Here is a 57,671-nt window from a genome sequence, read left to right as displayed (position 1 = left end):
AGTTAAAGGACTGGACATTCTGATTACCGGACACGCACATGTCGGTACGCCGGAACCGATTAAAGTAGGTAATACACTTATCCTCTCGACCGATAGCGGCGGTATTGATGTGGGTAAACTTGTGCTGGATTACCAAAATAAGCCGCATAACTTCACGGTGAAAAATTTCGAGCTTAAAACCATTTACGCAGATGAATGGAAACCCGATCCACAAACGAAATCGGTGATCGACAACTGGAATAAGAAACTTGATGAAGTGGTGCAACAAACAGTGGGACAGTCGCCGGTTGAATTGACACGCGCCTATGGCGAATCGGCTCCGCTAGGGAATCTGGCTGCGGATGCTTTGCTGGCGGCAGCAGGTAAAAATACACAACTGGCTTTAACTAATTCAGGTGGCATCCGCACTGAGTTACCGGCGGGCGCGATTACTATGGGTGGAGTCATCAGTGTGTACCCGTTCCCCAACGAGCTGGCAACGATGGATCTCACCGGTAAACAATTGCGTAGCTTGATGGAACATGGCGCAAGTTTAACTAATGGCGTTTTGCAGGTATCTAAAGGCCTGGAAATGAAGTACGACAGTAGTAAACCAATCGGCCAACGGGTCGCCGAACTGACTCTTAATGGCAAACCAATTGAGGATGCGACGGTTTACCATATTGCCACCCAGAGCTTCCTTGCTGATGGTGGCGATGGTTTTACCACATTTACTGAGGGTAAATCGCGTAATACAACAGGCGGTTACTATGTTTCTAACGCGGTGATTGATTATTTCAAAGCAGGCAACACCATCACGGATGAACAGATCAAAGGTATGCGCGTTGCTGATGTGAAAAAATAATCTCCTTTTAGATTATTTAGTGAAACAGAATTATCTGGCTTAATCACAACGGCATCGATGCCTGTAAATTAACAAGCAAAGATCAAATAAAGCGCTAGAACATTAGTTATTTGAGCATTATTGATTCAACCGCAGATGAAAAAGGATTCATGTGTTCACATGAATCCTTTTGAAAGCACCACTAAATTTTATATAACCAAATGGAAACTAGTTATGCAAATAATAACAAAACTTAGTCTGATTACATTGTGCTTATCCGCAACGTTAGCTGCACCAATTAGTGCAAAGGATGTGACTATTTATTACACCAACGATTTACATGCCCATGTTTCCCCGGGAAAAATCCCCGCCGTTGATAAAAACCGAGCCGTAGGTGGTTTTGCTAACATTGCAACCATCGTTAATGATGCCAAGAAAAAAAGCAAAGATGTATTTTTCTTTGATGCGGGTGATTATTTTACTGGTCCATATATAAGCACCTTAACCAAAGGCGAAGCAATTATTGATATTATGAATACCATGCCTTTTGATGCTGTGTCGGTGGGGAACCATGAATTTGACCATGGCGTCGAAAATATGGTTAAGCAGCTATCAAAAGCGAACTTCCCAGTTTTACTGGGCAACGTTTTTTATACTGATAGTGATAAACCTGTCTGGAATAAACCCTGGACAATTGTCGAAAAGGACGGCATAAAAATTGGCGTAATCGGAGTACATGGAAAATTTGCGTTTTATGACACTATTGCAGCTAAGGCTTACGCTGGCTCAGAGGCTCGTGATGAAGTGCCTTACATTCAAAAAGGGCTTGATGCATTAAAGGGTAAAGTCGACATCATCGTGCTACTCATCCACGAAGGGACACCAGCGCGTCAGTCAAGCTATGGAAATAAAGATGTTGCCAGAATGCTGCAGGCCGATATCGATACCGCAAAGAAATTTAAAGGTATTGATGTACTTATCACTGGACATGCGCATGTGGGTACACCAGAGCCGATTAAAGTCAATGACACACTTGTTGTTTCAACAGATGCGTATGGTACCGATATTGGTAAGTTAGTCCTGGACTTTAACCCCAGGACTAAAAAAATTGATGGCTATAACGGCAAGTTAATCACTGTATTTGCTGATGAATATAAGCCCGATCCAAAGGTCCAGGCCAGGATTGATGTGTGGAATACTAAACTGAAAAGCATCACCGACCAGGTTATTGGATCGACAACGGCACCGTTCACCCGTGCTTACGGTGAATCCTCACCGATGGGTAATTTAGTTCTCGACGCCATGATGGCCAAAGCACCAGATGCCGTCCTGGGATTACAAAACAGCGGTGGGTTGCGTGCCGATTTTCCACAGGGAAAATTGAAATATGGTGATGTAATTACGACCTTCCCGTTTAATAACGATCTTGTCGAAATGGATCTTACCGGAAAGGATCTTATTAATTTAATGACCCACGCCACTAACCTTACCAACGGGGTTTTGCAGGTGTCAAAAAGTGTCCATGCTGTATATGACAGTAAAAAACCGTTGGGTGAGCGGGTTGTTAAATTCACCATTAATAATCAACCTGTAGAACCTGCCAAAACATATCGGGTTGTTACACATTCATTTTGTGCGACCGGTGGTGATGGGTTTGAAGCTTTCTTAAACGGCACGAATGTCAAAACTATTAACAGCACCAGTTCTTCAGAGTCAATCATTGATTACATTAAGTCCAGTAGCCCATTAAAACCGGATCTGGAAATGAGGGTGGTTGATGTAAGCTCGGCTAAATAATCTCAATTAATTAGCGACAGATATATTTTTGCCCAACTGCATTTTAAATATATAAAACATATAATGCTATTTTTATACTGGGAATTATTTACATTTTCTTTTTAAAGATGGCATTTTAAAAAAACCTCAACAGAAGGATTCTGTTTATGTTAAAGAAGAATGAAGTATTTTTATTGGGAACACTTTTATCATTACCAATGGTAACACTTGCAGAGACAGGAAATGATGAATATCTGTCAGACTGGTGGCATCAAAGTATTAACCTGGTGGGAAGCAACTCTACACGCTTTGGGCCACAAAAACGAGCTGATTTATATCCAGAATATCGAGCATGGGCGCATAAGGATTGGTTCGATTTCTATGGTTATGCAGATTTACCTAAGTTTTTCGGTTTAGGAAATGTTAACGACAAAGGTATTTGGGATAATGGTTCTCCATTTTTTATGGAAATAGAACCTCGTTTTAGCATCGATAAATTAACAGGACTCGACTTAAGTTTTGGTCCATTTAAAGAATGGTATTTTGCCCACAACTATATCTATGATGCAGGTAGTAATGAAGGACAACGTCAGAGTACCTGGTACATGGGATTAGGTACTGATATTGACACTGGATTGCCGATGTCTTTATCTGCAGATATCTATGCGAAATATCAGGGGAATAATTATAACGCTGCCAATGAAAATGAGTGGGATGGATATCGTTTTAAATTAAAATATGTTATTCCAATTACTCAGTTTTGGGGCGGAAAGTTAAATTATGTAGGTTTTACTAATTTTGATTTCGGTTCGGATTTAAAAGAAAAATCAGGTGGCAAGCAACAATTTTACTCTCGAACCAATAGCTCGATAGTAACCACTAATGTATTGGCATTAGTTTATCCTCACTGGAGTTACAGTGCGAGCTTCCGTTATTTCTATCATGGTGGACAATTTGAAGAAGGTAGTAAAGCATTTAATACCAATGGAGGAGCAGTCTCTATAGATTCAACAGGATGGGCATATTATTTGTCCGTGGGTTACACGTTTTAATTAAAACAAATAAAGTGGTTGGTCATCGATTTTTTAAGAGATAGTTGATTCGACTGCAAATGGTAAAAGGTTCATGGGCATGCATGAACCTTTTATCTAAATGTCATACTTTATATACCTAAAAGGAACTAATTATGAAGATGAAAATAATTGCTGCGGGTATTCTATCGACACTCTCGCTCTGGGCGAATGCCAAAGATGTCACTATTATTTACACCAATGATCTCCATGCTCATGTTGATAGTTACAAACTCCCGTATATCGCAGATGGTAAACGAGATATCGGCGGCTGGGCAAATATCACTACCATGGTTAAACAGGAAAAAGCAAAAAATAAATCCACTTTTTATTTTGATGCTGGAGACTATTTTACCGGACCATATATCAGCAGTTTAACCAAGGGGGAGGCAATAATTGATATTATGAGGACTATGCCCTTTGATGCGGTATCCATCGGTAATCATGAGTTTGACCATGGCTGGGATAACCTCTTGCGCCAGTTAAGTAAGGCGAACTTCCCTGTTCTGTTAGGGAATGTGTTCCATAAAGACAGCGAGATACCTTTCTGGAACAAGCCCTATACTATACTGGAAAAAGATGGTGTCAAAATTGGTGTTATTGGGCTGCACGGTGTGTTTGCATTTAATGACACGATTTCAGAACTCTCAATACAGGGCCTCGATAACAATAATAACAATCGTTTTGATAAATCAGCCGCAGCCCTTAAAAACCAGGGGATAGAAGCGCGTGATGAGGTAAAATATCTGCAGCACTACCTGGATGAGTTACGTGATAAAGTTGATATCACCGTTGCTCTCGTTCACGAAGGTGTCCCGGCACGCCAGTCCAGTATTGGTAATACAGATGTCAGACGTGCGCTGGATAAGGATATTCAGACAGCAAGCCAAGTGAAAGGGCTTGATATCCTCATCACCGGACACGCTCACGTAGGGACACCAGAACCGATCAAAGTTGGGAACACGTTAATTCTTTCTACTGACAGTGGCGGTATTGACATTGGTAAACTGGTACTCGATGTTAACCCAGCAACCAATACTCATGAAGTAAAAAGCTTCGAACTGAAAACAATTTATGCTGATGAATGGGTACCTGATCCAACAACCCAGAAAGTTATCGATGGCTGGAATAAAAAACTTACAGATATCGTGCGCCAACCAGTAGGTGAGTCACCTATCATGTTAACCCGTGCCTATGGTGAATCCTCACAACTTGGTAACTTGTTTACGGATGCAATGCTGGTTGCTGCACCGAAAGCACAGATCGCACTGATTAATTCCGGCAGTTTACGCGCGGATATAAATGCTGGCTCGATTACCTTTGGCGACATTACCAGTACATTCCCCTTCAAGAATGAGCTTACAGAGATGGATCTCAGTGGCAAGGATTTACGTAATCTGATGGAACATGGAGCATCACTCACGAATGGCATACTACAAATGTCAAAAGGTGCTGAAATGCATTATATCCCGCAAAAACCAGTCGGCCAGCGAATAGCATCTCTCACTATCAATGGCAAAGCGATTGTGGACACGGAGACTTATCATGTAGCAACGACAACATTCCTTGCGCTGGGAGGGGATGGTTTTCTGGCCTTTAAAGAAGGTAAAAATGTGCAAGTTCGTGCCGGGCATAATATGTCCGATGTCGTGATTGACTATCTGAAATCAGGGCACAAAATCGTTCCTGCACAAGTTAATGAAATGCGAGTCGAAGTTATTAAGCAATAAAAGATAAATATTGATGATGCAATCCATTTTATGGATTGCATCACTTCCTTGCATATTACAAAACAAATAAAAATAAAGTGATGAAAACGATAATGAAAAATTGCCATGTGATGACCCCCCCCACCAGTGCATCCTGCAATTCACGTTGTACGTACTGCTTCAAGGCGCAACCCTGCCCGAACGGTATGGATATAGATGATGTGACGCTTCAACTATTTATTCGCCAGCAAATTGATACCCAGGAAACTGGCGATGTGATTTTTACCTGGCAGGGAAATGAACCAACGCTTGACAGATTTAACTTTTTTAAACGAGTTATCGAGCTGCAACAGCAATTTGCACAAGGTAAAAACATTATCAACACATTGCTAATCGACGGCATTCTGCTGGATGATAGCTGGTGTGAGCTATTCAAGAAAAATCAGTTTCTGATTAGTATTGCAGTGGATGACGATATTTCGTTGCAAGACAGTGTCTGCAAAACGACTTCTGGTAAACCTCTATATCATCTGATTGAAGAGGCCGTGAGGTTGCTGCAAAAACACGATCTTGAATTTAGTACGCGGACTGTCATTAACGCCATGAATAGCCAGAACCCGTTGCGACTCTATCATTATCTGAAGAATCTTGGCAGTCGCCACATGCAGTTTATCCCCTTACTTGAACCTCTTACGCAAGGTGGTGTGGATGCACGAAGCCTTACGCCCGCGGCATTAGGGACTTTTTTAAAAACGCTTTTTTACAGCTGGGTACGTCTGGATATCGGAACAATTAAAATCCCCATTTTTGAGCACGCTTTCGCTGCGTGGTGTGGGTTGCCTGCACCGACCTGTGCTTTTGCGCTCTTTGGTGATAGCGTGTTCGCATCGAAAATAAACGATGATTTGTACGAGTGCGATTGCCTGGTTAATCCAAAAACTTTGCTGAGTAACAACCATCAACCTGTTATAACTACGATGCTAAAAAGCACTGAAAATCAAATAATTGAGCAGAACAAGCCGCTACTGGTAGCAGAGTGTATGAGTTGCAAAGTGAAATTTGCCTGCCATGGCGGTTGCCCAAAAGATCGCGTTGTGCTTTCTGAACGCGGCATCCCGGAGCTCAATTATTATTGCGAAAGCTATCAGGTTTTTTTCACTTATATTGAGCCCTATATGTTAATGATGAAAGCTTTGTGGGAACAAAACTATGCACCTTCCGATATTCGTCAGTATTTGTCCTGACATGATTCTCAATACGTGGTGATGGATGAAACAGCCGCACCGACAGTATTTTGCAATACCAGGGCTATTTTAGCGTCCGGGATTTGATTAATCCCGGAAGTAGGCGTTTTAGTGTTCGCGGAACTGCTAACATAAATCAATGTAATTCATCCGCTACTTCACAACACCCTGCATCCCCACAAACAAATGGTGGTCATTCTGATGGTCTTGACAAAACAAGATTTCTGATCTAGTTCCCAGTCAGTTAATGACTAAGGCGATCCCAGTCAGAGGATCCAAATTTAAGAGGCCCGTTTAAGGAAACTTAAGCGGGCTTTTTGCTTATTAATTTCTTCAATCGTCTTATTTTTCATCTTGCCCTCTTGTAAGGGATAAAATCGTTTTATCTTCTCGTCTGTCGCGGTAGTCTCATTACAGTCGTTTATATCTCGACTGCAATGTGCGTAACCTAACTCCAAGACTAATAATTAAAAAACAGTACAGACAGGATAACTATGGATTCCACCCTCACCTCCACGGGTCCCCAGCAGGACACCTCATCGCTTAACCGTGCCCGACGTGCCGCACTCGGCAGCTTCGCGGGTGCCGTGGTCGATTGGTATGATTTTCTGCTTTATGGCATCACCGCCGCGCTGGTTTTTAATCGCGAGTTCTTCCCGCAGGTCAGCCCGGCGATGGGTACACTTGCCGCATTTGCCACCTTTGGCGTCGGATTTTTGTTCCGTCCGTTAGGCGGGGTGATCTTCGGTCACTTCGGCGATCGCCTGGGTCGCAAACGAATGCTGATGCTCACCGTCTGGATGATGGGCATTGCCACAGCGTTGATTGGTATTATTCCCTCTTTTGACACCATCGGCTGGTGGGCCCCGGTTCTTCTGGTTACGCTGCGCGCCATTCAGGGATTCGCCGTTGGCGGTGAATGGGGCGGCGCGGCGCTACTCTCCGTCGAAAGCGCACCAAAAAACAAAAAAGCATTCTACAGCAGCGGCGTTCAGGTGGGTTATGGCGTCGGCCTGCTGCTCTCGACAGGACTGGTTTCGCTAATCAGTTCTCAAACGACCGATGAGCAGTTTCTGCGTTGGGGCTGGCGCATCCCGTTCCTGTTCAGCATTGTGCTGGTTCTGGGCGCATTATGGATGCGTAACCGAATGGAAGAGTCGGCAGAGTTTGAACAGCAAAAACAACAGCAGACGCAAACCAAAAAACGCCTGCCGGTTGTCGAAGCGCTGGCCCGGCACCCAGGGGCATTTTTGAAAATTATCGCCCTGCGCCTGTGTGAACTGTTGACCATGTACATCGTCACCGCGTTTGCCCTGAATTATTCCACGCAAAATCTGGGGCTACCGCGCGAACTTTTTCTCAATATCGGGCTGCTAGTCGGTGGATTGAGTTGCCTGACCATCCCCTGCTTCGCCTGGCTTGCCGACCGATTTGGCCGCCGCCGGGTCTACATTATCGGTGCCCTGGTCGGTACGCTGAGCGCCTTCCCGTTCTTCATGGCCCTGGAAGCGCAGTCCCTCTTCTGGATAGTGTTCTTCGCGATTATGCTGGCCAACATTGCGCACGATATGGTGGTCTGCGTACAGCAGCCTATGTTTACCGGCCTGTTTGGCGCAAGCTATCGCTACAGTGGCGCGGGCGTGGGTTATCAGGTTGCCAGCGTTGTCGGCGGTGGTTTTACGCCTTTTATTGCCGCTGCATTAGTGACTTTCTCCGGTGGCGACTGGCACAGCGTGGCCATTTACCTGATGGCCGGATGCCTTATTTCGGCCGTCACCGCAATGCTGATGAGAGATAAGCAACACGCGTAAACCTTTGTGCGAAGGCCATCGGGTCTTCGCATAATCTTCCTCAACGTCTGACTTTTGTTTCACATTCCTGTGACATACTATCGGGAGAGCAGTACATCTGTGGAACAAGGAGACAGACATGAACAATAAGGGCTCCAGCCTGACACCTGCTCAGGCACTGGATAAACTGGACGCGCTGTACGAACAGTCGGTGAAGGCTCTGCGTAGCGCCATTGGTAAGTATATTGAAACAGGGACGCTCCCTGACGACATCGCCCGCCAAAACGGTCTTTTTGTTTACCCATCGCTTTGTGTCACCTGGGATGGCAGTGCCACAAACCCACCGAAAACGCGCGCATATGGCCGTTTTACCCATGCAGGCTGCTATACCACGACCATCACCCGCCCGTCGCTTTTTCGCCCTTATCTTGAAGAACAACTGACGCTGCTGTATCAGGATTATGATGCGCATATTTCCGTCGAGCCGTCGCAACATGAAATTCCCTATCCGTATGTCATTGACGGCTCTGAACTGACGCTCGACCGCTCGATGAGCGCCGGATTGACGCGCCATTTTCCGACCACCGAGCTGTCACAGATTGGCGATGAAACTGCGGATGGTACCTATCATCCGGCGGAGTTCTCCCCGTTGTCGCACTTCGACGCGCGACGAGTCGATTTCTCGCTGGCGCGACTGCGTCACTACACGGGAACGCCGGTTGAGCACTTTCAGCCCTTTGTACTGTTCACCAACTACACCCGCTACGTCGATGAGTTCGTGCGCTGGGGTTGCAGCCAGATCCTCGATCCGGACAGCCCCTATATCGCGCTGTCATGCGCGGGCGGGATCTGGATCACCGCGGAAACCGAAGCACCGGAAGAGGCCATCTCCGATCTGGCGTGGAAAAAACACCAGATGCCCGCCTGGCATTTAATTACCGCCGACGGTCAGGGGATCACGCTGGTTAATATCGGCGTCGGCCCCTCTAACGCCAAAACCATTTGCGATCATCTGGCCGTACTGCGTCCTGACGTCTGGCTGATGATTGGACATTGCGGCGGTCTGCGTGAAAGTCAGGCAATTGGCGACTATGTTCTGGCCCACGCTTATCTGCGTGACGACCATGTACTGGATGCCGTATTGCCGCCGGACATTCCGATTCCGAGCATTGCGGAAGTGCAACGCGCCCTGTATGACGCTACCAAAGAAGTCAGCGGCATGCCCGGCGAAGAGGTTAAGCAGCGTTTACGTACCGGAACCGTCGTCACCACCGACGACCGTAACTGGGAGCTACGCTATTCCGCTTCTGCGCTACGTTTTAACCTCAGCCGCGCGGTAGCTATCGATATGGAGAGCGCCACCATCGCCGCTCAGGGCTACCGCTTCCGCGTCCCTTACGGCACGCTGCTATGTGTTTCCGACAAACCACTGCATGGCGAGATCAAACTGCCTGGTCAGGCCAACCGTTTTTATGAAGGTGCCATTTCTGAACACCTGCAAATAGGTATCCGGGCTATCGACCGTCTGCGTGCTGAAGGCGACCGACTGCACTCCCGTAAATTACGTACGTTCAACGAACCGCCGTTCCGTTAAGGCCTGAAGGTAACTATGCACAACTCAACTCCTCTTTCCGCCCTGCGCAGTCTGCTGTTAGCGCAGGGACTGGATGGCATGATTGTTCCGCGCGCCGACGCTCACCAAAGTGAAGATTGTACGCCACATGACAATAAACTGGCCTGGCTCACCGGCTTTAGCGGTTCCGCTGGTCTTGCATTGGTACTTCGCGATCGCGCGCTGATGTTTGTCGATGGGCGCTATCAGGTCCAGGTGCGTAACGAAGTCTCTCTCGATGATTTTGAAATCCATCATTTGCACGAGGAACCTCTGGCCGACTACTTGCAGGCTTACGTCACCTCTGGTGCGCGTATCGGCTTTGAACCTCTGCTGATGGTCAACAGCCAATTTGAAGCACTGTCGGCCACTCACTGCAAACTGGTTCCGATGGAACGCGATCCCTTCGACCAGATCTGGCTCGACCGTCCAGCCGCCCCCTGTGGTGTAATTCGTGAAATGCCCGTTGAGATAAGCGGCGAAAGCAGCGCACATAAGCGCGAACGAATAGTGGAACAACTGGCCCAGCATCAGGCCGACGTGCTGGCGATCACGCTGCCGGATAACATCGCCTGGCTGCTGAATGTGCGCGGTTCGGATCTGGCTATGGTGCCAGTGCCGTTTTCGTTTGCCCTGCTCCATCGCAGCGGCGAACTGGAGTGGTTTGTTGATAATAATAAGACGCAGCAGCTGCCTGCATCGTTGCTGGAGACGATCACGCTGGCCCCGCAAGAAAACTTTCTTCCGCGCTGCCAGCAACTTGCCCAAGGAAAGCGTTTCCTGGTTGATAAAGACTATGCGCCAGTCGCGCTGCGGTTCGCCATTGAACAAAACGGAGGAGAGGTTCTCTGGACCCCCGACCCCATCACATTGATTAAAGCTCATAAAAATGATGTTGAACTGGCAGGGTATCGGGAATGCCATGAACAGGATGGCGCCGCATGGGTAAACTTTCTGGCCTGGCTGGCGCATGAGGTCCCTCTGCGCGAGGCAGCAGGTAATCCTGTCACTGAACTGGAAGCACAAGCCAAACAGCTGACGTTTCGCCAGCAGCAGCCAGGATTTATCGAGCAAAGTTTCAGCACGATTTCCGCCTCTGCCAGCAATGCGGCGATGTGTCATTACCATTCCTGCGAGAAAACAAACACCCCCATCACCACACAGGCAATGTACCTGAATGATTCCGGCGGCCAGTATCAAAATGGCACTACGGATACAACAAGAACGCTCGCCTTTGGTCCACAGGATCCGCAGCGTCGTCTGCATTACACCGCCGTGTTGAAAGGCTTTTTGTCGCTTATCTCACTGCAGTTTCCCACCGGTACTCAGGGACATCAACTGGATGCCTTTAGTCGTCGGGCATTGTGGGATTTAGGTCTGGATTTTGATCACGGTACCGGCCACGGTGTGGGTCATCAGTTACTCATCCATGAGCAACCCCATCGCATCGCCAAAAAAGTAAACCCCTGGCCTCTGGTTGCGGGCAATATCATTACCATCGAGCCGGGTTATTATCTGGCCGGACAATATGGGATCCGTATTGAGAATCAGGTGGAGATTATCAACAGTCGCCCTGGCTTCTGTCGTTTCTCAACGCTGACGCTGGTGCCGATTGATTTGAATCTGGTTGAACTGCATTTGCTCAGCGATGCAGAAAAACAGTGGATTGATGATTACCACCAGCAGGTCAGAGAGACGTTATCCCCCCGCGTGAACGCAGAGGCTCGTCCGTGGCTGTTCGCCGCCACCGCGCCGATTCGCGTTCAGGCCAATTAAGGCAATAAAAAAGGCAGCCCGCAGGCTGCCTTAGTTCTCCCCAACGTCTTACTGCTTAGCTGTTACGGATGTACTCATCCATTTCAGTTTTCAGGTTATCGGACTTGGTACCGAAAATAGCCTGAACACCAGAACCCGCGACAACAACGCCCGCCGCCCCCAGTTTCTTCAGGCCAGCCTGATCCACTTTGGCAACATCAGCAACGCTGACGCGCAGACGCGTGATGCACGCATCGAGGTTAGTGATGTTTTCTTTACCGCCGAACGCGGCAACCAGGGCAGGCGCCATTTCGCCAGTCGCGCCCGCTTTGTTGTCTTCAGTCGCATCTTCACGACCCGGCGTTTTCAGGTCCAGCGCTTTGATCAACACACGGAAAATGGTGTAGTACACGATCGCATAACCGATACCGACAATCGGGAACAGCCACAGTTTGCTGCTGTTACCGGACAGAACGATAAAGTCGATCAGACCGTGGGAGAATGATGTACCGTCGCGCATACCCAGCAGAATACAAATCGGGAATGCCAGACCAGCCAGGATAGCGTGGATGATGTACAGGATCGGCGCCACGAACATGAAGGAGAACTCGATCGGCTCGGTAATACCGGTCAGGAACGAGGTCAACGCAGCGGAGATCATGATACCGCCCACTTTCGCGCGGTTTTCTGGTTTAGCAGAATGCCAGATAGCGATAGCAGCAGCCGGCAGACCGTACATTTTGAACAGGAAGCCACCGGACAGTTTACCCGCCGTCGGGTCGCCCGCCATATAGCGAGGGATGTCGCCGTGGAAAACCTGGCCTGCAGCGTTGGTGTATTCACCGATCTGCATCTGGAATGGAACGTTCCAGATATGGTGCAGACCAAACGGCACCAGGCAGCGCTCAATGAAGCCATAGATACCGAACGCCACGACCGGGTTCTGGTATGCAGCCCACTGGGAGAACGTCTGAATAGCAGTACCGATCGGCGGCCAAATGAAGGACAGAACCACACCTGTGAAGATGGCAGCCAGACCAGAAATAATAGGAACGAAGCGCTTACCGGCAAAGAAGCCCAGATACTCAGGCAATTTGATACGGTAGAAGCGGTTGAACATATACGCTGCGATCGCACCGGAGATAATCCCCCCGAGAACACCCGTATCAGCAAGGTGTTTAGCGGCGATCTCTTCAGCAGGTAAATGCAGAACCAACGGCGCAACAACAGCCATGGTCTTGACCATGATGCCGTAAGCAACAACGGATGCCAGAGCGGATACGCCGTCGTTGTTGGTGAAGCCTAACGCAACACCGATAGCGAAAATCAGCGGCATGTTCGCAAAAACAGAACCGCCTGCTTCTGCCATTACGTGCGATACAACGGCTGGCAGCCAGCTGAAGTTAGCGGAACCGACGCCCAGCAGGATACCTGCGATAGGGAGTACGGATACCGGCAGCATCAGCGATTTACCGACCTTTTGCAGGTTAGCAAATGCATTCTTAAACATAATTAGGAGTGCTCCTGAGTATTTGTGCTTTTCTACGTTCTCACGCATTGGCGAGGGGGGAGAACCTCGCCGTGGACAGGGTATCTAAGTACCCTTTATTTATTACACAGAGTAAAATAATTCAGTTCGTTTTTGTTTGACGGCTATCACAATTCAGCTGTGGATGGCCGAAAAACTCGCACATTCCGATAAAATGAGTATCTGAATGTTTCCAACTGGTTATTCACCGCCCATTTAATGGCGGTGAACTTTACTCGCTTTGTTTATTAATTACGAGCTTTAAAAAAACTCAGTTAGCGTACTGATTGCAGGCGAGAGGCGTCGATGTGAAACAGGCGGGCAAAGTTATCTGTGGTGATTTGCGCCAGTTCTTCAACGGCAACACCTTTCAATACGGCCATGTACTCGGCGACATCACGAACCATGGCTGGCTGATTCTCTTTTCCGCGATGCGGCACGGGCGCAAGGTATGGGGAATCAGTCTCAACTAACAAACGATCCAGCGGAACATAACGCGCAGCATCACGAAGCTGTTCAGCATTACGGAACGTGACGATGCCAGAAAACGAGATATAAAATCCGAGATCCAGCAATTTACCCGCAGTTTCCCTGTCCTCTGTAAAACAGTGTAGTACGCCGCCACAATCCGTCACTTTTTCTTCGCGCAGAATTGACAGCGTATCAGCACGCGCATCGCGGGTATGAACAATAACCGGCTTGTGTAACTCACGGCCAATCTGGATGTGGTGGATGAATGATTCCTGTTGGCGAACTTTAGTTTCCGGGGTGTAAAAATAGTCCAACCCCGTTTCACCCATCGCAACTACGCCCTCTTCGGCGGCAAAACGACGCAAATCCTCGACATCATAGGTTTCATCCTGGTTTAGCGGATGAACACCACATGAGAAAACCACATTGTCACGCTCACCAACCAGTTCGCGCATACTGCGGTACCCCGATAGCGTGGTGGCAACGGCAAGGCAGAATTTCACATCGCGTGCGGCCGCTTTCGCCAGCACGTCATCCACGTCCTTATGCAGAGATTGATAATCCAGGCCATCAAGATGGCAGTGCGAGTCGACTAAAAACATAATGTCTCTCTCAAAGATGGGGAACAGGCAGTATGGTGCCTGGTTGCAGATAATGCTCAGTACGGAGAATAAGATCGGTTAATACCAGTTCACGGTTTACGCCTGTCACGTTCAGCAATTGCTGACGACAGTGACAAACGTCACCGAGTATCGCCTGTATCTGCGCGACGGATAACCGCTCAGCGATGGACGATATCAACGTCAGAGCATCAGGATTGGTTAAATGGGCAACACCATACGGACGTTTGAGGGCATCTGTAAACAACGTTGCCAGCCAGTGTAAACGGGTCGCAGCTTGCTCATGGTTGAGTGCTGCCAACAGGATATACCAGTCGTCGGACTGCAATGTGTTCGCCAGTGCCGCACAGAAGTCGGTCCGGTGCGCCCAGCTTTCCGCCTGTAACAGCGAGAGTGCCGCACCGGGCGAACCTGCACTAAGGCGTAACGCGCTCAACAACGCTTCTGACGACGCTGTTACTTCACGGGCAAGCCAGGAAATTGCATACGACTCAGGCGGCGGCGCAAGATGGTGTAACCGGCAGCGGCTACGTAATGTCGCCAGCAGGCGAGCTGGCTCTGTGCTGGCAAGGAAAAACCAGGTTTGCGCGGGCGGTTCTTCCAGCGTTTTCAGCAACGCATTGGCGGCGGCATCGGTTAACTGAGCGGCATCCGGGATCCACACCACTTTCGCACCGCCAAGGCGTGAATGCTCGTACAGCTTCTCGCTGACTTCACGTACCGCATCAATACCCAGCGTGCTTTTGCCTTTTTCCGGCAGCAACGAATAGTAGTCCGGGTGTGTACCTGCCTGCATCAATTGACAGCCACGGCACTGTCCGCAGCTTTTATGTCCTTCTGGCTGCTGGCACATTAAATAGCGGCTAAGAGCGTAAATCAGCGCGTCGTCACCCATGCCGGGTAACGCCTGAATCAGTAGCGCATGGTGACCACGACCCGCCTGGTAGCTGGCTACCAGTTTTTCAAAATCCGGTCGTAACCATGGATACCATTTCATGCGCCCTGCTCCTTCACCCACTCGGTGATGGTAGTGCGGATATCCTCCATCACGACATCAAGCGGCTGTGTTGCATCAATTGTACGAATGCTGGCGTCTTGGGCAGCCAGTTCAAGGTAGCGTGCGCGGGTGCGATTAAAGAAATCGAAAGACTCCTGTTCAATACGATCCAGTTCGCCACGTGCTCGAGCGCGTTTTAGTCCTACCTCAGGAGTCACATCCAGATACAGAGTCAGGTCAGGGCGAAAATCACCAAGCACGGCATCACGCAGTGTTGCCAGCATGTGTTGATCGATGCCACGACCGCCGCCCTGATACGCCTGGGTCGACAGATCGTGACGATCGCCAATAACCCATGCGCCTTTTGCCAGCGCCGGCTTAATCACCGTTTCAACCAGTTGTACGCGCGCGGCATAAAACATCAGGACTTCGGCTTTATCGGTAATCACCTCATCGCCGACCGATTTAATGTCCAACACCAGACTTCTTAATTTCTCCGCAAGCTGCGTTCCACCGGGCTCGCGGGTAAATACCATGTCGCGAATCCCGAGTTGCTCAAGAGTCTCTACCACCACATTACGCGCAGTAGTTTTTCCGGCGCCTTCCAGGCCCTCGATAACGATATAGTTACTGCCCATTTTTTTCCTTAAGCACTTTCAGATAATCCTGCACGGAGCGGTTGTGGCTGACAAGATTAGTGTTAAACGTGTGGCCGCCTTTACCGTCAGCCACGAAATAGAGATACGGCGTTTTGGCCGGATGCGCTGCGGCCTGCAACGAAGCCTCACCCGGCATGGCAATCGGGCCCGGCGGCAAACCTGTGATGGTATAAGTGTTATAGGTTGTCGGCATTTCCAGATCCGCACGCGATAATTTGCCATTATACCGTGCCCCCATACCGTAAATCACGGTCGGATCGGTCTGTAACCGCATACCGATACGTAAGCGGTTAATAAAGACCGAGGCCACCTGATCACGCTCACTGGCAACGGCCGTCTCTTTCTCAATAATTGAGGCCATCGTCACCAGTTGATTTTTGTCTTTATACGGCAAGCCGTCAGCACGACTTTCCCAGACGGTGTCCACCGCTTTAACCATTTTTTGATGCGCACGTTTTAGCAACGCCACGTCGGTAGTATTCGCGGTGTACATCCAGGTATCTGGCCAGAACCAGCCTTCCACCCATTGCGGGTTTTCCAGCTTCAGCGCCTGGGCAACGGTCTCGTAGTTATCATCACTCAGCGTATGCTTGATATACGGCGCATCGCGCAGTTGTTTGAGGTAATCGCTCAGGCGCATCCCTTCAACCAGGCGCAACGGGAACTGTGCCTCTTTACCGCTTTCCAGCAGTTGCAGCATGTCCCGCACCGTCATGTCGGGCGTAAAACGGTAGGTTCCGGCTTTAAAATGCGACAGGTCGGGTTCCACACGTAGCAGCCACTGGAACACGCGCGGGCGATTGATAACCTTGTCCGCATACAGCTGTTCGCCAAGGGCCAGACGGCCCGTACCCGCTTTCAGCGTAAAAATCGTCTCTTCTTTAATCAATAACTTACTGTCCGCCAGATGGCGAACTTTCCACATTCCCACTCCCGCGGCAATGCCCAGCACAACCAGTAATAACAGGACAACGAGTAACAGTTTTTTCATGACTAATTCGGGTGCTCACAAAGTGGGGCTAAAAAATCGAATAACAAACGTGAAGACAGCAATGTGTCGCCACAGGCACGCACGGGAATAATGGGCATTAACGCATTACAGACGACGATTTCATCGGCCTGCATAACCTCTTCCAACCCGGCATACTTTTCGACAATACTGAACGGCGATTGTGCCAGCGTCCGGATACAGAATTGTCGCATAATGCCGTTCACGCCGGCCTGATCCAGCCGGGGAGTGTAAACCACATCGCCCTTACGCCAGAACAAATTAGCCGCACAGCATTCCGTAACCCATCCCTCACTGTCAAGAACCAGTGCTTCGTCGGCGTCCGTCTGCTCAAGATGAGAGCGAATCAACACCTGCTCGAGTCGATTCAAATGTTTAAGCCCGGCAAGCATCGGATTGCGCCCCAGACGAACAGGACTTAACGCCAGCACGATACCTTGCTTTCGCCAGCTATCATAATGCGCAGGGTAAACAGAGACGGAGAGGATACGGGTCGGCTCATGACAGCTTGCCCCACTGTAACCACGACCGCCACTGCCACGACTGATAATCACTTTCAGTACGCCACGTGCATGCCCTGCTGCCAGTTTTCCCATTTCAGCTTGCAGTTCTGACCACTTATCGAAGGGGATAAACAATGTTTGGCATGCGTCCTGTAAACGCTGGAGATGCGCTGCAAAAAAGCAAATTTCGCCGTCGGTAATACGCGCAGTGGTAAAGCAGCCATCGCCAAACTGCGTCGCCCGATCGCTTGCAGCCAGCATATCCTGCTCACGGCCATTAATTAAGAACATAGTGGCTCCTTATTCGTGGTCCGCTAGTTTGGCAGGATGAGTCAACCAGGACAAGGACTGAAAACTGAATAAAAAAAGGCCCGACAAGCGGGCCTTTTCTCTTAGAGCCAGGTAAGTTACCTGCTGGTGCTTAGATCTTTTTGAAGATCACAGAACCGTTGGTGCCACCGAAGCCAAAGGAGTTACACAGTGCGTATTCCATACCGCTAACCTGACGCGCCTCGTGCGGAACGAAATCCAGGTCACAACCTTCATCTGGGTTATCCAGGTTGATGGTTGGTGGAACAGCCTGATCGCGCAGCGCCAGAATAGAGAAAATAGACTCTACCGCGCCCGCAGCACCCAACAGGTGTCCGGTCATGGATTTGGTTGAACTAACCATCACGCTACGTGCAGCATCACCAAACACCGATTTCACGGCCTGGGTTTCTGCTTTATCACCTGCTGGTGTGGACGTACCATGCGCATTGACATAGCCAATACGACCAGGTTCAATCGCCGCATCACGCAGCGCATTGACCATCGCCAGTGCAGCACCTGCACCATTTTCCGGAGGTGATGTCATATGGTAAGCATCGCTGCTCATACCAAAGCCAACCACTTCAGCATAGATTTTTGCGCCACGTGCTTTCGCATGCTCGTACTCTTCCAGCACCACCATACCTGCGCCGTCGCCCAGCACAAAACCGTCACGCTCTTTATCCCACGGACGGCTTGCCGCTTGCGGGTTATCGTTACGCGTAGACAGCGCACGTGCTGCGCCAAAACCACCCACACCCAGCGGTGTACTGGCTTTTTCTGCACCACCCGCAACCATCGCGTCCGCATCGCCGTATGCAATGATACGCGCGGCATGACCGATGTTGTGCACGCCTGAAGTACAGGCCGTGGCGATGGAGATGCTTGGCCCTTGCAGGCCGTACATGATGGTCAGATGACCCGCCACCATGTTAACAATCGTCGACGGAACGAAGAACGGGCTGATCTTACGCGGTCCACCATTTACCAGAGAGGTATGGTTTTCTTCGATAAGACCGAGACCGCCAATACCGGAGCCGATAGCGGCGCCAACACGGTGAGCGTTCTCTTCCGTAATTTCGAGGCCAGAATCCTGCATGGCCTGAACGCCAGCGACAATTCCATATTGAATGAAGGCATCCATCTTGCGCTGTTCTTTGCGCGAGATAATGTCGTCACAGTTAAAATCCTTTACTAAGCCAGCAAATTTCGTTGCATAGGCGCTAGTATCGAAATGGTCGATCAGGCTGATGCCACTCTGACCGGCAAGGAGAGCTTTCCAGGTAGACTCTACGGTATTGCCGACAGGAGACAACATGCCCAGTCCGGTCACAACTACACGACGCTTAGACACGGTTGTCCTCCAGGGAGGGAAAAATAATTCAAGTGGGAAAAAAAGATAAAACTCAGGCGGTCGAATGACCGCCTGGAGATGTTCACTTACGCCTGGTGGCCGTTGATGTAATCAATGGCAGCCTGAACGGTAGTGATTTTCTCAGCTTCTTCGTCCGGAATCTCAGTATCAAACTCTTCTTCCAGAGCCATTACCAGCTCAACGGTGTCAAGAGAATCCGCGCCCAGGTCTTCAACGAAGGAAGCATTGTTAGTAACTTCTTCCTGCTTAACGCCAAGCTGTTCGCCGATAATTTTCTTAACGCGTTCTTCGATAGTGCTCATACTCTTAAATTTCCTATCAAAACTCGCTTTCGCGATGGTTTTCGTAGTGTATAAAATGTTGAAAAATTTGCAACTAAATCCCGGCAGGTCTTACCACGATTTTGCGCTATTTTGAGGCCATTCACCCTAATAACGCAAATATTTTTCAATCGTGGTTAAACCATGTACATCCCGCCGTTGACGTGCAAAGTCTCACCTGTGATGTAACTTGCTTCGTCGGAAGCTAAAAATGCAACCGCGCTGGCGATTTCCTGAGCGCCACCAAGGCGACCCGCAGGAACCTGCGCCAGAATACCCGCACGCTGATCATCTGACAGCGCACGCGTCATGTCCGTTTCAATAAAGCCCGGAGCAACAACGTTTACAGTAATACCACGGGACGCGACTTCACGCGCCAGTGATTTACTGAAGCCGATCAGACCCGCTTTCGCCGCAGCGTAGTTAGCCTGACCCGCATTTCCCATGGTACCAACCACAGAACCGATAGTGATAATACGACCATGACGCTTTTTCATCATAGCTCGCATTACCGCTTTTGACAGACGGAAAACAGATGACAGGTTGGTTTCGATGATATCGTTCCACTCGTCATCTTTCATGCGCATTAACAGGTTATCACGAGTAATCCCGGCATTATTGACCAGGATATCGACTTCACCAAATTCTGCACGAATATTTTCCAGAACCGATTCGATAGATGCAGGGTCGGTCACATTCAACATCAGACCTTTGCCATTTGCACCTAAGTAATCGCTAATGGCCTGCGCGCCGCTTTCGCTTGTGGCAGTACCGATAACTTTCGCGCCACGGGCAACGAGTGTCTCAGCAATTGCGCGGCCAATGCCACGGCTTGCACCGGTAACCAGCGCGATTTTTCCTTCAAAACTCATGGTTTTCCTCTTTTATTGCTCTAGCGCCGCAGACATCGCCGCCGGCTCATTCAGTGCCGAAGCAGTCAGGGTGTCAACAATACGTTTCGTCAAACCGGTGAGGACTTTACCCGGACCGACTTCATACAGGTGCTCTACGCCCTGAGATGCCATAAATTCAACGGTCTTAGTCCACTGAACCGGGCTGTAAAGCTGACGAACCAGCGCATCGCGGATAGCATCGGCAGTGGTTTCGCACTTCACGTCAACGTTGTTCACAACGGAAACAATCGGCGTGTTAAAGGTAATTTTTTGCAGTTCAACAGCCAGTTTCTCGGCTGCAGGCTTCATGAGCGCACAGTGAGATGGAACGCTAACCGGTAACGGTAACGCACGCTTAGCGCCAGCAGCTTTACAAGCTGCACCTGCACGCTCTACAGCTTCTTTGTGCCCGGCAATAACCACCTGACCCGGTGAGTTAAAGTTTACCGGTGAAACCACCTGACCTTCAGCAGACTCTTCGCACGCTTTCGCGATAGCGGCATCATCCAGACCGATGATAGCAGACATGCCACCTGTGCCTTCCGGTACGGCTTCCTGCATAAATTTGCCACGCAGTTCAACCAAACGTACGGCATCGGCAAAACCGATAACACCCGCACATACCAGCGCAGAATATTCACCCAGACTGTGACCTGCCATCAGCGCAGGCGTTTTACCACCCTGCTGCTGCCATACGCGATACAGCGCGACAGATGCGGTCAACAGCGCTGGCTGCGTCTGCCAGGTTTTGTTCAGTTCTTCTGCCGGACCTTGCTGAGTCAACGCCCAAAGATCATAGCCCAGCGCCGCTGAAGCTTCAGCAAAAGTTTCTTCAACAATTGGGTAGCTTGCTGCCATATCAGACAACATTCCAACGGTTTGGGAACCCTGACCGGGGAACACAAATGCAAATTGCGTCATGTTAAAATCCTTATACTAGAAACGAACCAGCGCGGAGCCCCAGGTGAATCCACCTCCGAAGGCTTCAAGCAATACCAACTGCCCTGCTTTAATTCGCCCGTCGCGGACGGCTTCGTCCAACGCGCACGGTACGGAAGCAGCGGACGTATTGCCATGTCTGTCCAGCGTGACGACGACATTATCCATCGACATCCCCAGCTTTTTCGCTGTTGCGCTGATAATGCGAAGGTTTGCCTGATGCGGCACCAGCCAGTCCAGCGCAGAACGGTCGAGGTTATTTGCTTCCAGCGTTTCATCAACGATGTGCGCAAGCTCGGTCACCGCGACTTTAAAAACTTCGTTACCCGCCATCGTCAGGTGAATCGGGTTTTCCGGGTTCACGCGATCGGCATTAGGCAGCGTCAGCAGTTCACCATAGCTACCGTCAGCGTGAAGATGGGTGGAGATAATACCTGGCTCTTCTGATGCGCTCAGTACAACTGCACCCGCGCCATCACCAAAAATAATGATCGTCCCACGGTCGGTTGGATCACAGGTGCGCGCCAGCACATCCGATCCGACAACCAGCGCATGTTTGACCGCGCCAGATTTTACATACTGATCGGCAACACTAAGTGCATAGGTAAAACCAGCACAGGCCGCTGCAACATCAAACGCCGGACAGCCTTTAATCCCCAGCATACTTTGGATCTGGCACGCCGCGCTTGGAAATGCGTGGGTTGATGACGTGGTAGCAACCACAATCAGACCAATTTGTTCTTTGTCGATGCCGGCCATTTCAAGTGCACGGTTAGCGGCGGCAAAGCCCATCGTCGCAACGGTTTCATTTGGCCCAGCAATATGGCGTTCGCGGATACCTGTACGAGAGACGATCCACTCATCAGATGTCTCGACCATTTTTTCCAAATCGGCGTTAGTACGCACTTGTTCAGGCAGATAGCTGCCAGTACCAATAATCTTCGTATACATGTACGCTCAGTCACTTTTTGGTTATATACCGCCACGAGCAAATCGCTGGTACGTTGACAGCACCCTCAGCCGGCACTGTTACCTGTGCACTCGTGAGTTGATACTTTCGCCACCGTCCAGCAGTTCGAATCCAGCTGGGTATACAGATTCCAGGCGAGCGGCAATTCGCTGAGGAACTTGTCGCTGCACCGCCTGCACTGCCTGTTCAATCGCGACTTCAAATGCTCGCTGATTGGCAGCACCATGACTTTTAATCACCGTGCCGCGCAATCCTAACAGACAGGCGCCATTATACTGGTCGGGGTTGAGGTGACTAAATCGCCTTGTCAGGCTTTTTTGTAACCAACGTTTTAATAACAGCAGCCACCACGACCGTTTTTTGCCCTCACCCTGAGATTTCAGCAGTGAAAGGAACATTCTGACAACACCTTCCATCGTCTTTAATGTGACATTACCTGTAAAGCCGTCACAGACCAACACATCCGTTTTGCCAGTCAGCAACTCATTGGCTTCAAGATAGCCTATATAATTGATAGAAGGGATTGTTTTTAGCACAGCAGAAGCGTCCCGAATACTGTCGAGACCCTTAGTTTCTTCTTCGCCTATATTGAGTAACGCAACGCGAGGCCTGGCAATCCCAACCACCTCTTCTGCCAACACGGAACCCATAACGGCAAATTGCACCAACATCGTACTGTCGCAATCCACGTTGGCGCCTAAATCCAGCACCACCGTTTTGCCCTTTTGCTGATGCGGTAAAACCGTGACCAGCGCAGGACGCTCAATACCCTCAAGGGGTTTGAGCAAGAGTTTCGCAAGACCCATTAGTGCGCCCGTATTACCAGCGCTGACACAGGCTTGCGCTCGACCTTCTTTCACGAGCTCCAGGGCAACACGCATTGAGCTTCCACGACTGGCGCGGATTGCTTGCGAGGGCCGGGCATCACTGGCAATAACTGACTGAGCAGGGATAATCTGCAGACGTGAACGTTGTTCGAAGTCAGCTTTGGCAAGTAATGGCGTGATTGTATCGGGATCCCCGACTAAAAGAAGAGTGAGTTGCGAATTAGAATTCAGTGCCTGCAATGCTGCAGGCACTGTCACGGTAGGGCCAAAATCTCCCCCCATGACATCTAACGCCAGGGTTAGACGTGTCAAGGTATCGTCGCTGCCCGGTTAGGTGTTTCCCCAGTTACCCGGGGAAAGCCTCACTAAGCTTCATCACGCGTGTACTCTTTGTTTTTCTCACCAAAGTGGGAAATCCATTGAGTCATGCGTGATTACTTAGCGATTACCTTACGGCCACGGTAGAAACCGTCGGCAGTGATGTGGTGACGCAGGTGTTGTTCACCAGAAGTTTTGTCTACAGACAGGCTGGTGACTGCGGTCAGAGCGTCATGAGAACGACGCATGCCACGTTTGGAACGGGTTGGTTTATTCTGTTGTACGGCCATGGACCTTACTCCTCAATTACTTACGCTTTAAGCTGGCTAATACGGCAAATGGGTTTGGTTTTTGCGCTTCATCAGGCAATTCGCCAAAGACCATGTCCGCCTCGGACACTTCACAGTGTTCAGAATCATGCACCGGAACTACCGGCAAGGAGAGGATAATCTCATCTTCAACCATTGCAAGCAGATCGATTTCACCGAATTCGTTAACCTCAATCGGCTCATACGCTTCCGGGAGTGCTTCAGCCTGCTCGTCAGAACGGACAGGACTAAAACAATATGTTGTGTGAACATGAAGTGGGAACGGTTTCCCGCAACGCTGACACTCGAGCGTAACCGAAACCTTCGCATCACCGGTTATAACGGCAAGGCGCTGGTTATCGATAGCGAACGACATGGAGCATTCCACATCACTGTCCACACTGACTACAGAATCGGCGACGCGCTCTACCAGATCAGAAGTATAGATACCTTCATAATCGAGGCGTTTTTGAGCCGTACGAACCGGATCAAGAGTCAGGGGTAATTTTACCTTTTGCATAGGGCGCGCATATTAACTTTGTAACGTCATATAGTCAAAGAAAAAGGCAGCCTGTGGTTGCCTTTTGCCAATAATTCGCACACATTGCGGGTCATCGACTTAAAATCGATCACGACAAGCCATCGCAGCCAGCTTGAAGGACGCAGTCCATAGTTTAAAATGGCTCTCATCATTACGCTATATGCGGGGGAAAAAATATGCCTCAACTTATTCTTGCGTCTACCTCTCCCTGGCGTCGCGCTTTGCTCGAAAAATTGGCCATCCCGTTTGAATGCGCAGCCCCAGAGGTTGATGAAACCCCCTTACCCGGCGAAACACCCCGGCATTTAGTGTTACGCCTTGCACAGGAAAAAGCGCAATCCCTTGCCCATCGGTTTCCATCACATTTGATAATTGGGTCTGATCAAATTTGTGTTCTTGATGGTGAAATAACCGGCAAGCCGTTAACGGAAGAAAACGCCAGACAACAATTAACCAAAGCCAGTGGAAATATTGTCACGTTTTATACCGGACTGGCGCTTTATAATTCAGCTAACGGTCATCTACAAACCGAAGTTGAACCGTTCGATGTCCATTTTCGCCATTTAAGCGAAATGGAAATTGAAGATTACGTGCGTAAAGAACGCCCGTTACATTGCGCAGGTAGTTTTAAAAGTGAAGGATTAGGTATCGCACTCTTTGAGCGTCTGGAGGGCCGCGACCCTAACACACTGATTGGCTTGCCGCTGATCGCGTTGTGTCAGATGCTGCGCAGGGAAGACATGAACCCGCTGAACGCCTGATTAAAGAACTCCTGTACAGGCGTAATCAAGTAGGCCTGATAAGCGCAGCGCCATCAGGCGCGACGTAAATGTCTTATCCGGCCTACGGGTTTAACGCGATAAAATCGCAACGCGCATCAGGCTTTGCTGCGTAATACCTCGAGGCAGCGCTTCAACTGTTTATCTATTGGCGCTTCAATACGCATCACCTCCCCCGTACCCGGATGAGTAAACTTCAACGCTGCGGCATGCAGAAACAGACGGTTCAACCCCGTACCCGCCAGTTGCTTATCGAACTCACGGTCGCCATAGCGGTCATCAAAAGCAATCGGATGTCCGGCATATTGCGTATGCACACGAATCTGGTGCGTGCGTCCGGTCACGGGGCTGCAGCGCACAAGCGTGGCAAACGCATAGCGCTCCTCCACTTTAAAACGGGTTTCCGACGGTTTCCCTTCCTGATTTACCCGCACGATACGCTCGCCGCTTTGCAGAATGTTCTTTAACAAAGGTGCCTGCACAGCTTTGACATGCGATTGCCACTGACCCCTTACCAGCGCCAGATAGTCTTTTTGCATCCCTTTTTCACGCAATTGTTCATGTAGTGAACGCAGCGCCGAGCGCTTTTTGGCGACCAGCAAAACACCGGAGGTATCACGGTCCAGGCGATGCACCAGTTCAAGGAAACGCGCTTCCGGACGTAAGGCACGTAAACCTTCGATCACACCAAAGCTTAATCCGCTGCCGCCATGGACGGCGGTGCCAGAAGGTTTGTTAAGCACCAAAATATGGTCATCTTCATACAAAATGACATCCGTCAGCGCAGCGACCTTCTGCAAATTCGGAGAAATCGCTTCTTCTTCACGCTCAGCGACACGCACTGGCGGAATACGCACAATATCCCCGTCTTCGAGTTTGTACTCAGGTTTGATGCGTTTTTTATTCACCCGCACTTCGCCTTTACGCAAAATGCGATAAATCATACTTTTCGGCACGCCTTTAAGCTGGGTGCGCAAAAAGTTGTCGATGCGTTGCCCTGCTTCATCGGCAGTAATGGCAACTATTTTTACGGCTGGAGTCTCTGTTTTCATGGGGGCCGATTTTAAATAGCCATCAAGATTCGCGCCACACATTTTTCTATGCTTATATTAACTGCTATACCTGATTACTTAAGTTTGACAGAACCGATTTGGTGGTTATTAAAGCAATCACCAGGCGGAAGTGTAAAAACTGTGAGTAACCGGGTGATAAATGGCAAAAGTCATCTTGCTATAACAAGGTTAGCAGTGGAATAATGAGCTTGTTTCCGTGTTGAATCTTGTTAAAACAAGAACTTTTCCGGAATGACCCAATTTTGCCCGACCGATCATCAACGCAGCAATGGCGTAAGACGTATTGATCTTTCAGGCAGTTAGCGGGCTGCGGGTTGCAGTCCTTACCGGTAAGTGCTCTATGGATTTCGCGTTGTAGGAAGGCGGCAAGTCTGGGAACCCCCAGAAGCTTACTCCTGTAAGTGTCTGGGGTGAGAAGATGAAGCCAACGCACCAACAGCGTGAAAGACGACAAGCACAATGGAAGCTTCTCTGGAGAGTAATACCCAGACTGTTCCCCTGATAATTGCGCTGTGTTTCCGTATGAAATACAGGCAACCGACACTCTGCGCCTCTTTGAGCTGACGATAACCGTGAGGTTGGCGACGCGAATAGACACGAGGCCATCGGTTCACACCCGGAAAGGCATTTCTCTGCCCGCAGCTTAGTCGTCAATGTAAGAATAATGAGTAAGTTACGATGAAAAGAATGTTAATTAACGCAACTCAGCAGGAAGAGTTGCGTGTCGCCCTTGTAGATGGGCAGCGTCTGTACGATCTGGATATCGAAAGTCCTGGACACGAGCAGAAAAAAGCCAACATCTATAAAGGTAAAATTACCCGTATTGAACCGAGTCTGGAAGCTGCTTTTGTTGATTACGGCGCTGAACGTCACGGTTTCCTCCCGTTAAAAGAAATTGCCCGCGAATATTTTCCTGCAAACTACAGTTCCCATGGCCGCCCCAACATTAAAGATGTGTTGCGTGAAGGTCAGGAAGTTATCGTTCAGATAGATAAAGAAGAGCGCGGAAATAAAGGCGCAGCACTGACAACCTTTATCAGTCTGGCAGGCAGCTATCTGGTTTTGATGCCAAACAACCCGCGTGCGGGCGGTATCTCTCGTCGCATTGAAGGCGATGACCGTACCGAGTTAAAAGAAGCGCTGGCAAGCCTCGAATTGCCTGATGGCATGGGGCTTATCGTACGTACCGCGGGTGTCGGTAAATCGGCCGAAGCACTGCAGTGGGACCTGAGCTTCCGTCTGAAACACTGGGAAGCCATTCAAAAAGCGGCTGAAAGCCGTCCTGCCCCGTTCCTGATCCACCAGGAAAGCAACGTTATCGTGCGTGCCTTCCGCGACTATCTGCGCCAGGACATCGGCGAAATCCTCATCGACAACCCAAAAGTCATGGAGATGGCGCGTCAGCACATCGCTGCGCTGGGTCGTCCGGATTTCAGCAGCAAAATCAAACTGTACACCGGTGAAATCCCGCTGTTCAGCCACTACCAGATTGAATCCCAGATTGAATCCGCCTTCCAACGTGAAGTGCGTCTGCCTTCCGGCGGCTCAATCGTTATCGACAGCACTGAAGCGCTGACTGCTATCGATATCAACTCCGCACGCGCAACCCGCGGTGGCGACATCGAAGAAACAGCGTTCAACACTAACCTTGAAGCTGCCGATGAAATTGCGCGTCAGTTGCGTCTGCGTGACCTTGGTGGCCTGATCGTCATCGATTTTATCGATATGACCCCGGTTCGCCACCAGCGTGCGGTAGAAAACCGTCTGCGTGAAGCCGTTCGTCAGGACAGAGCGCGTATTCAGATCAGCCATATTTCTCGCTTCGGTCTGCTGGAAATGTCCCGCCAGCGTCTGAGCCCGTCGCTGGGTGAATCCAGTCACCACGTCTGCCCGCGTTGCTCCGGCACCGGTACCGTACGTGATAACGAATCACTGTCGCTGTCTATTCTGCGTCTGATCGAAGAAGAGGCGCTGAAAGAAAATACGCAGGAAGTTCACGCTATTGTTCCTGTGCCGATCGCATCCTACCTGCTTAACGAAAAACGTACCGCGGTCAATGCCATCGAGACGCGTCAGAACGGCGTGCGCTGTGTGATCGTGCCAAACGATCAGATGGAAACCCCGCACTACTCCGTGCTGCGTGTACGCAAAGGGGAAGAAACGCCTACCCTGAGCTACCTGCTGCCGAAACTGCACGAAGAAGCGATGGCGTTGCCGACGGAAGAAGAATACGTTGAGCGTAAGCAACCTGAACAACCGGCACTCGCCACTTTCGCGATGCCTGATGTTCCGCCTGCCCCTGCACTGCAGGAGCCAGCCGTTAAAGCTGCCGCGCCTAAAGCTGCTGCCGCGACCGCACCTGTCGCTGCGCAGCCGGGTTTGATTAGCCGTTTCTTCGGCGCGCTGAAGTCCATCTTTGGCAGCAGTGAAGAAGTGAAACCGGTTGAACAACCGGCACCGAAAGCTGAAGAGAAAACGGAACGCCAGCAGGATCGTCGCAAACCGCGTCAGAACAATCGTCGTGACCGTAACGAGCGTCGTGATAATCGTGACAACCGTGGTGACCGTGACAACCGTAATGAGCGTTCAGAAAACGGCGAAAACCGCGATGAAAATCGTCGTAATCGTCGTCAGGCGCAGCAGCAGACTGCTGAAACTCGTGACAACCGCCAGCAGTCCAGCGATGTAGCAGACAAAGCGAAATCCGGTGATGAGCAGCAGGCTCCGCGTCGCGAGCGCAACCGCCGTCGCAACGATGACAAACGTCAGGCGCAGCAGGAAGTTAAAGAGCTGAACCTGGCTGAACAGCCTGCGCAGGATTCCGAGCAGGAAGAACGCGTGCGTCAGCCGCAGACTCGTCGTAAACAGCGTCAGTTGAATCAGAAAGTTCGATTCGCTGACAGCGCGCCGGTTGAAGCTGAAGTGGCGACCGCAGCCATTGTTGCTGAAACCGCCGTTGCTCAATCTGTTGAACAGTCTGCCCCGGCTCAACGTACCGAACTGGCTAAAGTCGATTTACCCGCAGTCGTTGCATCAGAGCAAGAAGACAACAACGAAGCACGTGATAATAACGGTATGCCTCGTCGCTCACGTCGTTCTCCTCGCCATCTGCGCGTAAGCGGGCAGCGTCGTCGTCGCTATCGTGACGAACGCTATCCGGTTCAGTCGCCGATGCCGTTAACGGTTGCCTGTGCTTCTCCGGAATTAGCGTCCGGCAAAGTCTGGATTAGCTACCCTGTTGCCCGTACTCAGGACATGCAGGTTGAAGAACAGCGCGAACAGAAACTGGAGCTGGAACAAAACGCATCTGTGGCAGTAGAGCCTCAAGCCGCTGCAGCTGTCGTTGAGCACATTGTGGATGTCCCTGCACAGGCAGACGTCGCGCAACCCGATGTTAGCGTAGTGGAAACGCAGACCGTTGTGGCTGAAACGGCACATCCGGAAGTGATTGCTACTCCGGTCGAGCAGCAACCGCAAATTATCGCTGAATCTGACGCACCGGTTGCCGAGGAGATCGCTGCGAAAGCCGAACCTGTGGCTGAAGTTGTGGCTGAAGTTGTGGCTGAAGTTGTGGCTTCGCCGGTTATCGAAGAACCTGCGGACGTCGTTGTCTCCCAGCCTGAAGCGGTTGAAGAGATTGTCGAGGTTGTGGAAACAGCGCCTGTTGTTGAAGAGGTTGCAGCGCCGCAAGAAGTTGTTGCAGCACCTGTCGTCGAAACCGCAGTCGTTAAGTCTGACGCTGTCGCAACCCGTGTTGACGCAGAACATCTTCACAGCCATGCGACCGCACCGATGACCCGCGCTCCGGCTCCGGAATATGTGCCTGAAGCGCCGCGTCATAGCGAGTGGCAGCGCCCGGCATTCGCCTTTGAAGGCAAAGGTGCTGCAGGCGGACACAGTGCCAGCCATCAGGCAACCGCGCCAGCAACGCGACCGCAGTCTGTTGAGTAAGTCCTAAGCAATGAAAAAGCCGACCTCAGGGTCGGCTTTTTTTATACGTCGTGAACGCCCCTCATCCCTGCTACCTGTGGCATAACATCTTTCATCAACGCCAGAAATTTGCGTAAGCGGGTTGGATAATAACGAGCCCAGGGATAAACCAAATGCACGGGCAATGACGACGCATGCCAGTCAGGTAATAGCGTAATCAATCTTCCGCTGGCGATATCGTCTTCAACCATCCAGCTTGAGACAAGCGTAACCCCCAGCCCCGCAAGTGCAGCATTTCTGGCGACATAAATACTGTCGGTACTTAATCTGGGAGAAATATTTAACGTGATAGCTTCGTTACGCCGGTGGTGAAGTAACGACACGCTGTGCTGATAAAATGTATTTACCGCGATCCAGGGCAGCGCCGATAGCTGTTCAGGGTGAGTCAAAATCCCAAATTGCGCGAGAAGCTCAGGGCTTGCCACCATACTTCGCGGGACTTCAGCCAGTAAAACCGAGACCGTAGCAGGATCAACCTCAGCCCCAACCCGGATAGCGCAGTCGATATTGTCGCTGAGAAAATCAACGGTCTTATCATTCAGCATCCACTCAACAGATAACTGTGGATAGCGGGAAAGGAACTGCAGAAGCGGCTCAAGGAGTTGTTGTTGGCCGAACGCATGTGGCGCCCGAACCCGCAACGTCCCCACCGGTTCATCCTCCGTGATGTTCAGTCCGTCCTCCAGCGCCAGCCAGGCATCAATAATGTGTTTGGCATGCTGATACCCTCGCTCACCATCATCAGTCAGCTTCATTGCATGGGTGGTACGCATAATCAGCTTAACGCCCAACAGCGTCTCAAGGGATTGTAACCGCCGACTGACAGTTGCCTGGGTGGTGCCCATTTGCTTTGCCGCCGCTGAAAGCGAACCGGCCTCGACGATGCGCACAAACGTGCGCATCAATTCCACCCTATCTATACGTTCAGTTTTTATCATTTAGTCGTTATTCATACGCGTAACGTATAACTGTTTTACCACTGCGCTCGCTACCGTGCTACCGGTTGAAGGATAAAAATAGCCGCACATCCCGTGATTGAGGAATCATTTGTGAACACACACACCGCACTTTCCCGTTGGGTTATTTTTGTTCTGGCACTGGGCGCTGGGTTCAGCGTTGCCGCAATCTATTATGCCCAGCCTCTTTTACCTTTAATGGGTCAGGACCTGGCCTTAAGCGTCACCGGCATGGGGCTGGTGCCAACGCTCACCCAGGCAGGATACGCGCTGGGCATTTTGTTTTTGTTGCCGCTGGGCGACCGTTATGACCGCCGGACATTAATCCTGCTAAAAAGCGTCTCTCTTGCCGCGCTGCTGTTGGCCTGCAGCTTTACCGGTCAGTTGCATTCGCTACTGCTGGTTAGCTTACTGATGGGGATGGCAGCGACCATGGCTCAGGATATCGTGCCGGCCGCAGCCATCCTTGCACCTGAGGGCAAGCAGGGAAAAACAGTAGGTACCGTCATGACCGGTCTTCTGCTGGGGATCCTACTCTCGCGGACCATCAGCGGGCTGGTAGGTGAAGCCTATGGCTGGCGGGAAATGTATCAACTCGCCGCCGTCAGTATTGCCGTGATTGCCGTACTGATGTGGAAAATGCTGCCCCGCTTTACGGTCCATTCCACGCTGAGTTATCCGGCATTAATGTTCTCCATGGCGCAACTGTGGCAGCGTTATCCTGCACTGCGCCGGGCAGCGTTGGCACAGGGCTTCCTGTCCATTGCCTTTAGCGCCTTCTGGTCAACACTGGCGGTTATGCTCTCTGAGCATTACCACATGGGCAGTGCGATGGCGGGAGCATTTGGTATTGCAGGGGCAGCCGGGGCGCTGGCAGCCCCTATGGCAGGTCATCTGGCAGATAAAGTAGGTGCCGGACGGGTAACACAGTTGGGGGCGCTGTTAGTCACGCTTTCATTTGCCCTGATGTTCTTGCTTCCGGCCCTGCCAGTACAGGGGCAGTGGCTGCTGATTGCCCTGTCAGCGATAGGCTTTGATCTCGGACTGCAATCCAGCCTGGTCGCCCACCAGAACCTGGTTTATAGCCTGGAGCCTCAGGCAAGAGGTCGTCTGAATGCGTTGCTATTTACCATGGTGTTTATCGGCATGGCGCTGGGTTCTGTACTCGGAAGTCAGGCCTATGCGCTGGCAAACTGGGAAGGCGTGGTGACACTGGCCACTTTCAGCGGCGTTGTTGCGCTGGTAATTAGACTGACCGGTAAATTACCTGTTAGCCAGACAACTGCAGCCTAAAAAAATGCCCGCTCCGGGGTGTATGTGGAGCGGGCAGACAAACATATCCAGTTTCATGATATGTTTCAAAAAGGATCGTTACCGGTTGAGCTGGAACAGTGACATTCCCTGCATATCGGTAAACGTTTTATACGATGCCTGTAGCGCAGCCTGCTGCATAACATACGAAGAAATCGCCGCATTCCAGTCAACATCAACCAGATTGCTCATCTGCTGCGTTTGACCCAACGCGCGATCGGCCCCCAGCGAGTCCAGAGCGCTAAGTTCACTGAGTTGCGTACCGAGTTCAGCACGAACAGACAGCACGTTATTCAGTGAGTTCTTCAGACCACGGTTGGATTTATCGATGGCTGCTTTGGCTGCATCTCTTGCCGCATCATCGCCTTCAATCGGCGTATTCAGGGCCGCAATAGCGGAATCCAGCATGGCGAATAAGTTCGTTTCTGACTTGCTTCCATCTGGCTCCGGAACCGCGTTGCTGGTCACCGAGTCAAAAATCTTATCCCCGGTATGACCAATCACCATTGACCGAGCGGCATCGACCTGTTGGGTGATATTTTGCGTTCCACCACTATAGGCACCATCAGTCTGGGCAAATGGTGGGGCTTCCGTTTTGTATCCGCCAAAGATATAACGACCATTACCGTCGGTACTGTTCGCCAGATTCATTAACTGATCGCGGATCCCTTGCAAATCAGTTGCCAACGATGCCCGGTTATCATCACTCAATGTCCCATTGCCAGCATTGACAATTTTTTCCTGTGCCGCGGTAATAGCAGTCGTCGCCCGGCTTAACACGTTCTCTTCCAGTGACACTTTTTGCGTCGCGAAAGTACGCGCCAGCGTATATTGGCTGTTCTGTGCCTGAGCCTGTGAAAGCACCACGGCCTGTGATGCGGCAATCGGATCGTCAGACGGGTTGTTCACGCGTTTCCCCGTTGACATCTGCTCGCCAAATTTCAACCATTCAGCCTGAGAGTTGGTGATGCCGCGCATATTCTGCTGGTACATCATCTGAGTACTGATACGCATTGAGTTCCTCTCCCTTAGCGAATATTCAGCAGTGCATCAAAGAGCGAATTCGCCGTTTGCAGTACCTGAGCGTTGGCCAGGTAATACTGCTGATAACGCTGCAAATTCCCGTACTCTTCGTCGAGGTTAACCCCGGAAATAGACTGTTGCTGATTTGAAAGCTGCGTGACCACGTTGTTTTGCGTGGTGCTGCTGGTTTTTAAGGTCGCCGTTTTGTTCCCGACATCGCTCACCAGCGTAGCGTAAGCATCGTTAAAGGTTTTATTCCCGATGGTTGCCTTGGTTTGCAGATCCAGCAGTTTCTGGCCGTTACGGTTATCGCTTTTACCTTTATCAACATTGGGATCAGTGTCATTTTTGGACACTTCAGCCATGGCGATTTTCGACTCATCGGTCACCGCCACTTTCATATTAATAATGGCGTCACCCACGGGTTTCACCGTAAAGCTGTCATTTGCCAGCGCACCATTTTTGACGGTGATTTCCAGCCCATCAAACGACATTTTTCCGCCAGTAACCGTCGGCTTAAAGCTGGTATTGTCAGCCAGACGGGTTACCTGCCAGTCAGTACCATCAAACGTAATTTTATAGTCGGTTGCCTGCACCGACGAGCTATCCGTCATTTTAACATCAAGCGCACCGGTCCCTTTATTCTTCGTATTGCTAAGGACTGCCGGGCCACCAATATCGAAAAAGTTTTTGCCCGGGTCGCCGTTGGCATCAAAACCTTCTTTGTGCTGCGTGTTAAACGCATCAGCAAAGGCGAGGGCCAACTGACCAAGGGTATTACGCGTCTGGTCGAGTTCCTGCGAACGGAACGTCAACAGCCCGCCCAGCGAACCGGTCGTGATCAGTTTTTCCGGGATGGCAACTTCTCCGGCCACGCCGTCAACATAAGCGACGGTCGTGCGAGAGGGATCATCGCTGGAAGGTACAGCAGCCAGTTGGCGAGCATTGCTGCCTTGCACCAGCGAATAGCCATTCGCCATGGTCACGTTGTAGGTGCCGCCGTCCTGAATGCTGACTTCCACACCGACAATCTTGTTCAGATCACTCACCAGTTGATCGCGCTGATCGAGTAGATCGTTAGGTGATGCACCCGCACCAACGCCGGTCAAACGGGAGATTTGGTCGTTAAGGCTGGCAATTTGCTTCGAATAGTTGTTGATTTGATCGACGCTGGCCTTAATCGCAATATTGACCTGCTTATCCTGATCGCGCAGATATTGGTCCGTCGTTCTGAACTGATTGACTAAGCCATCAGCTTTACCGATAAGTGCCTGACGCGCCGCCGGATCTTCTGCGTTACTCACCAACGTCTGCAGGCTGGTAAAAAAGCCCTGCATCGACGTTGAGATCGAACTGGTTTTGCTGGCGAGCAGGTTGTCGATTTTTGACATTTGCTCGTAACGTGTCGTCAGACCGCTGCTCTGGTTCTGCGCCGCACGTAACTGATTAGTGATAAATGAGTCATACTCACGCTGTACGCCAGAAACATAGACACCATTGCCGACCCAGCCCCCCGCACCCAGCGTGCTGTTCGCTTGCGCCATAATTGTCGTTTGTCGGGTATAGCCGGCAACGTTATAGCTGGAGATGTTATTACTGGCAGTGTTCAACGCGGCCTGCGCTGCGCTGAGTCCACTCATCGCGTTATTAATCAAGCTGGACATGGAGGTTCCTTGTAATCCTTCAATACTCGGTATTATCGGCAGCAGGTCAGCAGACTTGAGCTATTTAAAAGAGATTATCGAGATTCGTACTGTAGGTTTTACTCACCTTTTCGCTCATCGATTTTAGCTGCTGGATCATGCTGGTTAATTTGCGCGCATAGTTAGGGTCAGTGGCGTAACCCGCATTCTGCAATGCCTGGGCACCCTGCTCTGCGGTCGAGGCACCGGTCACCGCTGCGTAACGCGGATTGCGGGATATCAGACCGACATAATCCGACAGTGCTTCAAGATAGGAGCTATAAACACGGAATTTCGCTTTCACTTTTTTCGCCTCACCGTTTTCGTATTCGGTGGTGGTGATTTCAGTGGTCGGCCCTTTCCAGCTTCCCGAGGCTTTCACACCAAAAATGTTAAAGCTCGGCTCGCCGTTCTCCCGTCGAATTTGTCGTTGCCCCCACCCGGACTCCAGCGCCGCCTGCGCCAGAATCAGATGATGAGGAACCCCACTCTGCTGACTGGCCAGTTTTGCCGGCAGCGAAAGTTGAGCCAGGAAGTCTTTACTGTCACCCGACAGCGGCTCATCATTGCTTTCCGTCGCCCGGGGAATGGCTTTACGCACCAGTTGCGTCAGCGCCTGATTTTGATAGCTGGTCACCGTTTCCAGCGAGAACTTCATCGGCACCTGCGGCGCATCATCCGCAGGTTGCACCTGCCCTTCGGTCATCTGCTTGACCATCATTTCAGCCAGCCCCAGACCTTTTCCTGCCGTCATCTGCTGGGCGATCTGTTGGTCATACATGCTGGTGTATAAACGCGTGGAGTCGCTGCTAAACACACCGTCTTTTGGCAACGCCTCGCGCATACTTTTCAGCATCATTTGCACGAACATCCCTTCAACCTGGCGGGCGACCGGGCGGATATTTGCCGCCGGGTCCTGACCCGCTTTCGCTTTCAGTTCGTTCAGTGATTGTGCATCCCAGGCGGCGCTGGTCAGCAGTTTGCTATCACCAATCATCAGATGATTTCCAGTTTGGCGCGCAGACAACCCGCACTTTGCATGGATTGCAGGATAGACATCAGGTCCATCGGTGTTGCTCCCAGCGCATTCAATGCACGTACGACGTTGTTCAGGTTGGCGCTGGAACGAACGCTCTGCAACGAACCACCGCTCTGGCGCAGATCGATCTGCGTTTGTGGCGTCACCACGGTTTGTCCACCACCAAACGGTGTATCCGGTTGGCTGACATTCGCCTGGCGGTTAACCGTAATCGACAGATTGCCTTGTGCAACAGCGCAACTATCCAGCGTCACCTCGCGGTTCATGACCACCGATCCCGTACGGGAGTTAATAATCACCTTCGCGTCCTGCGGCGTGACGTTCACTTCCATATTCTGGATATCCGCGAGGAAACGTACCTGCGAGCTATTGCCATTCGGGACGCGTACCTGGATCGTGCGTGCATCCAGCGCTGTTGCGCTGCCAAAGCCGCGCGAGCGGTTAATGGTGTCGGTAATTTGCTGCGCCATGGTGAAATCTTCATTATTCAGCTGCAAATTAATGGTGTTACCGCCGCCGAACTGGCTGGGTAATTCGCGTTCGATGGTCGCGCCGTTGGTAATACGTCCGCCATTGAGCTGGTTCACCTGCACGCTGCTACCACCCGCTGCGGCTCCTGCACCACCGACCAGAATATTCCCCTGCGCCAACGCATACACCTGGCTATCGACCCCTTTCAGCGGCGTCATCAGCAGCGTTCCGCCGCGCAGGCTTTTGGCGTTACCCATTGAAGAGACCACTACGTCAATGGTTTGCCCCTGACGACCAAAGGCCGGGAACTGCGCGGTGACCATTACCGCTGCCACGTTTTTCAGCTGCATATTGGTGCCGGTAGGCACGGTGATCCCCAACTGCGACAGCATGTTATTCAGCGTTTGTGTCGTAAACGGTGTCTGGGTGGTCTGGTCACCCGTACCGTCCAGCCCGACCACCAGCCCGTAGCCTATCAGCGAGTTTTCCCGCACGCCCTGCACGCTGGTCAGATCACGAATGCGATCGGCATGCGCAAAGGTGGTAGCCAGTACCAGTACCATTCCAACAAGAGTTTTAAACACTGGATACCCCGCTTACATCGGCGATAAATTAAGGAAGAAACGCTGCAACCAGCCCATATTCTGCGCTTCATTGATATAGCCGTTACCGACATATTCAATACGCGCATCCGCAACCTGCGTTGACGGTACAGAGTTGCTGCCGCTAATGGTGCGCGGGTTAACAACCCCAGAGAAGCGAATGAATTCAGTGCCCTGGTTAATGGCGATCTGTTTTTCACCCACGACATGTAAATTGCCATTCACCAGTACCTGGTCAACCGTCACAGTCAACGTACCACTGAAGGTGTTCCTGGCGTTCGCGCCGCCTTTGCCGTTAAACGAGTTGCCGCCAGAAGCCTCTACGTCGGCGCGCTCGTTGCCAAATAATCCCTGCAGGTAACGTGGTACCGTGTCAAACCCAAAGTTAGTTTTGCCATCACGACTGGCATTCGCCGAGGAGCTTTTGCTCGCACTAACGTTTTCCTGCAATACGATAGTCAACGTATCGCCAATATTGCGCGGACGGCGGTCTTCAAATAACGGCTGGTAGCCATAATTAATCGGCTGCGCAGACTGAAATATTGATCCATTCGCCACCGGCGTCGGGCCTGGAACTGGCTGGGCAGTCGTCGCGCCCTGCACGAGCGGAGTGGCCGGGATCCAGGCGCATCCTGTCAGTGAAACCACCAGCAGGGCCAAAATCGGGTATGGGTGAAGCGCGTATTTTCGCATTGCCTTCATCTTCAAAATCAGTGCGCCGGTGAGGTTTTCACCCCACCGGACGTCACTTTAGAGTTGCGTCAGTTTCTGCAGCATCTGATCGGTGGTCGATACCGCTTTACTGTTGATTTCATAAGCACGTTGAACCTGGATCATGTTGACCAGTTCTTCCGCCACGTTGACGTTAGAGGTTTCCACATAACCCTGGTACAACAGGCCCGCACCGTTCAGCCCCGGTGTGCTTTCGTTCGGTGCGCCGGACGATTGCGTTTCGGTGTACAGATTCTCACCAATACTTTCCAGACCGGTATCATTCATGAAGGTCGTCAGGTTGAGCTGTCCCACCTGAACAGGCGCAGCCTGGCCCTGCTGAGTCACACTGACAATACCGTCGCGTCCAATGGTGATGCTCAGCGAGTTAGCCGGAATAGTGATTGCAGGCTGCACCTGAAACCCCCCCGCCGTTACCAACTGACCGTTCTGATCCACCTGGAAAGAGCCATCACGGGTATAAGCTGACGTGCCATCTGGTAGCATGACCTGGAAAAACCCCTGGCCTTTAATCGCCACATCTTTACTGTTGTTGGTCTGCGACAGGTTGCCCTGGCTGTGTAAACGTTCGGTCGCAACCGGACGCACACCGGTACCAATCTGCAAACCAGACGGCAGCGTTGTCTGTTCAGAAGACTGAGCGCCAGGCTGGCGAATCGTCTGGTACAGCAGATCTTCAAACACCGCACGCTGGCGTTTAAAACCATTAGTACTGACGTTTGCCAGGTTGTTGGCAATCACATCCATGTTGGTTTGCTGCGCGTCCAGGCCGGTTTTGGCGATCCATAATGAATTGATCATAAAATGTCCTGTATTAACTCATCGACAGCAGTTGGTTGGCACGGCCTGCGTTATCATCCACGCTACTGATAATCTTCATCTGCATTTCGAAGCGGCGAGCGCTGGCGATCATATCGCTCATCGCGGCAACCGGTTTGACGTTACTGCCTTCCAGTACGCCCGACATCACGCGGATGCTGGGGTCGGCTTGCAGTGTCGGTCCCCGGGTAGCCTGCGCTGCCGCACTCAGACGGAACATACCGTCATCACCACGTTGCACTTCACTTCCCGTCGCTTTAACCAGCTTCAGACGTCCTACTGGCGCCACCGTATTCGCAGGATCGCCGGGGTTGAGCGCCGAAATCGTTCCGTCAGCGGCGATAGTCACTTCCGACCCTTCCGGTACCGCTATAGGCCCAGCTTCGCCGATCACCGGATGTCCCTGAATGGTCAGTTCACCGGTTGGACTCACCTGAATTGCGCCATTGCGGGTGTATCCTTCGCTACCATCGGCGGTCTGCACAGCCAACCAGCCATCCTGCTGCAAAGCCACATCCAGCGGACGGGAGGTATAATCCATCTGGCCTGGCGTCATATCGGCCCCAGGCGTTGAGGCGACCACCAGCGTACGCGTTGGCAGCGAAAGCCCTTCTACGGGAACCGCACGCAGCGCGTTGAGCTGAGCACGAAAACCCGGTGTGGAGGCATTTGCCAGGTTGCTGGCCGTCACCGCCTGTTGATTCAGCGTCTGACTGGCCGCGCCCATGGCGGTATATATTGCGTGATCCATTAAGCCATCCCGTCAGGCGCTTAGCGCAGGTTGACCAGCGTGTTAAGGATCTGATCCTGGGTTTTGATGGTCTGCGCATTCGACTGATAGTTACGCTGAGCGACGATCATATTCACCAGTTCTTTACTCAAATCCACGTTAGAAGCTTCCAACGCACCGTTGGTCAGCTTGCCGAAGTTACCCGTACCCGCGGTACCCAGCAGCGCCACACCGGAAGCCTGAGTTGCTGCCCAGACGTTATCGCCCTGAGACGCCAGACCTTCGTTGTTGGCAAAGTTTGCCAGCACGATCTGTCCCAGAACCTGTTTCTGTTCGTTGGAGTAGTTACCGACTACGGTACCGTCATTGTTAATCTGGTAGCTCACCAGATCGCCCGGTTTGTAGCCGTCCTGGTTAGTGGCAACAATGTTGTTTGCACCGGTGTTCTGCTGCATGGAGTTCTGGAAACTCATTGCGAAGGTGACGGCCGGTGCGCCATTGAGCGCAGCTGTGGTGATGTTGAATGTACCGCCGCCGATTAGCGCCCCATTGGTATCAAATTCCAGCGTGGACGTCGGTGCGGTTGGTACAGCAGCCTTAGGATCGCTGCTATCAATGGTATAGACAGCCCATTTGTTATCAGGCTGTTTTACAAAATAGGCGTTAACTTCGTGGGCATTGCCCAGGCTGTCATAAACGGTGACAGGGCCTTTTTTGTTATAGCTGTCAGCATCTTTCGGATCGAACTTTGTCGTTGTCGGGATTTTATCCGACGAGTTCAGGTTGATCTGCATTGAGGCCTTGCTGGTTGCCTGTGCCGCCATCAATGTATTGGGGATCGTGATCGGCCCCGGGTTCGCACCCTGCTGAACTGTCGGCGGCGTACCGGTCGCCGGATAGCCCGTCAGTTTCAGTCCCTGCATGTTAACGATATTACGGTTTTCATCGAGCTTGAACTGACCGTTACGGCTGAAGAAAACAGAACCATTGCTGTCAACCATACGGAAAAAACCGTTCTGGCTGATAGCCACATCCAGCCCACGTCCAGTGTTGGTGGTGGTACCATCGGTAAAGTCCTGGGTAATACCCGCAACTTTAACGCCCAGACCCACTTTAGAACCGGCGAACATATCGGCAAAGGATGCCGTACCGGATTTAAAACCGTAAGTGGCGGAGTTGGCGATGTTGTTACCAATGACATCGAGGTTGGTCGCTGCAGCGTTCAGACCGCTGACCGCTTGTGAAAAGGCCATGACTTACTCCTGATAAGTGTGAAGGCTTAAATTATCTGCCGTACTTCGTCGAGGGTGGTGGTTCCATAGGTGCCCAGGTCCAGCGTATTACCGCCGTTACTGCGGATAACACCCTGCACCAGCGCAAACTGTAGAGGCTGCGCCACAAGTTGCGTTCCGGCGTTGCTGGCCGCAATCGAAACGTTATACGAACCGCTCGGCGCATCCGTGCCGTCCGTCATGGTGCCATCCCAGGTAAAGGTGTGAACGCCCGCTTTCAACCCGCCAATATCAATGGTGCGTACCACCTTGCCGTCTTTATCGGTAATGGTTGCGGTAACCTTATCTGCCGGTTGCTGCAGCTCAACGCCAAACGGCGTCGTGGTCGTCGTTGCCCCTTCTTCCGCACCTTTACCGGTCAGAATGGTGGTCCCCGGGATCATGACGCCATGACCAATCAGCGTACTGGCCTGTAACGACTGGCTGCTATCGATCTGTCCGGAGATCGATCCCAGCGTGGTATTCAATTTTTCAATGCCGCTTACGGTACTGATTTGCGCTAACTGTGTAGTCAACTCATTGTTTTGCAGCGGGTTGGTCGGGTCCTGATTTTTTAACTGCGCGACCAGAAGCGTCAGAAAGCTGCTTTGCAGATCAGCCGCGTTGCTCCCTGTCAGCGAACTTTTGCCAGTGGCAGCATTAACACCCGACGTACTCGGGTCATTCATTTTTACAGCAACGGACATGTGCGCCTCCTTTACTGGCCCAGCGTCAGCGTTTTAAGCATCAAGCTTTTTACGGTATTGAGCACTTCAACGTTTGCCTGATAGCTGCGTGAGGCAGACATGGTGTTAACCATCTCGCCGACCACGTCGACATTCGGCATTTTTACGTAGCCATTCGCATCCGCCAGCGGATTGCCCGGCTCATAAACCAGCTTGTCCGGCGCCTGACTTTCAATGACGTCAGCGACTTTTACGCCACCGGTTGCTGCGCCTGGCGCTGCATCGACCTGAAAAACAACCTGTTTTGCGCGATACGGCTGACCATCAGGTCCGGTCACGCTATCGGCGTTCGCCATGTTGCTGGCAGCCACGTTCAGACGCTGAGACTGAGCCGTCAGCGCAGAACCTGCGATATCAAAAATATTGAGCAACGCCACGGGTTAGTTCCCTCCTTGCAGCACGTTCATCATGCCCTTGATTTGCCCACCTAACGCGGTAAGCCCCATCTGGTACTTCAGGCTGTTATCCGCAAACTGCGTACGCTCCCGGTCCATATCCACCGTGTTGCCATCCAGAGACGGCTGGTCAGGAATGCGATAGAGCAACTCCGTAGATGGCGCCGAGACAGTCTGGGCAGGAATGTGTTGTGCAGAGGTCAGCGTCAACGAAACACCGCCGGTTTCTTCCCGCCCGCGCACCATGACTTTTTTTAATTCACTGGCGAAATCCAGGTCGCGCGCCTGATACCCCGGCGTGTCGGCATTGGCAATGTTGGCCGCTAATATTTCCTGGCGTTGGGCGCGCAAATTCAGCGCTTCCTGTTGAAAACGTAAGGCGGCGTCGAGCTTATCGAGCATATCTCCTCCGCAAATGACAAAATTCAGCCGACAGCTTAAATCCCATCACGCGCGCGTTATCGCCGGAATAAACGCAAAATGCGTCGCTATTTGTTGCGTTGATGACTGCGTCACACAGGTAGAATCCTGCCACTACCTGAAAAAGCGCGAGGTTTTGATGCAAACGTTTAAACGTGGAATAGTTGTGGCAGCACTGCTGTTCAGCCCTATGACGCTGGCACAAGACCTGAATTCGCAGTTAACCGCGTGGTTTTCCCAGCGCCTGGCCGGGTTTAGCGATGAGGTGGTCGTCACTGTCCGTACGCCGCCAAACTTGCAGCCCAGCTGTGACCAGCCTGCGCTGAGCGTGTCCGGCAGTGCGAAACTGTGGGGTAACGTGAACGTACTGGCCCGCTGCTCCAATGAAAAACGCTATCTGCAGGTCACTGTGCAAGCCACCGGCAACTATGTTGTCGCAGCGGCCCCTGTTGCCCGAGGAAGCGCCCTGAACTCGGCCAGCGTAACGCTAAAACGAGGTCGTCTGGATCAACTGCCGCCTCGCGCCGTACTGGACATTAATCAGGTTCAGGATGCCGTGAGCCTGCGCGACCTGGTTCCCGGTCAGCCAATCCAGCTCACAATGTTGCGCCAGGCATGGCGGATAAAAGCGGGTCAACGCGTGATGGTTATCGCCAACGGAGACGGCTTTCGGGTCAATGCCGAAGGTAAAGCGCTCAACAATGCAGCCGTCGCGCAAAACGCACGAGTGCGGATGATTTCGGGTCAGGTGGTGAGTGGAATCGTCGATTCTGATGGGAATATTCTTATTAACCTATAATAGGTTAAAGATTTTTTAGCGAGTGCCGATAGATAATCAACCAATGATTAAAGCGGGTCGCTATAGCGTAACCCCTCGATGAGGATAGAAAAAATGAGTATTGATCGTACCTCACCATTGAAGCCAGTAAGCACTGTCCAGCCACGCGAAACCAGCGACTCGCCGGTACAAAAAGCGCGGAAGGAAAAAACAGCGACGACAAACAGCACCAGCGTAATGCTGAGTGACGCTCAGGCCAAACTGATGCAGCCCGGCACCAATGACATCAACATGGAACGTGTCGAAGCGCTGAAAACCGCGATCCGTAACGGCGAGCTGAAAATGGATACCGGAAAAATTGCCGACTCGCTGATCCGCGAGGCACAGAGCTACCTACAGAGTAAATAAAGTATGACTCGTTTGTCAGAAATACTTGATCAGATGACGACCGTCCTCAATGACCTGAAAACGGTGATGGATGCTGAGCAGCATCAGCTTTCTGCAGGGCAGATCAACGGTAGCCAGCTACAGCGAATTACAGAAGAAAAAAGTTCTTTGCTGGCCACCCTCGATTATCTGGAACAGCAGCGCCGCCTGGAAAATGATGCCACGCGCAGCGCCAATGATGAGATTGCTGAGCGCTGGCAGACTATCACCAGGAAGACACAGCATTTGCGCGATCTCAACCAGCACAATGGTTGGCTGCTCGAAGGGCAAATCGAACGCAATCAACAGGCAATTCAAGTGCTGAAACCGCACCAGGAGCCGACGCTGTATGGCGCGAACGGCCAGACCTCTGCGGCACATCGCGGCGGGAAGAAATTCTCTATTTGATGATTGCCTGATGGCCTTGTGCTTATCAGGCAACGCTATTCTGTTGGCCGGATGCGGCGTTGCGCCGCCATCCGGCATAGGATGTTCATTACGCCGTCCGGCGTACAAACTCTTTCACTTTAAAGCCCAGCACGGCGAGAGCAGCAAAGTAAGCTGCAATACCTGCCACCACGACGGCCATCAGACGCAACAAACGCCATAACATCGTACCTTGAGACCAGTCCGGCATCATGTAAAGCATCCCTACCAGCGCGGCCGACATCACCAGCACAGAAATCACCAGTCGCATCAGGAACCAGGCCCAACCCGGTTGGGGAGTAAAGATTTTCTGCTTACGCAACTGCCAGTACAGCAATGACGCGTTCAGACACGCTGCCAGACCAATCGACAGCGACAGCCCGGCATGCTTCAGCGGCCCGATAAACGCCAGGTTCATTACCTGGGTCATAATCAGCGTTACAATGGCAATCTTTACCGGCGTTTTAATATCCTGGCGCGAATAGAAACCTGGAGCCAACACTTTCACCACGATCAAGCCAATCAAACCAACCGAGTACGCCACCAGCGCACGCTGGGTCATGGCAGCATCAAAGGCGGTAAATTTACCGTACTGGAACAGAGAAACCGTCAGCGGTTTAGCCAGAATACCCAACGCTACGGCGCTCGGTAATGCCAGCAGAAAACACAAACGCAGGCCCCAGTCCATCAAACGGCAATACTCGTCATGATTACCGCTGGAAAAGCTTTTGGACAGCGATGGCAGCAGGATAGTCCCCAATGCTACGCCGAGTACGCCAGACGGAAACTCCATCAGGCGGTCGGCATAGTACATCCATGAAACCGAGCCGGAAGCCAGAAACGAGGCGAAAATCGTATTGATGATGAGAGAAATCTGGCTGACAGAGACCCCAAGGATCGCCGGGCCCATTTGCTTCACGACGCGCATCGCCCCGGCATCGTGGAAGTTCACGCGCGGCAGCACCAGCATGCCAATTTTCTTCAAATGTGGAAGCTGATAAACCAATTGCAGCACACCGCCCACGGTGACAGCCCACGCCAGCGCCAGCACCGGCGGATGGAAATAAGGCGCGGCAAACAGCGCGAAGCCGATCATACTGATATTCAGAAACGTGGGCGCAAACGCCGGAATGGAAAAGCGGTTCCAGGTGTTCAGGATTGCCCCCACCAGCGAAGCCAATGAGATCAGCAGAATATAAGGAAAGGTAATTCGCAGCAGTTGGGTGGTCAGTGTGAACTTATCTGCAGTATCGGCAAACCCTGGCGCGGTGACCATTATCACCCACGGCGCAGCAAGCATCCCGGCCACCGTGACGACGGCCAGCGCCAGCGTCAACAGCCCGGAAACATAGGCGACAAACACGCGGGTGGCGTCTTCGCCCTGCTTACTTTTGTATTCGGCAAGAATCGGTACAAACGCCTGAGAGAACGCTCCCTCAGCAAAAATGCGGCGCAGCAGGTTAGGAAGTTTGAATGCCACAAAAAAGGCATCTGTCGCCATCCCTGCGCCAAAGATTCTGGCGACAATCGCATCACGCGCAAAACCCAGCACACGTGAGAACATCGTCATCGAGCTGACGGCTGCCAGCGATTTTAATAAATTCATCTATGTTGTATTCCAGACTCTGAGGCAGAACCCCGCATAATCAGCCCATTTACCGGATAAGACATAAGCGCCGATATCCGATAATTTCGCAGTGCCTGCTGGCAACGCCTTTGCGTCTTATCAAGCCAACAAACCAGTCAAGGGCTGAAAAGAGGTGTTATTTTTGAGTTGGCATATAGTACCTGGATTACATTGAATTACTACCGCCAGATGTTACAGGGGGTTATTCCGCCATCGCCTCCCGCCACAGCATTTCAACAACGCGCTGGGCCTGTAGCGCCTGTTCGCCTGCCGTCTGCGGAACCGTCTGATTTTGCACGCACTCAATAAAATGGCGTGCGCATCCGGCAAAACCACGCTGTTCCAGGGTGGTTTGCCAGCCTGCTACCGGCTTGTGCACTACGCCTTGCCCACGTTCCTCACGCCATTCACGCATATCCGTAACGTCAATCAGGCCACCGTCCGTCACCGCCTGCACACTCTCGCGTTGGCTACCAGCACGGCGGTGCATACTGGTGGTTATCTGTAGCTGATCGGCAGAAAAATGATGTTCAGCATAAAGCATTTCACCGATGTCATTTGTTAACAGCGTGCCGCCATTAAGTTGAACCTTTCCTCCTGCCAGCCACAGCGCGGTGTCTATCACGTGCAGATAATCATCCAGCAGCGTAAAACGCAGATCGTGCGGCCCGACGCTGTTCGTACGGTGCTTGTCCATACGGACTGACGCCGCATTGCCCAACTGCACCTGTAGATCCTGATACAGCGGCGCAAAGCGACGATTAAATCCAACCATTAGCGTCAGTTTTTTCCGCGCCGCCAGCTCCACCAGTTGTTCAGCTTCGCGCAGATTTTCTGCCAGCGGCTTGTCCACACAAACATGAACGCCGGCATTCAGCAACTCACTCACTACGGCGTAGTGAGTGGCGGTACTGGAATGAACGAAAACGGCATCGCAGGTTGCCGCTAAATTCTGTACGGAATCAACGTATGGCATTCGCCAGGTTTCACAAATACGCTGCGCTTTTTCCCGCGAGGGAGACCATGCGCCCTGCAGCGTCCAGTCCGCAGATGCGCCCAACACTGGCAACCATGCCTTTTGCGCGATGCCCCCTAACCCGACCACGCCAATACGCAATTTTCCCACGTTAGTCTCCCAGGTGTGCCAATAACGAATCGAGCCGCTGTTTCAACTCTGCCACTTCGGTTTCCAGCGCTTCAACACGCGCCTGCAAATCTCCGGACGCCGCCTGCGGTTCATCTGCCGCAGCGAGTGACTCATCAACCTCGCCACAAAACAGGTGCATATATCGACTTTCTCGTTTCCCAGGTTCACGCGCCAGGCGGACCACATAAGGGCCATCTTCCCGGGTAGCCAGTTTCTCCAGCGTCGACTCCACTTCCGCCATATCGCTGAACTCATACATGCGGGATGCGCGGCTACGTAATTCACCCGGTGTTTGAGCGCCACGGAGTAACAGCGTGGTGATCAATGCCACTTCACCCGCGCTAAGCTTAAGATTGCCAAACTCTGAATTACAGAACCGCTGTTCGTATTTGGTCACGCGATTACCAAAGCCGCTAACCGTACGCAGAAAATGCCTTTTTACCAGGTTATCAAGCTGATCCTGCACGTCGGCTTCCGATAGATTCATCACCGGTTCACGGTTGGTTTTTTGATTACACGCGGTCACCACACCATTCACGGAAAGGGGATATTGTTCCGGTGTAGTAACCTGCTTTTCTAATAAGCAGCCAATCACACGGGCTTCGGTGGCGGTTAATTCGTATTTCATCGTCTTCTCCATTATTCAGGCCGTGCGCCTGAAACTTAGCGACCGGGGGTCCATTCTGATGTTGTCAACGCCGTCAGCACATGATCGCGCCACTGTCCATCAATCAGCAGATAGTCTTTTGCATATCCTTCTTTCTCAAAGCCGAGTCGCGCCAGCAAATCGCCGCTACGCTTATTGTGTGGCATGTAGTTCGCCATAATGCGGTGAATATGTTGCGTCCGCTGCACATAACGAATAGCGGCGGTCAGGGCTTCGTACATCAGCCCCTGCCCTTGCCACTTCTGCGCAATGGAATAACCGAGATAACAGGCGTGGAAAGATCCGCGCACCACGTTCGAGAAGTTCGCAACGCCGATAATTTCTTTTTCGTCAGGATCGAGCAACGCGAAATACCAGGCTGTGCCTTGTTTATGGAATTCAGAGATCATGCTCAGACGCGCCTGCCAGCCAGAGGGGTAGCAGTGGCTTTCATCGCGGATAGGTTCCCAGGGCTTTAAGAAATGACGATTCTCTGCGTAATAATCTGCCAGACGCCAGGCATCACGCTCATGCACCAAACGCACGACCAGGCGGTCCGTGGTTAAGCGCACTTTTGGCACGTTACTGCGATAGCCAAACATTCTATACCTACTCCTTCCCGTAACGTCTTCAATACGCAATTCGCATTACTATACCTGTGCAAATACACCGTGTGAAAAGAGCAAAATGCCATTTTTTGAATTATTCACACTTTTTGATGAAAACTCTCTATCAAGACTGACTTTTGATAAAAAAATATTGTCCCGCCAAGGGTGGGAAAAGCACAAACGACACCGCAGAATAGAAGGTGCTTATCTTTTAAACTCTCCACCGAGTGACGAGTTTTTTCCCTGGAGGGGAAATGTCGCAAGTCTCGCAGGCAAGGAACCTGGGTAAATATTTCCTGCTCATCGATAATATGCTGGTCGTGCTGGGTTTCTTTGTCGTTTTCCCACTGATCTCTATCCGTTTCGTCGACCAAATGGGCTGGGCCGCCGTGATGGTCGGTATCGCACTTGGATTGCGCCAATTTATCCAGCAAGGTCTGGGGATTTTTGGCGGCGCAATTGCTGACCGCTTTGGTGCCAAACCGATGATTGTGACCGGTATGCTGATGCGTGCCGCCGGGTTCGCCACGATGGGGATTGCACACGAACCCTGGCTATTGTGGTTCTCCTGTTTCCTCTCCGGTTTAGGTGGTACGTTATTCGACCCGCCCCGCTCGGCTCTGGTGGTCAAACTGATCCGCCCGGAAAAGCGCGGGCGTTTTTTTTCTATTCTGATGATGCAGGACAGTGCCGGTGCCGTGGTCGGCGCATTGCTCGGCAGTTGGCTGTTACAGTACGATTTCCGTCTGGTTTGCGCCGTAGGCGCGATTTTGTTCGTTCTGTGCGCCGCGTTTAACGCCTGGCTACTTCCGGCATGGAAGCTATCTACCGTGAAGATTCCCGTGCGCGAAGGCATGAGCCATGTGATGCATGACAAACGCTTTGTCACCTATGTCCTGACGCTGGCGGGGTATTACATGCTGGCGGTACAGGTTATGTTGATGCTGCCGATTATGGTTAATGACATTGCCGGTTCGCCGGCCGCCGTGAAGTGGATGTATGCCATCGAAGCGTGTCTCTCTTTAACGCTGCTCTACCCTATCGCCCGCTGGAGTGAAAAACGTTTTCGTCTTGAACATCGGCTGATGGCAGGCCTGCTGATCATGTCTCTTAGCATGATGCCCATCGGTCTGGTCGGGAATTTACAGCAGCTTTTCACCCTGATTTGCACCTTCTATATCGGTTCTATCATCGCCGAACCGGCGCGCGAGACGTTGAGCGCGTCGTTGGCAAATGCGCGCGCACGGGGCAGTTACATGGGCTTTAGCCGCCTCGGATTAGCCATCGGCGGTGCCATCGGTTATATCGGTGGCGGCTGGCTGTTTGACATGGGTAAAGCACTGTCACAGCCAGAACTCCCGTGGATGATGCTCGGCATTATCGGCTTTATCACCTTCCTCGCGCTGGGTTGGCAGTTTAGCCATAAACGCCCGTCACGCGGCATGCTGGAACCTGATGCCTGATAGCTGACCAGACGTCCCGGACTCAATTTCAGTTTTTTCTGCTGGTGCCCGGGCCGCTGGTGCTGGATGCTGCTTTGTGTCACGATTACGCCACAAGTATCATGTTGAGGAACCCCATGAAAAAGATTTTTTTTGCTGCTGCACTGATTGTCAGCGGCCTGTTGGTTGGTTGTAATCAACTCACACAATACACGGTTAGCGAGCAAGAGATTAATCAGGCACTGGCTAAGCATAACGACTTCTCGAAAGATATTGGTCTGCCTGGCGTTGCTGAAGCCCACATCGTACTGACCAATCTCGCCAGCCAGATTGGTCGCGAAGAACCGAATAAAGTGACTCTGACAGGCGACGCCAATCTGGATATGAATTCCCTTTTTGGTAGCCAGAAAGCGACCATGAAGTTGAAGTTAAAAGCATTGCCAGTCTTCAATAAAGAAAAAGGCGCGATTTATCTGCAAGAAATGGAAGTGGTCGATGCGACCGTCACACCAGAGAAAATGCAATCTGTACAGCAAACTCTGATGCCCTACTTAAATCAGTCGCTGCGGAATTACTTTAACCAGCAACCGGCCTACATTCTGCGTGAAGACAGCAGCAAAGGCGAAGCATTGGCGAAAAAACTGGCGAAAGGGATTGAGGTTAAACCGGGTGAAATCATTATCCCGTTCACCGATTAATAAACAACAGGGCGCTAATGCGCCCTTTTTTTTCGTGCAAACGAAAACGTTTCCGCTTATCCTTTGTTTCCGGCAAAAAAGACTATCCTCAGCCGGAGCATATTAATGACTGCACCATCCCAGGTTTTAAAGATCCGCCGCCCAGACGACTGGCACCTTCACCTTCGCGATGGCGACATGTTGAAAACTGTCGTGCCTTATACCAGTGAAACTTATGGTCGCGCGATCGTTATGCCAAACCTCGCTCCGCCGGTCACGACAGTTGATGCGGCCATTGCGTACCGTCAGCGCATTCTGGACGCTGTACCCGCCGGACATAACTTTACTCCGTTAATGACCTGCTACTTAACGGACACGCTGGATCCTAATGAACTTGAGCGTGGATTCAATGAAGGCGTCTTCACCGCCGCGAAACTTTATCCCGCTAATGCAACAACCAACTCGACACAGGGTGTAACCTCGGTCGATGCCATTATGCCGGTACTGGAGCGCATGGAAAAATTGGGGATGCCACTGTTGGTGCACGGTGAAGTGACGCACGCTGATATCGACATTTTCGATCGCGAAGCACGTTTCATCGAAACGGTGATGGATCCCTTACGTCAGCGTTTAACCGCGCTAAAAGTGGTGTTTGAACATATCACGACCAAAGATGCCGCCGAATACGTGCGCGATGGCAACGAGCTTCTTGCAGCAACCATCACACCGCAGCATTTAATGTTTAACCGCAACCATATGCTGGTCGGTGGAATTCGTCCACATCTGTACTGCCTGCCAATACTCAAACGTAACGTTCACCAGCAGGCGCTGCGTGAACTGGTTGCCAGCGGATTCAGTCGTGCATTCCTGGGTACCGACTCCGCACCGCATGCGCGTCATCGTAAAGAGTCCAGTTGCGGCTGTGCGGGCTGCTTTAATGCGCCAACCGCGCTGGGCAGCTATGCCACTGTGTTCGAAGAGATGAACGCCCTGGACCATTTCGAAGCCTTCTGCTCACTCAATGGCCCACAGTTCTATGGTTTGCCGGTGAATGAGACCTTTATTGAGCTGGAACGCGTGGAGCACCTGGTCCCGGAAAACATTGCGTTGGAAAACGATACGTTGGTGCCTTTCCTTGGCGGTGAAACGGTACGCTGGTCAGTAAAACGCTAAAAAAGTGTAGCCTCCCGTTGTCAACTGGCGCAGTTAACTGTATAAATAACCAGTATAAACAACAGGGGGCTATTATGCGTATTGAAGTCACTATTGCCAAAACTTCACCTTTACCAGCCGGTGCTATCGACGCGCTGGCAGATGAACTCTCCCGCCGTATTCATCATCATTTTCCGGATAACGAAGGTAACGTTACCGTTCGTTATGCCGGTACCAACAACTTGTCGGTTATTGGCGCAACAAAAGAGGACAAAGAACGCATCAGCGAAATCCTACAGGAAACCTGGGAAAGCGCGGATGACTGGTTCATCAACGAATAAAAAATGATATGCAGTGATGTTTGTTTGCCGGGTCGCCCCGGCTTTTTTATGCGTGCATCCTTTAAATCAATCTTGCATTCACCACGCTAGCAGATAATTTATATTAAACACATTGATTATCTTTTAATCAAAACACCAAAATAATTGCACAACATGCTAAAAAAAAATGAATGACATGTTGTTTTATTAATCATATAACACTGAAAACAAAAAATTTATGCGCCGCCCTCTTTAAATTTTCAATGAATACCCTTATTTATTGATATACTGAAGTTGCTTCAGAAAAAAACGCATTGAACCTCGAAAACCGTTGTCTAGTAACACGAATTAGGGGGCATGATGGAAAAGAATAATGAAGTCATTCAGACTCATCCGCTTGTAGGATGGGACATCAGCACTGTTGATAGCTACGATGCGCTGATGCTGCGTTTGCACTACCAGACCCCGAATCGTCCGGACCCGGATGGGACTGAGGTCGGTCAAACGCTCTGGTTAACCACTGATGTTGCCAGGCAATTTATTTCGATATTAGAAGCCGGAATCGCTAAAATTGAATCTGGCGATTACCAGGTAAATGAGTATCAGCGACATTAAACCTGATACATCACACCATCAAAAGGCACCTTCATGGTGCCTTTCTTATTTGCAGGTTGAATATTCCGGGTCAGTTATTTACTCTGCTATACCTGTCATACTTCAAGTTGCATATGCGTTGGCTTTATTACTCGGCCCATCCCTGGGATTCGCTGCGTCGCCGCGTGATTCGGCCTTACGGCCTCACCCCTTCGGGGGCGCTGTTCAAAACGGCCCGGGCGTTTGGTCCTGCAACTCGAATTATTTAAGGTATACTATCGCGATTGCAGAGAGAAGCGGATGAAATACGACTTAATCATTATTGGCAGCGGTTCCGTGGGCGCCGCAGCCGGATACTACGCCACTCGCGCCGGTCTCAACGTTCTGATGATCGATGCGCATATGCCACCGCATCAACAGGGCAGCCACCACGGCGATACACGATTAATTCGTCATGCGTATGGCGAAGGTGAAAAATACGTTCCGCTGGTGCTACGTGCGCAAACATTGTGGGATGAACTTTCCGCACAAAATGAAGAGCCTGTTTTTGTTCGCTCTGGCGTTATCAACCTGGGTCCTGCAGATTCGACCTTTTTAGCGACCGTGGCGCAAAGTGCCAAACAGTGGCAACTCAATGTCGAACAGCTGGATGCAGCAGCCATCATGACTCGCTGGCCAGAAATTCGCGTACCTGAAAACTATATCGGGCTGTTTGAAGCCGAATCCGGTTTTTTGCGCAGTGAGCTAGCCATTAAAACCTGGATTCGCCTGGCTGAAGAGGCAGGTTGTGCGCAGTTGTTTAAATGCCCCGTCACGGCAATTCATCACCACGATGATGGCGTAACGGTTGCAACAGCCGATGGTGACTACCACGCGAAAAAAGTTGTCGTCAGCGCCGGCACCTGGGTCAAGGCATTATTGCCTGAACTGCCGATACAGCCGGTGCGTAAGGTATTCGCATGGTATCAGGCTGACGGGCGCTACAGTGTCAAAAACAAATTCCCGGCATTTACCGGCGAACTGCCTAATGGCGATCAATACTACGGTTTTCCGGCTGAAAATGACGAGTTAAAAATTGGCAGGCATAACGGCGGACAGGTCATTCATTCACCTGAAGAACGTAAACCGTTTGCCGCTGTCGCCAGCGATGGTTCGGAAGCCTTCCCATTCCTGCGCGCTATTTTGCCTGGCATCGGCTGTTGTCTGCATGGTGCATCCTGTACTTACGATAACTCGCCAGATGAAGACTTCATTATCGATACGCTGCCAGACCATGACAACACGCTGGTGATTACCGGACTCAGCGGACACGGTTTTAAGTTTGCTTCCGTACTGGGCGAAATTGCGGCTGAGTTTGCCCAGGGTAAACCGTCAGCCTTTGACCTGACGCCATTCAGGCTGTCCCGTTTTAAGCGATAATTGATCAATGGCCTCGTTGGTGAGGCCATTTTAAATGACAGGAATAACATTGATGCGCCGCATCTTTAACTATCTGGTTAATAATATTCGCGAGCATTTCATGCTCTACATTATTTTATGGTCGCTGCTGGCGATTATGGACGTCATATATATTATGTTCTTCTAATCTATATGCGCTGACATTAATTGACAAAAACTGATAATTTCTTAATTTCATCGCAATAAACTGAATAACATAATTTTCATCCTTCCTTGTTTTCAAGCCCTTCTCAATGGCCACTCACACTAACGATTTGATGATTGCGCCTTTAATCAATCAATTTTATTGAAATAAAAACAAATATCATCACCATTGTTATTTATTAGTTGCATTAATGTCTTTTACGCGCCATTTTCATTCACTTCTGAAATATCTAACGGTGTATTTATGCAATTCAATAATAGTCCACAGCGCTATGGCGTGGTGTCTGCCGCATTACACTGGCTGGTCGCTATTGCCGTCTATGGCATGTTTGCTCTGGGTTTATGGATGGTAACACTCAGTTATTACGATGGTTGGTATCACCAGGCGCCTGAACTGCATAAAAGTATCGGTGTGTTGCTGATGATGGGACTGGTTGTCCGCATTGTCTGGCGGGTTGTTTCCCCTCCCCCTGCCGCACTGAAAAGCTATTCCCGTTTAACCCGTATTGCGGCGGCATTGGGCCACCTCACGCTGTATACCCTGCTTTTTTCTATTGGCATCAGCGGCTATCTGATCTCTACCGCAGACGGTAAAGCAATAAGCGTATTTGGTTGGTTCGATGTTCCCGCCACGTTTGCCAACGCAGGCGTGCAAGCCGACATCGCCGGTAGCGTGCACCTGTGGCTCGCGTGGGCCGTGGTGGTTTTATCACTTCTGCATGGGTTAATGGCCCTGAAACATCACTTTATCGATAACGACGATACCCTTAATCGCATGTTGGGAAAATCGTCATCTGACTATGGAGCTTAAAATGAAAAAAAACCTGCTGGGACTCACACTCGCCTCTTTATTATTCACGACCGGCTCTGCTATCGCGGCGGATTACAAAATTGACAAAGAGGGACAGCATGCCTTTGTTAATTTCCGCATTCAGCATCTGGGATACAGCTGGCTGTACGGCACATTTAAAGACTTCGACGGCACATTTACCTTTGACGAGAAAAATCCGGCTGCCGATAAAGTCAATGTCACCATCAACACCAACAGTGTTGATACCAATCATGCCGAACGTGACAAACACCTGCGTAGTGCAGAATTCCTCAATGTGAGCAAGTTCCCGCAGGCCACCTTTACGTCCACCAGCGTGAAGAAAGAGGGCAACGATTTAGATATCACCGGTAACCTGACCCTGAACGGCGTCACCAAACCGGTAATACTGGATGCAAAGTTGATGGGTCAAGGGGGCGATCCATGGGGTGGCACACGCGCCGGTTTTGAAGCTCAAGGGAAAATAAAGCTGAAGGATTTCAACATTACCACCGATCTCGGTCCCGCTTCGCAGGAAGTCGAATTAATTATCTCGGTGGAAGGCGTACAGCAGAAATAACATCCTATTGATGCCGGATGAGGCTTTTGCCGCCATCCGGCATCGTGTTATTGCGCAGGATCGGGAATACCGAGCTTAGTATTTAAACGACCACGCGATTTATTAAAGATCTTATTGCCATTCTCACGCCCCGCGCGACGGCGGCGCTGCTCTTCTTCCGGTAGTTCGCTCTCTTCACAACACAGTTCACTACAGCAGCCTTTATACTTTTGCGCACAGGCTGGACACTGTATAAACAGCAGATGGCAGCCATCGTTTTTGCAATTGGTATGGCTGTCACATGCGGTACCGCACTGGTGACAATGCGAAATCACATCGTCAGAGATCCTCTCTCCCATGCGTTCATCGAAAACAAAATTTTTGCCGATAAAACGCACAGGCAGCCCCTGCTCACGCGCTTTGCGGGCATACTCAATAATGCCGCCCTCAATGTGCCAGACTTTGCTAAACCCGTTATGTTTCATCCAGGCACTGGCTTTCTCACAACGAATCCCCCCGGTACAATACATAACGATTTTTTTATCCTTATGCTCCTGCATCATTTCTACCGCTTTCGGCAGCTGATCGCGGAAGGTGTCTGCCGGGATCTCCAGCGCGTTTTCGAAGTGACCCACTTCATATTCATAGTGGTTGCGCATATCAATAAACACCGCATCCGGATCGTCCAGCATGGCATTCACTTCAGCTGCCTTCAGATAATCACCCACGTTGCTGGCGTCAAAATCAGGATCATCAATGCCATCCGCAACAATTCGCTCACGGACCTTCATGCGCAGAACCCAGAAAGATTTGCCGTCATCATCTAATGCAATATTGAGACGCAACCCGGATAATGCAGGATCAAATGCGTATAACTGTTGGCGAAACGCATCAACGTTACTTTGCGGTACACTGATTTGTGCGTTAATGCCTTCCCGTGCAAGATATACGCGGCCAAACACATTCAGTGTAGTGAACAGTTGATACAGTGCATCACGCGTTTGCTGAGGATCAGCGATGGTGAAATATTTATAGAATGAAATCGTCGTGCGCGGCTCAGATTCCGCCAGCATTTTAGCTTTGAGCGCGTCATTCGAAATGCGGTTGTGTAACACTGGCATGGTGTACGTATCCTGCAATCAGTAAAAATGAAAATCGGCCGGCATGATAAAGCAAACTTCGCCAATTTACATCCACACATTTTACGCTACATTTCATACTTCACGATAAAAACGCAACAACAATTGATGGTTTAATCACCACTCTCCCGTCGTAAATTTTAGATACGCGCAAAAAAATGCGACAATACAGGGAATTGGTCGTTAGAAGACAGGATAGACATGACGAATTTACCCAAGTTTTCGGCTGCGCTACTGCATCCGCGTTATTGGTTAACCTGGCTGGGTATTGGCATCCTTTGGTTAATCGTACAGTTACCCTACCCAGTGCTCTATAAATTGGGATGCGCATTAGGCCGTCTGGCATTACGCTTGATGAAACGTCGGGCAAAGATTGTTTCCCGCAATCTGGAACTGTGCTTCCCGCAAATGAGCGAGCAGGAACGCCAGCAGATGATGGTAAAAAACTTTGAGTCTGTCGGTATGGGCGTAATGGAAACCGGCATGGCCTGGTTTTGGTCCGACAGGCGAATATCACGCTGGACTGAAGTTATCGGAATGGAGCATATCCGGGACGTTCAGGCACAAAAGCGTGGGATCCTGTTAGTTGGTCTGCACTTTTTGACCCTCGAGTTGGGTGCACGCCAGTTTGGCTTACAAGAGCCGGGAATTGGTGTGTATCGTCCTAACGACAATCCTCTGCTCGACTGGCTACAAACCTGGGGGCGTATGCGCTCCAATAAATCAATGCTCGATCGTAAAGACCTGAAAGGGATGATTAAAGCGTTGAAGAAAGGTGAAGTGGTCTGGTACGCGCCGGATCACGACTATGGCCCTCGCGCCAGTGTATTTGTGCCTTTGTTCGCCGTTGAACAGGCTGCGACGACGTCCGGAACCTGGATGCTGTCCCGAATGTCGAATGCCTGCCTGGTGCCATTTGTTCCCCGTCGCAAACCTGACGGCAAGGGGTATCAATTGATCATGCTGCCACCGGAGTGTTCACCACCGCTGGACAATGCTGAAACAACGGCGGCCTGGATGAATAAAATCGTTGAAAAATGCATTATGATGGCCCCCGAGCAATACATGTGGTTACATCGCCGCTTCAAGACACGCCCTGAAGGCTCCCCGTCTCTGTACTGAGTCTTTGTTGCAGTCCTGTGGGCTGCAACACCTTCTCTCCCCTTTTAGGTTTAACTGCTATCCGCATTGCAGCAACTATCAACCAGGCGCATAATTAGCCTGCTTATTTATATTTACTCGATAGCGCAAACAGCGCATCACACTGCGGATCGCTATGTCACCCTCTGATGTCCCCATAAACTGGAAACGCAAC

The 57,671-nt window shown here is 51.1% G+C and carries 57 protein-coding genes (2 of these 57 cut by a window edge); 25 read left to right on the top strand and 32 right to left on the bottom strand.

Annotated elements, in window-relative coordinates; all coding sequences use genetic code 11:
* The 8 genes from SK32_RS02680 to SK32_RS02645 all read left to right on the top strand — a co-directional run.
* Positions 1 to 844: the 3' portion of a bifunctional metallophosphatase/5'-nucleotidase gene (locus SK32_RS02680; protein ID WP_005127787.1), read on the top strand. It extends 713 nt beyond the left edge of the window; the window shows 844 of its 1,557 coding nt (coding positions 714-1,557); its start codon lies beyond the left edge, outside the window; its stop codon occupies positions 842 to 844.
* 213 nt (positions 845 to 1,057) lie between these two features.
* Positions 1,058 to 2,620 carry a bifunctional metallophosphatase/5'-nucleotidase gene (locus SK32_RS02675; protein ID WP_048212564.1) on the top strand — a complete coding sequence of 521 codons (1,563 nt, stop codon included), beginning with the start codon at positions 1,058 to 1,060 and terminating at the stop codon, positions 2,618 to 2,620.
* Between the two features lie 146 nt (positions 2,621 to 2,766).
* The gene (locus tag SK32_RS02670) at positions 2,767 to 3,651 is read left to right on the top strand and encodes a nucleoside-specific channel-forming protein Tsx (protein ID WP_040230701.1); all 885 of its coding nucleotides are present in this window, start codon (positions 2,767 to 2,769) and stop codon (positions 3,649 to 3,651) included.
* A gap of 134 nt (positions 3,652 to 3,785) precedes the next feature.
* Positions 3,786 to 5,399, top strand: coding sequence for a bifunctional metallophosphatase/5'-nucleotidase (locus SK32_RS02665; protein WP_005128983.1), 1,614 nt, complete (start codon positions 3,786 to 3,788; stop codon positions 5,397 to 5,399).
* A gap of 80 nt (positions 5,400 to 5,479) precedes the next feature.
* Positions 5,480 to 6,622, top strand: a complete 1,143-nt coding sequence (locus SK32_RS02660; RefSeq protein ID WP_323530599.1) for a radical SAM/SPASM domain-containing protein — start codon at positions 5,480 to 5,482, stop codon at positions 6,620 to 6,622.
* Between the two features lie 494 nt (positions 6,623 to 7,116).
* Entirely contained in the window at positions 7,117 to 8,433 is a 1,317-nt protein-coding gene (shiA, locus tag SK32_RS02655) for a shikimate transporter (RefSeq protein ID WP_040230699.1), read from the top strand.
* Between the two features lie 118 nt (positions 8,434 to 8,551).
* Positions 8,552 to 10,006 carry an AMP nucleosidase gene (locus SK32_RS02650; protein ID WP_005128994.1) on the top strand — a complete coding sequence of 485 codons (1,455 nt, stop codon included), beginning with the start codon at positions 8,552 to 8,554 and terminating at the stop codon, positions 10,004 to 10,006.
* A gap of 15 nt (positions 10,007 to 10,021) precedes the next feature.
* Complete coding sequence (locus tag SK32_RS02645) at positions 10,022 to 11,800, top strand: aminopeptidase P family protein (RefSeq protein ID WP_048211243.1); 1,779 nt, start codon at positions 10,022 to 10,024, stop codon at positions 11,798 to 11,800.
* Between the two features lie 55 nt (positions 11,801 to 11,855).
* On the opposite strand, the gene ptsG is transcribed toward SK32_RS02645, so the two are convergent.
* From ptsG to yceD, 14 genes are all read right to left on the bottom strand, one after another.
* Positions 11,856 to 13,289, bottom strand: coding sequence for a PTS glucose transporter subunit IIBC (gene ptsG / locus SK32_RS02640; protein WP_005128998.1), 1,434 nt, complete (start codon positions 13,287 to 13,289; stop codon positions 11,856 to 11,858).
* A 293-nt stretch (positions 13,290 to 13,582) separates the two neighbouring features.
* Positions 13,583 to 14,380 (bottom strand): metal-dependent hydrolase, encoded by a 798-nt coding sequence (locus SK32_RS02635; protein WP_048211242.1) that lies wholly within the window; start codon positions 14,378 to 14,380, stop codon positions 13,583 to 13,585.
* Between the two features lie 10 nt (positions 14,381 to 14,390).
* Positions 14,391 to 15,395: a DNA polymerase III subunit delta' gene (gene holB / locus SK32_RS02630; RefSeq protein ID WP_048211241.1), complete on the bottom strand. Its 1,005-nt coding sequence runs from the start codon at positions 15,393 to 15,395 to the stop codon at positions 14,391 to 14,393.
* Positions 15,392 to 16,033 carry a dTMP kinase gene (gene tmk, locus SK32_RS02625; RefSeq protein WP_048211240.1) on the bottom strand — a complete coding sequence of 214 codons (642 nt, stop codon included), beginning with the start codon at positions 16,031 to 16,033 and terminating at the stop codon, positions 15,392 to 15,394. The genes holB and tmk overlap by 4 nt, the downstream gene beginning before the upstream one ends.
* Positions 16,023 to 17,045 carry a cell division protein YceG gene (gene yceG / locus SK32_RS02620; RefSeq protein ID WP_048211239.1) on the bottom strand — a complete coding sequence of 341 codons (1,023 nt, stop codon included), beginning with the start codon at positions 17,043 to 17,045 and terminating at the stop codon, positions 16,023 to 16,025. The genes tmk and yceG overlap by 11 nt, the downstream gene beginning before the upstream one ends.
* 2 nt (positions 17,046 to 17,047) lie before the next feature.
* Positions 17,048 to 17,857 (bottom strand): aminodeoxychorismate lyase, encoded by an 810-nt coding sequence (gene pabC / locus SK32_RS02615; RefSeq protein WP_048211238.1) that lies wholly within the window; start codon positions 17,855 to 17,857, stop codon positions 17,048 to 17,050.
* A gap of 130 nt (positions 17,858 to 17,987) precedes the next feature.
* Positions 17,988 to 19,229: a beta-ketoacyl-ACP synthase II gene (fabF, locus tag SK32_RS02610; RefSeq protein ID WP_005129014.1), complete on the bottom strand. Its 1,242-nt coding sequence runs from the start codon at positions 19,227 to 19,229 to the stop codon at positions 17,988 to 17,990.
* 86 nt (positions 19,230 to 19,315) lie between these two features.
* A complete protein-coding gene (acpP, locus tag SK32_RS02605; protein ID WP_000103754.1) occupies positions 19,316 to 19,552 on the bottom strand; it encodes an acyl carrier protein in 237 nt (78 codons plus the stop codon).
* 155 nt (positions 19,553 to 19,707) lie between these two features.
* On the bottom strand, positions 19,708 to 20,442 hold the full coding sequence (fabG, locus tag SK32_RS02600; protein ID WP_003036255.1) for a 3-oxoacyl-ACP reductase FabG: 735 nt from the start codon (positions 20,440 to 20,442) through the stop codon (positions 19,708 to 19,710).
* A 12-nt stretch (positions 20,443 to 20,454) separates the two neighbouring features.
* Positions 20,455 to 21,384, bottom strand: a complete 930-nt coding sequence (gene fabD / locus SK32_RS02595; RefSeq protein ID WP_048211237.1) for an ACP S-malonyltransferase — start codon at positions 21,382 to 21,384, stop codon at positions 20,455 to 20,457.
* A gap of 15 nt (positions 21,385 to 21,399) precedes the next feature.
* The gene (fabH, locus tag SK32_RS02590) at positions 21,400 to 22,353 is read right to left on the bottom strand and encodes a beta-ketoacyl-ACP synthase III (protein WP_005129019.1); all 954 of its coding nucleotides are present in this window, start codon (positions 22,351 to 22,353) and stop codon (positions 21,400 to 21,402) included.
* Positions 22,354 to 22,431: 78 nt separating this feature from the next.
* Positions 22,432 to 23,511 carry a phosphate acyltransferase PlsX gene (gene plsX / locus SK32_RS02585; protein WP_071887359.1) on the bottom strand — a complete coding sequence of 360 codons (1,080 nt, stop codon included), beginning with the start codon at positions 23,509 to 23,511 and terminating at the stop codon, positions 22,432 to 22,434.
* Between the two features lie 122 nt (positions 23,512 to 23,633).
* Complete coding sequence (gene rpmF, locus SK32_RS02580; protein ID WP_003036242.1) at positions 23,634 to 23,807, bottom strand: 50S ribosomal protein L32; 174 nt, start codon at positions 23,805 to 23,807, stop codon at positions 23,634 to 23,636.
* 16 nt (positions 23,808 to 23,823) lie between these two features.
* Positions 23,824 to 24,345, bottom strand: coding sequence for a 23S rRNA accumulation protein YceD (yceD, locus tag SK32_RS02575; protein ID WP_003036239.1), 522 nt, complete (start codon positions 24,343 to 24,345; stop codon positions 23,824 to 23,826).
* A gap of 197 nt (positions 24,346 to 24,542) precedes the next feature.
* Between yceD and SK32_RS02570 the strand changes: the two genes are divergently transcribed.
* Complete coding sequence (locus SK32_RS02570) at positions 24,543 to 25,127, top strand: Maf family protein (RefSeq protein ID WP_048211235.1); 585 nt, start codon at positions 24,543 to 24,545, stop codon at positions 25,125 to 25,127.
* A gap of 116 nt (positions 25,128 to 25,243) precedes the next feature.
* Here SK32_RS02570 and rluC read toward each other — a convergent pair whose 3' ends face one another.
* Entirely contained in the window at positions 25,244 to 26,197 is a 954-nt protein-coding gene (gene rluC, locus SK32_RS02565) for a 23S rRNA pseudouridine(955/2504/2580) synthase RluC (protein ID WP_170927351.1), read from the bottom strand.
* A 699-nt stretch (positions 26,198 to 26,896) separates the two neighbouring features.
* Between rluC and rne the strand changes: the two genes are divergently transcribed.
* Complete coding sequence (gene rne, locus SK32_RS02560) at positions 26,897 to 30,169, top strand: ribonuclease E (RefSeq protein ID WP_048211233.1); 3,273 nt, start codon at positions 26,897 to 26,899, stop codon at positions 30,167 to 30,169.
* A gap of 41 nt (positions 30,170 to 30,210) precedes the next feature.
* On the opposite strand, the gene SK32_RS02555 is transcribed toward rne, so the two are convergent.
* Positions 30,211 to 31,146, bottom strand: coding sequence for a LysR family transcriptional regulator (locus SK32_RS02555; RefSeq protein ID WP_048211232.1), 936 nt, complete (start codon positions 31,144 to 31,146; stop codon positions 30,211 to 30,213).
* Positions 31,147 to 31,257: 111 nt separating this feature from the next.
* On the opposite strand from SK32_RS02555, the gene SK32_RS02550 reads away from it, so the two are divergent.
* A complete protein-coding gene (locus tag SK32_RS02550; RefSeq protein WP_048212563.1) occupies positions 31,258 to 32,457 on the top strand; it encodes an MFS transporter in 1,200 nt (399 codons plus the stop codon).
* A 78-nt stretch (positions 32,458 to 32,535) separates the two neighbouring features.
* Here SK32_RS02550 and flgL read toward each other — a convergent pair whose 3' ends face one another.
* The 11 genes from flgL to flgB form a co-directional block, all read right to left on the bottom strand.
* A complete protein-coding gene (flgL, locus tag SK32_RS02545) occupies positions 32,536 to 33,489 on the bottom strand; it encodes a flagellar hook-associated protein FlgL (protein ID WP_048211231.1) in 954 nt (317 codons plus the stop codon).
* 14 nt (positions 33,490 to 33,503) lie between these two features.
* The gene (gene flgK, locus SK32_RS02540; RefSeq protein WP_048211230.1) at positions 33,504 to 35,162 is read right to left on the bottom strand and encodes a flagellar hook-associated protein FlgK; all 1,659 of its coding nucleotides are present in this window, start codon (positions 35,160 to 35,162) and stop codon (positions 33,504 to 33,506) included.
* 64 nt (positions 35,163 to 35,226) lie between these two features.
* Positions 35,227 to 36,177 (bottom strand): flagellar assembly peptidoglycan hydrolase FlgJ, encoded by a 951-nt coding sequence (gene flgJ / locus SK32_RS02535; RefSeq protein WP_048211229.1) that lies wholly within the window; start codon positions 36,175 to 36,177, stop codon positions 35,227 to 35,229.
* On the bottom strand, positions 36,177 to 37,253 hold the full coding sequence (locus SK32_RS02530; RefSeq protein WP_086523801.1) for a flagellar basal body P-ring protein FlgI: 1,077 nt from the start codon (positions 37,251 to 37,253) through the stop codon (positions 36,177 to 36,179). Before SK32_RS02530 ends, flgJ begins: the two co-directional genes overlap by 1 nt.
* Positions 37,254 to 37,286: 33 nt before the next feature.
* Positions 37,287 to 37,985 (bottom strand): flagellar basal body L-ring protein FlgH, encoded by a 699-nt coding sequence (gene flgH, locus SK32_RS02525; protein WP_003836756.1) that lies wholly within the window; start codon positions 37,983 to 37,985, stop codon positions 37,287 to 37,289.
* 57 nt (positions 37,986 to 38,042) lie between these two features.
* Positions 38,043 to 38,825, bottom strand: a complete 783-nt coding sequence (gene flgG / locus SK32_RS02520) for a flagellar basal-body rod protein FlgG (RefSeq protein ID WP_005129045.1) — start codon at positions 38,823 to 38,825, stop codon at positions 38,043 to 38,045.
* A 13-nt stretch (positions 38,826 to 38,838) separates the two neighbouring features.
* Positions 38,839 to 39,594, bottom strand: coding sequence for a flagellar basal body rod protein FlgF (locus tag SK32_RS02515; protein WP_048211227.1), 756 nt, complete (start codon positions 39,592 to 39,594; stop codon positions 38,839 to 38,841).
* A gap of 20 nt (positions 39,595 to 39,614) precedes the next feature.
* A complete protein-coding gene (flgE, locus tag SK32_RS02510) occupies positions 39,615 to 40,826 on the bottom strand; it encodes a flagellar hook protein FlgE (RefSeq protein ID WP_048211226.1) in 1,212 nt (403 codons plus the stop codon).
* Positions 40,827 to 40,852: 26 nt separating this feature from the next.
* A complete protein-coding gene (gene flgD, locus SK32_RS02505; protein WP_040230672.1) occupies positions 40,853 to 41,551 on the bottom strand; it encodes a flagellar hook assembly protein FlgD in 699 nt (232 codons plus the stop codon).
* An 11-nt stretch (positions 41,552 to 41,562) separates the two neighbouring features.
* Positions 41,563 to 41,967 (bottom strand): flagellar basal body rod protein FlgC, encoded by a 405-nt coding sequence (gene flgC / locus SK32_RS02500; protein ID WP_045441655.1) that lies wholly within the window; start codon positions 41,965 to 41,967, stop codon positions 41,563 to 41,565.
* Between the two features lie 3 nt (positions 41,968 to 41,970).
* Positions 41,971 to 42,387 carry a flagellar basal body rod protein FlgB gene (flgB, locus tag SK32_RS02495; protein WP_003036189.1) on the bottom strand — a complete coding sequence of 139 codons (417 nt, stop codon included), beginning with the start codon at positions 42,385 to 42,387 and terminating at the stop codon, positions 41,971 to 41,973.
* A 157-nt stretch (positions 42,388 to 42,544) separates the two neighbouring features.
* Here flgB and flgA point away from each other — a divergent pair, with 157 nt between their 5' ends.
* From flgA to flgN, 3 genes are all read left to right on the top strand, one after another.
* Entirely contained in the window at positions 42,545 to 43,204 is a 660-nt protein-coding gene (gene flgA / locus SK32_RS02490) for a flagellar basal body P-ring formation chaperone FlgA (protein ID WP_048212562.1), read from the top strand.
* Positions 43,205 to 43,297: 93 nt separating this feature from the next.
* A complete protein-coding gene (gene flgM / locus SK32_RS02485) occupies positions 43,298 to 43,591 on the top strand; it encodes a flagellar biosynthesis anti-sigma factor FlgM (RefSeq protein ID WP_005129057.1) in 294 nt (97 codons plus the stop codon).
* 3 nt (positions 43,592 to 43,594) lie between these two features.
* Complete coding sequence (gene flgN, locus SK32_RS02480; RefSeq protein WP_048211225.1) at positions 43,595 to 44,017, top strand: flagella biosynthesis chaperone FlgN; 423 nt, start codon at positions 43,595 to 43,597, stop codon at positions 44,015 to 44,017.
* 88 nt (positions 44,018 to 44,105) lie between these two features.
* Here flgN and murJ read toward each other — a convergent pair whose 3' ends face one another.
* From murJ to rimJ, 4 genes are all read right to left on the bottom strand, one after another.
* Entirely contained in the window at positions 44,106 to 45,641 is a 1,536-nt protein-coding gene (gene murJ, locus SK32_RS02475; protein WP_048211224.1) for a murein biosynthesis integral membrane protein MurJ, read from the bottom strand.
* A gap of 223 nt (positions 45,642 to 45,864) precedes the next feature.
* The gene (locus SK32_RS02470; RefSeq protein ID WP_048211223.1) at positions 45,865 to 46,788 is read right to left on the bottom strand and encodes a Gfo/Idh/MocA family protein; all 924 of its coding nucleotides are present in this window, start codon (positions 46,786 to 46,788) and stop codon (positions 45,865 to 45,867) included.
* A gap of 1 nt (position 46,789) precedes the next feature.
* A complete protein-coding gene (locus SK32_RS02465; protein WP_048211222.1) occupies positions 46,790 to 47,437 on the bottom strand; it encodes a YceH family protein in 648 nt (215 codons plus the stop codon).
* Between the two features lie 35 nt (positions 47,438 to 47,472).
* Complete coding sequence (rimJ, locus tag SK32_RS02460) at positions 47,473 to 48,057, bottom strand: ribosomal protein S5-alanine N-acetyltransferase (RefSeq protein ID WP_005129064.1); 585 nt, start codon at positions 48,055 to 48,057, stop codon at positions 47,473 to 47,475.
* Positions 48,058 to 48,317: 260 nt separating this feature from the next.
* Here rimJ and mdtH point away from each other — a divergent pair, with 260 nt between their 5' ends.
* The 9 genes from mdtH (at position 48,318) to SK32_RS02420 (ending at position 55,238) form a co-directional block, all read left to right on the top strand.
* Complete coding sequence (gene mdtH, locus SK32_RS02455; RefSeq protein WP_048211221.1) at positions 48,318 to 49,526, top strand: multidrug efflux MFS transporter MdtH; 1,209 nt, start codon at positions 48,318 to 48,320, stop codon at positions 49,524 to 49,526.
* 116 nt (positions 49,527 to 49,642) lie between these two features.
* On the top strand, positions 49,643 to 50,203 hold the full coding sequence (locus SK32_RS02450) for a lipoprotein (protein WP_048211220.1): 561 nt from the start codon (positions 49,643 to 49,645) through the stop codon (positions 50,201 to 50,203).
* Between the two features lie 105 nt (positions 50,204 to 50,308).
* The gene (pyrC, locus tag SK32_RS02445) at positions 50,309 to 51,355 is read left to right on the top strand and encodes a dihydroorotase (RefSeq protein ID WP_048211219.1); all 1,047 of its coding nucleotides are present in this window, start codon (positions 50,309 to 50,311) and stop codon (positions 51,353 to 51,355) included.
* Between the two features lie 74 nt (positions 51,356 to 51,429).
* Complete coding sequence (dinI, locus tag SK32_RS02440) at positions 51,430 to 51,675, top strand: DNA damage-inducible protein I (protein WP_048211218.1); 246 nt, start codon at positions 51,430 to 51,432, stop codon at positions 51,673 to 51,675.
* Between the two features lie 339 nt (positions 51,676 to 52,014).
* Positions 52,015 to 52,269, top strand: coding sequence for a biofilm formation regulator BssS (gene bssS / locus SK32_RS02435; protein WP_003036154.1), 255 nt, complete (start codon positions 52,015 to 52,017; stop codon positions 52,267 to 52,269).
* A 279-nt stretch (positions 52,270 to 52,548) separates the two neighbouring features.
* Positions 52,549 to 53,667, top strand: a complete 1,119-nt coding sequence (gene solA, locus SK32_RS02430) for an N-methyl-L-tryptophan oxidase (RefSeq protein ID WP_048211217.1) — start codon at positions 52,549 to 52,551, stop codon at positions 53,665 to 53,667.
* A gap of 52 nt (positions 53,668 to 53,719) precedes the next feature.
* On the top strand, positions 53,720 to 53,833 hold the full coding sequence (locus tag SK32_RS24170) for a YceO family protein (RefSeq protein ID WP_071887361.1): 114 nt from the start codon (positions 53,720 to 53,722) through the stop codon (positions 53,831 to 53,833).
* A gap of 261 nt (positions 53,834 to 54,094) precedes the next feature.
* Positions 54,095 to 54,661 (top strand): cytochrome b, encoded by a 567-nt coding sequence (locus SK32_RS02425; RefSeq protein ID WP_005129081.1) that lies wholly within the window; start codon positions 54,095 to 54,097, stop codon positions 54,659 to 54,661.
* 1 nt (position 54,662) lies between these two features.
* Positions 54,663 to 55,238 (top strand): YceI family protein, encoded by a 576-nt coding sequence (locus SK32_RS02420; protein WP_048211216.1) that lies wholly within the window; start codon positions 54,663 to 54,665, stop codon positions 55,236 to 55,238.
* 47 nt (positions 55,239 to 55,285) lie between these two features.
* Here the strand turns inward: SK32_RS02420 and trhO are convergent, their stop codons facing one another.
* Positions 55,286 to 56,338, bottom strand: coding sequence for an oxygen-dependent tRNA uridine(34) hydroxylase TrhO (gene trhO, locus SK32_RS02415; protein ID WP_040230660.1), 1,053 nt, complete (start codon positions 56,336 to 56,338; stop codon positions 55,286 to 55,288).
* Positions 56,339 to 56,557: 219 nt separating this feature from the next.
* On the opposite strand from trhO, the gene SK32_RS02410 reads away from it, so the two are divergent.
* Complete coding sequence (locus SK32_RS02410; RefSeq protein ID WP_005129093.1) at positions 56,558 to 57,478, top strand: Kdo(2)-lipid IV(A) acyltransferase; 921 nt, start codon at positions 56,558 to 56,560, stop codon at positions 57,476 to 57,478.
* Between the two features lie 154 nt (positions 57,479 to 57,632).
* On the top strand, positions 57,633 to 57,671 hold the start of the coding sequence (gene mdtG / locus SK32_RS02405) for a multidrug efflux MFS transporter MdtG (protein ID WP_005129095.1). It continues 1,182 nt past the right edge of the window; only the first 39 of its 1,221 coding nucleotides appear in the window; its start codon is at positions 57,633 to 57,635; the stop codon falls past the right edge of the window.

This window comes from Citrobacter sp. MGH100, from assembly GCF_001034465.1.
Classification (GTDB): domain Bacteria; phylum Pseudomonadota; class Gammaproteobacteria; order Enterobacterales; family Enterobacteriaceae; genus Citrobacter; species Citrobacter youngae.
Note: the sequence above shows the minus strand (reverse complement) of the source record. Positions and strands in the feature narration are given on the sequence as shown.

Excerpts from the sequence above, each read along its gene's own strand:
- SK32_RS02675 (WP_048212564.1), top strand. The coding sequence starts at position 1,058 with ATGCAAATAATAACAAAACTTAGTCTGATTACATTGTGCTTATCCGCA.
- SK32_RS02670 (WP_040230701.1), top strand. The coding sequence starts at position 2,767 with ATGTTAAAGAAGAATGAAGTATTTTTATTGGGAACACTTTTATCATTA.
- SK32_RS02665 (WP_005128983.1), top strand. The coding sequence starts at position 3,786 with ATGAAGATGAAAATAATTGCTGCGGGTATTCTATCGACACTCTCGCTC.
- SK32_RS02660 (WP_323530599.1), top strand. The coding sequence starts at position 5,480 with ATGAAAACGATAATGAAAAATTGCCATGTGATGACCCCCCCCACCAGT.
- shiA (WP_040230699.1), top strand. The coding sequence starts at position 7,117 with ATGGATTCCACCCTCACCTCCACGGGTCCCCAGCAGGACACCTCATCG.
- SK32_RS02650 (WP_005128994.1), top strand. The coding sequence starts at position 8,552 with ATGAACAATAAGGGCTCCAGCCTGACACCTGCTCAGGCACTGGATAAA.
- SK32_RS02645 (WP_048211243.1), top strand. The coding sequence starts at position 10,022 with ATGCACAACTCAACTCCTCTTTCCGCCCTGCGCAGTCTGCTGTTAGCG.
- ptsG (WP_005128998.1), bottom strand. The coding sequence starts at position 13,289 with ATGTTTAAGAATGCATTTGCTAACCTGCAAAAGGTCGGTAAATCGCTG.
- SK32_RS02635 (WP_048211242.1), bottom strand. The coding sequence starts at position 14,380 with ATGTTTTTAGTCGACTCGCACTGCCATCTTGATGGCCTGGATTATCAA.
- holB (WP_048211241.1), bottom strand. The coding sequence starts at position 15,395 with ATGAAATGGTATCCATGGTTACGACCGGATTTTGAAAAACTGGTAGCC.
- tmk (WP_048211240.1), bottom strand. The coding sequence starts at position 16,033 with ATGGGCAGTAACTATATCGTTATCGAGGGCCTGGAAGGCGCCGGAAAA.
- yceG (WP_048211239.1), bottom strand. The coding sequence starts at position 17,045 with ATGAAAAAACTGTTACTCGTTGTCCTGTTATTACTGGTTGTGCTGGGC.
- pabC (WP_048211238.1), bottom strand. The coding sequence starts at position 17,857 with ATGTTCTTAATTAATGGCCGTGAGCAGGATATGCTGGCTGCAAGCGAT.
- acpP (WP_000103754.1), bottom strand. The coding sequence starts at position 19,552 with ATGAGCACTATCGAAGAACGCGTTAAGAAAATTATCGGCGAACAGCTT.
- fabG (WP_003036255.1), bottom strand. The coding sequence starts at position 20,442 with ATGAGTTTTGAAGGAAAAATCGCGCTGGTTACCGGTGCAAGCCGTGGC.
- fabD (WP_048211237.1), bottom strand. The coding sequence starts at position 21,384 with ATGACGCAATTTGCATTTGTGTTCCCCGGTCAGGGTTCCCAAACCGTT.
- fabH (WP_005129019.1), bottom strand. The coding sequence starts at position 22,353 with ATGTATACGAAGATTATTGGTACTGGCAGCTATCTGCCTGAACAAGTG.
- rpmF (WP_003036242.1), bottom strand. The coding sequence starts at position 23,807 with ATGGCCGTACAACAGAATAAACCAACCCGTTCCAAACGTGGCATGCGT.
- yceD (WP_003036239.1), bottom strand. The coding sequence starts at position 24,345 with ATGCAAAAGGTAAAATTACCCCTGACTCTTGATCCGGTTCGTACGGCT.
- SK32_RS02570 (WP_048211235.1), top strand. The coding sequence starts at position 24,543 with ATGCCTCAACTTATTCTTGCGTCTACCTCTCCCTGGCGTCGCGCTTTG.
- rluC (WP_170927351.1), bottom strand. The coding sequence starts at position 26,197 with ATGAAAACAGAGACTCCAGCCGTAAAAATAGTTGCCATTACTGCCGAT.
- rne (WP_048211233.1), top strand. The coding sequence starts at position 26,897 with ATGAAAAGAATGTTAATTAACGCAACTCAGCAGGAAGAGTTGCGTGTC.
- SK32_RS02555 (WP_048211232.1), bottom strand. The coding sequence starts at position 31,146 with ATGATAAAAACTGAACGTATAGATAGGGTGGAATTGATGCGCACGTTT.
- flgL (WP_048211231.1), bottom strand. The coding sequence starts at position 33,489 with ATGCGTATCAGTACTCAGATGATGTACCAGCAGAATATGCGCGGCATC.
- flgK (WP_048211230.1), bottom strand. The coding sequence starts at position 35,162 with ATGTCCAGCTTGATTAATAACGCGATGAGTGGACTCAGCGCAGCGCAG.
- flgJ (WP_048211229.1), bottom strand. The coding sequence starts at position 36,177 with ATGATTGGTGATAGCAAACTGCTGACCAGCGCCGCCTGGGATGCACAA.
- SK32_RS02530 (WP_086523801.1), bottom strand. The coding sequence starts at position 37,253 with ATGGTACTGGTACTGGCTACCACCTTTGCGCATGCCGATCGCATTCGT.
- flgH (WP_003836756.1), bottom strand. The coding sequence starts at position 37,985 with ATGCGAAAATACGCGCTTCACCCATACCCGATTTTGGCCCTGCTGGTG.
- flgG (WP_005129045.1), bottom strand. The coding sequence starts at position 38,825 with ATGATCAATTCATTATGGATCGCCAAAACCGGCCTGGACGCGCAGCAA.
- SK32_RS02515 (WP_048211227.1), bottom strand. The coding sequence starts at position 39,594 with ATGGATCACGCAATATATACCGCCATGGGCGCGGCCAGTCAGACGCTG.
- flgE (WP_048211226.1), bottom strand. The coding sequence starts at position 40,826 with ATGGCCTTTTCACAAGCGGTCAGCGGTCTGAACGCTGCAGCGACCAAC.
- flgD (WP_040230672.1), bottom strand. The coding sequence starts at position 41,551 with ATGTCCGTTGCTGTAAAAATGAATGACCCGAGTACGTCGGGTGTTAAT.
- flgB (WP_003036189.1), bottom strand. The coding sequence starts at position 42,387 with ATGCTCGATAAGCTCGACGCCGCCTTACGTTTTCAACAGGAAGCGCTG.
- flgA (WP_048212562.1), top strand. The coding sequence starts at position 42,545 with ATGCAAACGTTTAAACGTGGAATAGTTGTGGCAGCACTGCTGTTCAGC.
- flgM (WP_005129057.1), top strand. The coding sequence starts at position 43,298 with ATGAGTATTGATCGTACCTCACCATTGAAGCCAGTAAGCACTGTCCAG.
- flgN (WP_048211225.1), top strand. The coding sequence starts at position 43,595 with ATGACTCGTTTGTCAGAAATACTTGATCAGATGACGACCGTCCTCAAT.
- murJ (WP_048211224.1), bottom strand. The coding sequence starts at position 45,641 with ATGAATTTATTAAAATCGCTGGCAGCCGTCAGCTCGATGACGATGTTC.
- SK32_RS02465 (WP_048211222.1), bottom strand. The coding sequence starts at position 47,437 with ATGAAATACGAATTAACCGCCACCGAAGCCCGTGTGATTGGCTGCTTA.
- rimJ (WP_005129064.1), bottom strand. The coding sequence starts at position 48,057 with ATGTTTGGCTATCGCAGTAACGTGCCAAAAGTGCGCTTAACCACGGAC.
- mdtH (WP_048211221.1), top strand. The coding sequence starts at position 48,318 with ATGTCGCAAGTCTCGCAGGCAAGGAACCTGGGTAAATATTTCCTGCTC.
- SK32_RS02450 (WP_048211220.1), top strand. The coding sequence starts at position 49,643 with ATGAAAAAGATTTTTTTTGCTGCTGCACTGATTGTCAGCGGCCTGTTG.
- pyrC (WP_048211219.1), top strand. The coding sequence starts at position 50,309 with ATGACTGCACCATCCCAGGTTTTAAAGATCCGCCGCCCAGACGACTGG.
- dinI (WP_048211218.1), top strand. The coding sequence starts at position 51,430 with ATGCGTATTGAAGTCACTATTGCCAAAACTTCACCTTTACCAGCCGGT.
- bssS (WP_003036154.1), top strand. The coding sequence starts at position 52,015 with ATGGAAAAGAATAATGAAGTCATTCAGACTCATCCGCTTGTAGGATGG.
- solA (WP_048211217.1), top strand. The coding sequence starts at position 52,549 with ATGAAATACGACTTAATCATTATTGGCAGCGGTTCCGTGGGCGCCGCA.
- SK32_RS24170 (WP_071887361.1), top strand. The coding sequence starts at position 53,720 with ATGCGCCGCATCTTTAACTATCTGGTTAATAATATTCGCGAGCATTTC.
- SK32_RS02425 (WP_005129081.1), top strand. The coding sequence starts at position 54,095 with ATGCAATTCAATAATAGTCCACAGCGCTATGGCGTGGTGTCTGCCGCA.
- SK32_RS02420 (WP_048211216.1), top strand. The coding sequence starts at position 54,663 with ATGAAAAAAAACCTGCTGGGACTCACACTCGCCTCTTTATTATTCACG.
- trhO (WP_040230660.1), bottom strand. The coding sequence starts at position 56,338 with ATGCCAGTGTTACACAACCGCATTTCGAATGACGCGCTCAAAGCTAAA.
- SK32_RS02410 (WP_005129093.1), top strand. The coding sequence starts at position 56,558 with ATGACGAATTTACCCAAGTTTTCGGCTGCGCTACTGCATCCGCGTTAT.